Genomic DNA, 56,284 nt, shown 5'->3' on the forward strand with positions numbered 1-56,284 from the left:
CTCCGGAATCATCCGGAGCGTCGGCCCTGCTTCGCGCTATATAGGAGTTCGCCGGCTTTTCGCCGACAGGCATCTTTGTCGATCCTGACGACACGGCACCACCGGTCCGGCTTTTCGCGCCCGGCCGGATCAGCCGGATGATGCGGCGCACCAGCGAAGGCCGGCCCGGGTCGGGGACCGCGCGCGAGAAATCGACGTCCGGCAGCATGCCGCGATGCGGACGGCGGCGCACTTCGGCATGGACCGCCGACGAATAGGTCTCGCCGATCAACAGCGCCCAGGTCGGCAGCCGGTGGATATGCAGGCTCCTCGAGCCCGGTATTCTGTAGGGATCGAACATCGGTCCGTCCTCCGTGTTGAAATAGAGATAGAAAGGATGATCGACATCGTGCCGCGGGATCGGCGGCGGATCAGTCGGAACGCGTTGGGACGGGGCCATCGGCCCCTTCGGCAGCTTGAAAAACATCGCAGGATTCCTTCGAAGACCAGGGTATGGTTTCGGCGGAGATCGGTGCGGAAGTGCCTAAAAGATCAGGAGAAACGTCGTACCGAAACCGCCAGGGCGCAGTTGAGCCCACGGGTGGGGCGCTGGATGTGCATGGTCATCATGAATTACCCCTCCTTCGGTTCGGGTTGACAATGCTGGTCGTATACTCGACTTCGAAAAAAATGGCCACCCGCGGGTCCAGGAATTTCCAAAACCAGGGAGCCGCTGTGGCCGATCTGCCACTTATTAGAAGGACGCGGAAGTGAACAATGGTCTCCGCATCGCGCTCTACCAGCCGGACATTGCCGGCAATACCGGGACAATCCTGCGCTTCGCCGCGTGCCTCGGCCTTGGCGTCGACATCATCGAGCCTGCCGGCTTTCCGCTTTCCGACAAGGCGCTGAAACGTGCCGGCATGGACTACCTCGAAATGGCCGCCCTGACCCGGCATGTCGACTGGAACGCCTTCGAGGCGTGGCGCAAGGCCCGCGCGGACCGGCTGGTGCTGCTGTCGACCAAGGCCGCGATCCCCTACACCGACTTCAGCTTCACCGACCGCGACATCCTGCTGTTTGGCCGCGAATCCGCGGGCGTGCCGGATCCAGTCCATCAGGCGGCGGATGCGCGGCTGACCATCCCGATGCAGCCCAACGCGCGCAGCATCAACGTCGCTCTTTCCGTGGCCATGGTGGCGGGCGAAGCCATCCGGCAGCTCCGCTAGAAGTTTCAGCCTCTCCTCGTCCCCAACCGTGGCGGTTTCACCAGTTATTCCGGCCCAGGCGCACATCGCCTTTCCTTTCAATTGCCCACTCGATATTTCCTGGCTACAAGCTCAACTTAAGTTGAGGTCAAGCGGAAAGTGAGACATGGCTCCGATAATGGAATTGACGGTCGGCCAGGTGGCCAGGCGCAGCGGTGTCGCGGTGTCGGCGCTGCATTTCTACGAGACGCGCGGCCTGATCCGCAGCCATCGCACGTCGGGCAACCAGCGCCGCTACGGCCGCGACGTCCTGCGGCGCGTGGCCGTCATCAGGATTGCCCAGGAGGTCGGCATCTCACTGGCCGACATCGGGGCCGCGCTGGCGGCGCTTCCCGAAGGCCGCACGCCGACGCGTGACGACTGGAGCCTGCTTTCAAGTGCCTGGCGCGACGAACTCGACCACAAGATCGCCCAGATGAAGAAACTGCGCGACGGGCTGACCGACTGCATCGGCTGCGGCTGCATGTCGATCGACAAATGTCCGCTCAGGAACAAGGGTGACAGGCTGGCGCGGGAAGGAACCGGCGCGAGACGGCTGGTGGTAGGATCCTAATCCGCCGCCGGCAGCCGCCTGATCGTGAACTCGATCAGGTCGCCTGGTCGCTCGAACCAGCTTTCGATCTCGGTCCAGTAGGCCTGTTTGGGGAAGCGCTCGAACCACTCCTTGGCCTTGAGGCGGGCGTCGGAGCGCGGCAGGACGAAGGTTTCGCGCAGAAACCCGTCGCGCGGCTTGAGCTCGCGCTCGGCCCGGCTCTGGTCGAGCCTTTTCTTCAAGCCATCCAGCGGCGGTCTTGCCGGGGTGCGCACGAAGCAACTCCTTACACCCTAAATCAGACGGGACTTGACCCTGATCCCCAAGAGATTAGGGATCGCGCCGGCAAAAGACGAGTCATTTATCGGGAATCCCCGCCACGGGTGGCCCACAACCGGAGACGGCACTTGGAACGACCCGAAATACCGGCAGGCCTGCCCGCCGACATCGAAGAGAAGAAGATGAAGGCGCGGCTGTGGTTCGAGGCGCTCCGCGAGCGCATCTGCGGCGCCTTCGAGCAGATCGAGCAGGATCTCCAGGGGCCGCTGGCCTCGTGGTCGCCGGGCCGTTTCGAAAAGACGCCGTGGGAGCGCGACCAGGGCAAGGGCGGTGGCGGCACCATGTCGATGATGCATGGCCGCGTCTTCGAGAAGGTCGGCGTCCACACCTCGACCGTCCATGGCGAATTCTCGCCCGAATTCAGGAAGCAGATGCCCGGCGCCGAGGAAGACCCGCGCTTCTGGGCATCGGGCATTTCGCTGATCGCGCATCCCTGGAACCCAAACGTCCCGGCCGTGCACATGAACACGCGCATGGTGGTCACATCCAGGCAATGGTTCGGCGGCGGTGCCGACCTGACGCCGGTGCTCGACCGCCGCCGCACGCAGGACCACCCCGACACGACGGCCTTCCACCGCGCCATGCAATTCGCTTGCGAGAAGAATGCCGCCGTCGCCGACTATCCGGCATTCAAGGCCTGGTGCGACGAGTACTTCTATCTATCGCACCGCAACGAGCCGCGCGGCGTTGGCGGCATATTTTTCGACTATTTGCATTCGAGCGAGGACAGAGGCGGCTGGAATGCCGATTTCAACTTCGTCCAGGATGTCGGGCGTTCTTTTCTCGTCGTCTACGGCCACCTCGTGCGCGCCAATTTCAACGGCAACTGGACCGATGGCGACCGTGACGAACAGCTCATCCGCCGCGGCCGCTACGTCGAATTCAACCTGCTTCACGATCGCGGCACCATCTTCGGCCTGAAGACCGGCGGCAATGTCGCCTCGATCCTCTCCAGCCTGCCGCCGGAGGTGCGCTGGCCGTAACAAGACGGTGAGCGCGATGTGAGGCCGCATTGATGTCCCATTTGTCGAATCTGGGCGCCGAATGTGGCGCCAGGAATATCTTTTTCGTCTAATATCCATCTGAAAAAATTGGGTTATTTGTCACAGTTGGGTCGGGAAGCGCCGGTGGTTTGCCCCAGGGGCAATTCCGGGAAATGCAACCCGCTTTCCCCTTCGGAATTGCCTTGCAACAAGGCGAGCCGCGACTCGACGCGACCGGACGGCCCAAAGACGATGCGGATCATCCTCGTCAAGAAGGATCCCGCTCTCCCAGGAGTATATCAGCATGAGAAAGATCATCGTTTCCGCGGCCGCCGCCGCCCTTCTTGCTTCCGGTTCGGTGGCGTTCGCCGCCGTCAAGCACACCACCGGAACGGTCAAGAGCTTCGATGCGACGGCAAAGAGCCTGGTTCTCGACAATGGATCGTCTTTTACGCTTCCCGAGACTTTCAAGGATCCTGGCCTGAAGGTCGGCGAGAAGGTCAGAATTTCGTGGGACATGAGCGGCAAGGACAAGGTTGCCGAGGCAGTCAAGATCGTGAAGTGATGGCCTGCCCGATGGGCTAGCGTGAAGAGGGCGGAGCAGCGCTGCTCCGCCTTTTCAACATTGACCGCAACCAATGGCACCCCATCTGTGTTATGGCTTCCAACCCTGCCGTGATCGGAAAGCTGGTCACAGGCCAAGAAAATACCGGAGCCCGACAGGTTCCACGGAGGAAAAAGGAGAAATCCGATGAAGCAATTTCACTGCGGGTCGCTGGTTCCCGGCTGCGAGTGGCATACCCGTGCGGACGAGGAGGCCGAAGTCATGCGCCGCGCCGTCGAGCACATGCGCGAGACACATGGCGAGACGACCATCCGTGAAACGATGATCGAGGCCATCCGATCGCGCATCGAGAAAGTCCGCGACGCCGCCTGATCGACAGCCTTTCAGGCAGGGAAAGCGCCCGGCGCTTCCCCTGAAACTTGCCGCGCTCTGAACTTGCCGCGAAGAGTCCTTACCTCGCGGCCAGGGCCTGCGCGGCGCGTTCGAGCAACGCGTCGCGATCAGGTGCAAATCCGGCTTCGATCCATTCCGCCTCGATATTTTTGAGGACTTCGCCGAGTTTCGGCCCCGGCGTTGCGCCGAGCGCGGTGAGGTCGGCGCCACGTAGCGGAAATTCGGGCCTTTCCCATTTGAGCGCGAAGGCAAGCAGGCGCGAAAAGCCGCCAGCTTCGAGCAGGGCGTCATTGTCATCGACGGCGCGCACCCGCGCCGACGCCAGCGACAGCCTCAGCCGATCGACAAATCCCTGGCGGTCGCCGCGGTAGAGCCTTTTCGCCAATTCGCCCTCGGTCGTCTTCGGCTCGACTGCAGTGGAGAGCGCCCAGCGAAGCATGCGGTCGACTTCGGAGGTCGAGAACCTGAGCCTCTCGGCCAGCGTCTTCATGCGTGCCGCATCAGGCGGTACGATCGCCGCAAGCCGCAGCATCGGGTCCACCGTCCAGCCCAGGTCCTTCTCGGCCTTGGTCAGTCCGTGGATGGCATCGATGCCCCATTTCTCGCTTTCAGGCAGCGCCGCGGTCAGCACACTGGCCTGCCGCATCCAGAGCAGTGCGCGCGAGGGGTCGGGCGCCGACAGAAGTTTCTTCAGTTCCGACCAGACGCGCTCGGCCGATAGTTGGGCGAGGCCCTCCTTCAGCCGGGCGCAGGCCTTCAGGCCCTCGGCGTCCGGGCGGCCGTCGCCGTACCAGGCGAAGAAGCGGAAGAAGCGCAGGATGCGCAGATAATCCTCCCGGATGCGCGCCTCCGGGTCGCCGATGAAGCGCAGCCGGCGCGCCTCGATATCGGCGATGCCGCCGACAAGATCGACGACCCTGCCGTCGGCCTCGGCATAGAGCGCGTTGATGGTGAAATCGCGCCGCTCCGCGTCGAGCTTCCAGTCGCGCCCGAACGACACCTTCGCGCGGCGGCCATCGGTCTCGACATCGGCGCGCAAGGTGGTGATTTCATAAGGCTTGCCACCGGCGACAACCGTGATCGTACCATGCTCGATGCCGGTCGGCACCGTCTTGAAGCCTTCCGCCTCGGCGCGACGGATGGTTTCCTGCGGCAGGCAAGTGGTGGCGATGTCGATGTCGGCGACCGGCTGTCCCATGAGCGCGTTGCGCACGGCGCCGCCGGCGACACGCGCCTCTTCACCGCCTTCGCTGAGCGCGCCAAGCAGGCGCCGCAGATGCTTGTCGGTGAGCCAGTCGGCCCTGCCCGCGATCGAAACACTCACGCATAGAGCCTTTCATAGAGCGTACGGATGATCCCGGCGGTGACGCCCCAGATGCGCCGGTCGCCATAGGGCATGTCGTAGAAAAACCATTCGAGATCGTTCCACATGCGGCTGTCGCGCTTGTGGTTGGCGGGATCCATCAGGAAGCGCAGCGGCACCTCGAAGGCCGCATCGACCTCGTCGATGTTCAAGGTCAGTTGGAAAGGCGGCCGCACGATGCCGAGCACCGGCGCGATGCGGTAGCCGCTGCCAGCGACGTAATCGGGCATGCGGCCGATGATCTCGATGCGATCCTGGCCAAGGCCGATCTCCTCGAAGGTCTCGCGCAGCGCCGCCGCCTCCGGGCTTGCGTCGGTCGCATCGATCGTGCCGCCAGGGAAAGCCACTTGCCCGGAATGGTTGCGTAGTTTCTCGGCCCGTTTGGTCAGCAGGACGCTCCCCTCGCCGTCATGGTCGACCACCGGGATCAGCACCGCCGCATTGCGCAGCGGCTTGCCCGCATCGAGGCGCGGATGGCCGGGATTGAAACGATGGTCGCCATAATCGTCGCCGGCATGCGCTTGCGGCTGCGCGGCAAAGCGCGCGCGAAATTCCGCTGATGAGAACGGCGCCGGCGATGCCTGGTCCATCACGCGCTCAACCGCTTCAACTGATCCGCCGGCATGATTGGAAACACGGCACCCTTCGAGCGCACGGCGAACATCGTCTTGCCGTCGATCTCGATCTCCTCGCCATGCCCGACCAGCTCGTACATGACCGGCCGCGCCACCAGCGCCTCCAGCCGGCCGCGCACCAGCACATAGGGCTTCAGGCCGCCGGTCTCGTTCTCGTCGACGAAGCGCAGCGGCCGGTCCGTTCCTGCCTCGACAACGTCGCCGACATTGGTGCGGAAAGTGATGATCTGTTGGTCGCCACCGCCAGAAACATCCATTTCGACAGCGATGAACGGCGCGTCGGCGACGCGGATGCCGACCTTTTCCACAGGCGTCACGAGATAGGTCCTGCCGTCGTCGTCCTTGCGCAGCACCGAGGAGAAAAGCTGCACCAGCGGCATGCGGCCGATCGGCGTTCCCAGATAGAACCAGGTGCCGTCGGCCTTGATCTCCATGTCGAGATCGCCGCAAAAGTCGGGATTCCAGCGCTCGACGGGCGCCGCACCTTTGCCGGCGCGGGCCGCGCGCGAGATCAGGGCTTCCAGGCCCCGGGCCTCGGTCGCCTGCGTAAGGCTTTGTTGGCGATGTTCATCGTGTTCGCGCATCGTCACGAAATAGTCACTGTTGTTCCGCTTGTCAGCCTAAGTCTGTGATTTAAGTTCGACCATAGCCACTACGCGAGGCCGAATCGCGGCAACTTATGCTATGGTGCTGCCGTATTTCCAACCTTAGGTATCTCCAGGCAAAAGGGATCGAGCTGCATGAGCGTGATGGTCAAGGAAAGCCCGATCAGCGAAAAGGACATGGTCGCTCAGGCCGAGACGGCGCTGGCGGATATCGCCAGGATTCGCGACGGGGTCGGCCGGGTCATCTTCGGCCAGGAGAACGTCGTCGAGCGCACGCTGGTGGCGCTGCTGGCCGGCGGTCATGCGCTGCTGGTGGGTGTGCCGGGCCTGGCCAAGACCAAGCTGGTCGAGACGCTGGGCGTCGTTCTCGGCCTCGATTCGCGCCGCATCCAGTTCACGCCCGATCTGATGCCGTCCGACATTCTCGGCTCCGAGGTCATGGAGCAGGACGAGACCGGCAAGCGTTCCTTCCGCTTCATCTCCGGCCCGATCTTCGCCCAGTTGCTGATGGCCGACGAGATCAACCGTGCCTCGCCGCGCACGCAATCGGCGCTGCTGCAGGCGATGCAGGAATACCATGTCACCATCGCCGGTGCCCGCTATGACCTGCCCGCACCCTTCCATGTGCTGGCAACGCAGAACCCGCTGGAACAGGAAGGCACCTATCCGCTGCCCGAGGCCCAGCTCGACCGCTTCCTGATGCAGGTGGATATCCTCTATCCCGAAATCGAGGCCGAACGCCGCATCCTTCTGGAAACAACCGGCGTCGAGGACGCCAAGGCAACCAACGTGCTGCAGCCGGCGCGGCTGAAGGAAATCCAGACGCTGATCCGCCGGATGCCGGTGCCTGAAAGTGTTGTCGAGGCGATCCTCACCCTCGTGCGCTCGGCGCGTCCGGGGCAGGGCAATGCCGAGACCGACAAACATGTCGCCTGGGGCCCGGGTCCACGCGCCAGCCAGGCGCTGATGCTGTGCACCAGGGCCCGCGCGCTCTACGACGGACGGCTGGCGCCCTCGGTCGACGACGTCAGGGCGCTGGCCGAGCCGGTGTTGCAGCACCGCATGGCGCTGACCTTCGCCGCCCGCGCCGAGGGCACCAGCGTGCGCGACGTGGTGGCGAAACTCGTGAAAGGAATTTGATGGCGCGCATCGGCGAGGTCCAGGCTCCGGCGGCGACGCGTGACGCGCTCGCCCGCGGCCGGTTGCGGGCTTCGCTCGTGCCTGACCTGCTGGTCGAGGCGCGCCGCATCGTCAACACCGTGATCGCCGGCTGGCATGGCCGCCGCAAGCGTGGCATCGGCGAGAATTTCTGGCAGTTCCGGCCCTATGTCGAAGGAGACGCCTCGCGCATCGACTGGCGCCGCTCGGCCCGCGACGACCACACCTATGTGCGCGACCGCGAATGGGAAGCCGCCCACACGGTGTGGCTGTGGGCAGACCCCTCGCCATCCATGCTCTACAAGTCGACCGGCGCCAGTGTTTCCAAGCAGTCGCGCGCGCTGGTGCTGGCACTGGCCATGGCCGAACTTCTGTCGCGCAGCGGCGAGCGCATCGCCTGGCCTGATTTGACCGATCCGTTCACCGCCCGCAACGGCGCCGAGCGCATCGCGGCCCAGCTCATGCATGCCGGCGAATTGCCGGCCAAACCCGATCTCTCCGATATCAGGCGCTTCTGCGACATCGTCATCGTCAGCGATTTCCTCGATCCGGTCGAGGAGACAATGGCCTGGCTCGACGTGCTCGCCCGCCACGGCGTGCGCGCGCATCTGATCGAGGTCGCCGACCCGGCCGAGGAAACCTTCCCCTATGCCGGCCGCACCGAGTTCACCGATCCCGAGACCGGCGACAAGCTGACAGCCGGCCGCGCCGAGACGTTGAGCGAGGAATACCGCCTGCTCTATCGCGCCCGCCGCGAGGAACTGGCGGCCTGGTGCAAGCACCTCGGCTGGAGCTTTACCGTCAACCACACCGACCGGCTGGCGTCCGAGGCGCTGGTGCGCCTGCATATGGCGATGACCGCTGATGGTCCCTCCGCCGGGAGGGCCGTCGCATGAGCTGGCTGCCGCTGTCCTTCGGCGCCCCCATGGTGCTGTGGGGCCTGCTGGCGCTGCCGGTGATCTGGTGGTTGCTGAGGCTCACTCCGCCCAAGCCGCAGACCGAGGTCTTCCCGCCGCTGAAGATTCTCGCCCGCGTGCTGAAGCGCGAGGAGACACCGCAGCGCAGCCCCTGGTGGCTGACACTGCTCCGGCTGCTGATGGCGGCCCTCGTCGTCGCGGCATTGGCAGAACCGGTCTTCAACCCGCGCGAAAAACTGCCGGCGGAGGGTGCGGTGCTAGCGCTGGTCATCGACAATGACTGGGCCAGCGCCGCCGACTGGAACAAGCGCGTCGCCACCGCCGAGCGGCTGATCAACGACGCCGGCTCGAATGGCGTGCCGGTCGTCATCGCCTTCACCGCCGAAAAACCCAATGCGGAGATCGGCCCGTTCGATGCCGCGGCCGCGCTCGACCGGCTGCGCGCCGCCAAGCCGCGACCGATCCCGACCGACCGGCCCGCCGTCTATGCCCGCGTCGCCGGCGTGCTGGAGACCTTGCCCGGCGCCAGCGTCGCCGTGCTGGCCGATGGCCTGGCGGCAAAGGGCGACGAGGCCGCCTTCAACACGCTGTTGTCGAAAAATGCCGCCCGCGTCGTCTGGGCGGTGGCCGACCGGCTTTCCCTGACCGGCCTGACATCGGCCGAAAACCAGGTCGACGGCTTTGGCCTGACCGCCATCCGAGCACCCGGCGATCCCGCCCCGGCGCAGGTCATCGCCGGCGCCTTCGACGACAAGGGCCGCCGCATCGCTGACGCGACCTTGACCTTCGCGCCGGGCGAGGCCACCGCCACCGGCACCATGGCAGTGCCGTTCGAATTGCGCAACGACTTCGCCTCGATCGCGCTCGATGGCGAGCGGCATGCGGGCGCCGTGCGCGTGCTCGACGAAAGCTCCAAGCGCCGCCGCGTCGGCTTGCTGTCGCAGGCCGAGGCCGACCAGGCGCAGCCGCTTCTGTCGCCGCTCTACTACATCAGGCGCGCGCTGCAGCCCTTCGCCGATCTGGTCGAACCCTCCAGCGCCGATCTCGCCGACGCCATCCCGCAGATCCTCGACCAGAAGCCGGCGATGATCGTCATGGCCGATATTGGCACCATTCCCGCGCAGGTCCGGCAAAGGCTGGTCGACTGGGTCGACAATGGCGGCACGCTGGTGCGTTTCGCCGGCTCGCGGCTGGCGGCCGCCGGCAATGACGACGATTTGCTGCCGGTCCGCCTGCGCACCGGGGAACGTTCGCTGGGCGGCGCGCTGTCATGGACATCGCCGCAGCCGGTCACCGAATTTCCCAAGGCCGGTCCGTTCGCCGACCTGGCGCCGCCGACCGAGGTGACGGTGACCCGGCAGGTGCTGGCCGAGCCGACACCCGATATCGTCGAGCGCACCTGGGCGGCCCTTGCCGATGGTACGCCGCTGGTCACCGGGCTGAAGAAGGGCAAGGGCACGCTGGTGCTGTTCCATGTCACGCCCGAGGCGACCTGGTCGAACCTGCCGATCTCGGGCAGTTTTGTCGAGATGCTGCGCCGTATCGTGCAGCTGTCGCGCAACCAGGGCGCGGCGATCGCCAATGCCGAAGCAGCCGCCACCTCGCTCGCCCCCTACCGCATGATCGCGGCCGACGGCTCGCTGGTGCCGCCGACGCCGGATGCACGACCGCTGGTCCCGGGCGCGGGCGCACTGCCGGTGACCTTCGAGAATCCGCCCGGCCTCTATGGCTCGGAAACCGGCGTCTTCGCTCACAACCTGCTCGACGCCGCGAGCACGTTCGAGCCGCTGGCGCGCCCGCAAGTGACGGTGCCGGTCACAACCATCCAGTATGCCTTTGACGAATCGCGAAATTTGAAGGGCGGGCTGGTTGCGGCGGCCCTGCTTTTGATGCTGCTCGACACGCTGGCGGTGTTGTGGATGGGCGGCCTGTTTTCGCGCCGGCCGCGCCGCGCCGGCGCCGCTGCAACCGCCGCCGCCATGTTGATTGCGCTTGGCGCGCTGTTCGGCCAGGCCGACCTTGCCCGCGCCGACGATGCCAAACCGGGTGACCAGGCCGCAATCGAGGCGATTTCGAAAACCCGTATCGCCTATGTGCTGACCGGCGTGCCGGGTGTCGATTCGATCAGCCGCGCCGGGCTCGAGGGCCTGACCCGCTTCCTGATCGAGAAGACCGCATTGGAACCCGGGGCTCCGGCCGGCGTCGACATTTCCAAGGACGAGTTGTCCTTCTATCCGCTGATCTACTGGCCGATCGACCCTGCGGCACCGATGCCGAGCCAGGCCGCGATCGCCCGCATCGACGCGTATATGCAGCAGGGCGGCACCGTGCTGTTCGACACGCGCGACCAGTTCGCCAACGGCATCGGCGCCGATTCCACCAGCCCGGCGACCGAGCGGCTGCGCGACATCCTCGGCAACCTCAACGTGCCGCCGCTGGAGCCGGTGCCGTCGGACCATGTGCTGACCAAGTCCTTCTTCATCCTGCCCGAATTTCCCGGCCGCTTCGCCGGCAGCCCGCTCTGGGTCGAGGCATCGCTCGATGCCAGCAATGCCGACAACCGGCCGGTGCGCACTGGCGATGGCGTCTCGCCGATCATGATCACCGCCAATGATTTCGCCGGTGCCTGGGCGGTAGACGAGAATGGCGATCCGCTGCTGCCGACCGTGCCGAACGATCCGATGCAGCGGGTCTACGCGCTGCGCGCCGGCGTCAACATCATGATGTACATGCTGACCGGCAATTACAAATCCGACCAGGTGCATGTTCCCATCCTGCTCGAACGGCTGGGGCAGTAGGGCGATGTGCTATCTCGCGCCCCTCACGATGATCGCTCCTCCCCCGACGCGGGAGGATAGGGCATGAACTGGTCGATCTCCTTCGAACCGCTTCTATCCTGGCCGCTTCTGGCCCTGGTGCTGTTGCCGTTGGCGCTGCTGGCGCTCGTTGGCCTGTGGTTTCGCCAGCGCGGCGCGGTGTTGCGCTTCGTCGCTTTGCTGGCACTCGCCGCCGCTTTGTTCAATCCGGTGTTCCTCAATGAGGAGCGCGAACCGCTGAAGAGCGTCGTCGCACTGATCGTCGACCGCAGCCAAAGCCAGGACATCGGCGAACGGACGAAACAGACCGACGAGGCGCTGGCCGGCCTGCAGCAGCGCCTTGGCCGCTTCAAGCAGTTCGACGTCCGCGTCGTCGAGGCTGGCAAGTCCGAGGCCGCAGAGGAACGCACGGCGACCCGGCTGTTCGGCGCGCTTGAAGGCGCCTTCCGCGACGTGCCGCCCTCACGCGTCGGCGGCGCCATCATGATCACCGATGGCGAGGTGCATGACGCGCCCGCCGGTACCCCCGAATTCAACGCCCCGCTGCACGCCCTGATCACCGGCAACGAGCATGAGAAGGACCGCCGCATACGTTTCGAGAACGCGCCGCGTTTCGGCCTCGTCGGCAAGCCGCTCGACATGAGCTACCGCGTCATCTCGACCGAAAACGAGACCGCACCGGTCGATGTGCGCGTCTCGGTCAATGGCGAGCAGGTTTCGGTCGAGCATGCCATTGTCGGCCAGGCCATGCCGCTGCAGGTGACCATCCCGGGTGCCGGCCGCAACATCATCGAACTCGCCATCGACCGCGAGCCGGGCGAACTGACCGACACCAACAACCGCGCCATCGCGCTGGTCGACGGCATCCGCGAGAACCTGCGCGTGCTGCTCGTTTCGGGTGAGCCGCATGCCGGCGAGCGCACATGGCGCAACCTGTTGAAATCCGACGCCTCGGTCGATCTCGTCCATTTCACCATCCTGCGGCCGCCGGAAAAGCAGGACGGCACGCCGATCAATGAATTGTCGCTGATCGCCTTCCCGACCCGCGAGCTGTTCGTCGAGAAGATCAAGGATTTCGACCTCATCATCTTCGACCGCTACCAGCATCGCGACGTGCTGCCGATCCTCTATTACGACTACATCTCCGAATATGTCGAAAAGGGCGGCGCGCTGCTGATCGCCGCCGGCCCCGAATATGCCGGCGAGGCGTCGATCGCGCGCACGCCGCTGATGTCGGCCCTGCCGGCGATGCCGACCGGCGAAGTGGTCGACAAGGCGTTCTATCCGCGCCTGACCGACCTCGGCCAACGTCATCCGGTGACGCGCGGCCTCGACGGTTCGGCCACCGAGCCGCCGCATTGGAGCCGCTGGTTCCGCACCATCGGCGTCCAGAATCCGCAAGGCGAAGTGGTGATGAAGGGGGCTGACAACCGGCCCCTGCTGCTGCTCGACCGCAAGGGCGAAGGCCGCGTCGGCATGCTTCTGTCGGACCAGGGCTGGCTGTGGGCCCGCGGCTTCGAGGGCGGCGGCCCGCATGTCCAGCTCTACCGGCGCATCGCCCACTGGCTGATGAAGGAGCCCGAACTCGAGGAAGAGCGGCTGACCGCCGAGGGACGCGGCATGGTGCTGGAGATCCGCCGCCAGACGATGGCCGACGATCCCGGCCCGGCGCAGATCATCACCCCGTCCGGCAAGACGCTCACCGTCAAGCTCGACAAATCCGAACCCGGTGTCTTCCTCGGCAGCGTCCAGACCAGCGAGATCGGCCTCTTCCAGGTCGCCAATGGCGATCTCACCGCGCTCGCCCATGTCGGACCGGTCAACGCGCCGGAGTTCGCCGACGTCGTCTCCACGCCGGACCGGCTGAAGGCACCGGCGGAAGCGACCGGCGGCAGCGTGCGCCGGCTGGCCTCGTCCGCGGGCAGCGCTGTGACGCTGCCTTCCATCGTGCCGGTGCGTTCGGCCGGCGAAGCGTCGGGCAGCGACTGGATCGGCCTGCGCACCACCGATGACAGCGTGCTGAAGGCCGTGTCGCGCGTGCCGCTGTTCGGCGGCTTCCTCGGCCTCGGCCTGCTGCTCCTGGCGATGGGCTCGATGTGGTACCGCGAGGGAAGATAGCGAGGCGTTTTTTCCTACTCTCCGTTCACGGGGAGAAGGTGCCCGGAGGGCTGATGAGGGGCAACGCTGAATTCGCGTGATCAGCGATCCGCTGTGCGCACTCGTCTGAACGATTTTCACCCTACGGCGCCGCCGCTCATTGTCCTGCCGGACATTTCTCCCCGTATAGTGACTGGGAGAAAGATGCCGTCGCGAATGGTTTCGCCATTGCCAGCGTTCAGAAGGGACCAAGTCCCTCCCCTACTCCTCCGGCTCAGTCGTGAACAGCAGCGGATAGCCCTTGGCCTTGCCGGCGTCGGTGGCCCGCGTCGCCTTGGTCTCGGCGACATCCCTGGTGAAGACCGCGACCACGCAGACGCCGTGCCGGTGCGCGGTGATCATCACCCGGTGCGCCTGGTCCTCCGAGAGTTTGAACTCGCCCTTCAGCACCGTCACCACGAATTCTCGCGGCGTGAAATCGTCATTGACGAGGATGACCTTGTAGAGCTTCGGCCGTTCGGTCTGCGGCTTGACCTTTACGCGTGGTTTTGTGGTGATTTCAGGCATCCGAACCGACAGTCTGCGATCGAGCTCAAGGCCGCATTCTGCCACGGGCGGCAGCCATCGTCCATTTGCGGACCGTCGGCGGGCGGGCCCGGTCCTTCACTGTCATGTGGGAAATAGTCGGTCGCGGTTCAACGGCCCTGACGGCCGAGGATGCGCCGATTTGCGCCGGCGTCGGCCCGGCGTTCCATCCAGGCCGCGATCGGCCACCCGGCGACGCAGATCAGCGTCACGCCGGCAAGCACGATCAGCAGCCATGTCTGCGTCGGGGTGATGTAGTCCCAGTTGCTGGAAATCGCTGGCGCGAACAGCGAAGGCTCGGTGCGCCCGCTCGCCGGATCCGGCACCGGGCTGGCGGAGAACAGGATCAGCACCCTGGCGACACCGGTGGCTACAAGGCCGCCGATGACCATCGAGCGCAAAATGGACGAAAGCCGCTTCTTCATGCGGATTGCCCTACAAGGCCGGCGTTGAAAACGGGTTAAGCACGATCGAGATGCGTGGCTGGAAGCTGGCGGTGTTCAACTCATCGGCCATGCCCCTGGCAGAAGGCCGCCCCAGCCGGTGCGGCTGGAACGGCCTGATAGAACGAACCTCGAAGCCGATCAGGGCTTCTTCGGAGCGGCCTTGGCGGGGGCCATCTTCGCGGGAGCCGCCATCGCGGGCGCCTTCTTGACCGGGCACTTGTGCTTCTTGGTCACCTTGCAGACGGTCTTCTTGGCGACCTTCTTCGGAGCAGCCTTGGCCGGAGCCGCGGTCGTCGCGGCAGCAGCCGGTGCGGTGGTCGTGGTGGCAGCAGCCGGGGCAGCGGTCGTGGTGGCGGCTGCGTTGCCGAGAACCGGCATCGAGAATGCGAGAGCGACGGCGAGACCAAGGGCGGACAGGATGGACTTTTTCATGGCTTCGTTTTTCCTTTTAATGCGGGTCGGTTTTGAGTGTCACTGGACCGGGTCGTTCGGTGCCACTCCAAGCAGCTTCAAAGCGTTGGCGAGCATCCGGATGCCCTGCGCCTGTTTCTTGGCGGCGCAGTACCGGTTACCCTTTCTCTGAAGTGCCTTTGCCGCGGTGACCTGCGTTGCCGTGGCATGCGTTTCGAGGGCTTCATCAAACTGGTGGCTGAGATTGGCGCACCGTTCGCTCCGGGTGAGCGGCGCCTTTGCGTCCGATTGTCCGACAGCGGCGGCGACCAGGCCTAGGCCCAGCAACGCACCCAACAAACTGATCGACAAACTTGGCATCGGTTTATCCGTGAACCCGGAGACTAGCGTCGCAGCCGATAACCTGACCGCCACAGCACCGTTATGCCGCCCTACCTTTTCAGGAGTTTTTCCCGATTGTAGAATTTTGTTTCTGGATTGTGTCTGGCAGGCCGAGCTTGGCTGCTGCTTTCCAGTGGAGAAGGCGCAATTCATTCTCCCTTGAAAAGCAAGGCACTGGCCAACATATGGCCCGAATTCTATCGTGTGGCTCACCGGCCAGGAAATGCCTGGCCGACAACCTGACAGGGCAGCTGTGAAATCCGATGCGCATATACTGATCGTCGATGACGACAAGGGCATCCGCGACCTGCTTCAGGAGTTCTTCCAGAAGCGAGGCCTGCACACTTCGGTTGCCGCCGATGGCGACGAGATGGAGGCCATCCTGCGCCGCGCGCAGGTGGACCTCATCGTGCTCGACGTGATGCTGCCCGGCAGGAGCGGGCTGGAATTGTGCCGCGACCTGCGCGCCCAGTATACGACGCCGATCATCATGCTGACCGCCGTCACCGAGACGACGGACCGCGTCGTCGGGCTGGAGATGGGCGCTGACGACTATGTGCCCAAACCTTTCGATCCGCGCGAATTGTTGGCCCGGATCCGCGCCGTGCTGCGGCGCAATGGCGCCGCCGAGCCCAAGCGCGCCACCACCAAGCAGATTTACCATTTCGCCGGCTGGACCATGGACTGTTCGCGGCGCCGGCTGACCGCGCCAGACGACGTCAGGGTCGAGCTGACCATGGCCGAGTTCAACCTGTTGCAAACCTTCGTCAAGAGCGCGGGTCGCGTGCTGACCCGCGACCAGCTCATCGAACTGTCCGGCGGCGACAGCGATTATTCCTTCGATCGCAGCATCGACATCCTGGTCAGCCGGCTGCGGCGCAAGATGGAAGACGACCCCAAGACGCCCAAGCTGATCCTCACCGTGCGCAGCGGCGGCTACCAGTTCCTGCCCGAAACGACCTCCGAATGAGACGTTTCCTGCCGCAGACGCTGCCTGTCTGGGTGCTGCTGATCGTCATTGCAGGCCTGCTGATCAGCCAGGTCGCGACCCTCTATATCGTGTCGCGCGACCGCGCCGCCGCCAATGACGTGGTCGACCTCTACCGCCTCAACGACCGCGCTTTCTCGCTGGTGCAGCTCATGCATGACGCCACGCCGGAGGAGCGCAAGGCGACGGCGACCGGCCTGTTCAATTCCACCTACGCGCTCACCGTTTCGGACACGCCCGCCGTTACCTCGTCGATCGCCGGCGACGACGAACTGGCCGAGCTAGAGGACATCCTCGTCGGCCGGCTGTCCAAGTTCGGCATCACCGACGCGCGCGTGCGCCGCGACCCTGCGACGCGCGAAGCCGACGATGCCGGCGGCGCCGCGCCCGGGCCCGAGATCGGCCAGGTCGAGCGGGACCTTCTGGTGCTGGCCGCCGATTTCGCCCAGAGCGACAAGCTTACGGCCTCGCTGCGCTTCGCCGACGGCCAGTGGCTGAATTTCACCGAACCGATCACACCTGTCGGCCCGATCCTGAGCGTCGACAGCCTGCCGCTCTATGGGCTGATCGCCGGGCTGGTGGTGATCATGTCGATCTGGTCGCTGCGCCGGCTGACCGCGCCTTACCGGATGATGGAAACCGCCGTCAACCGGATCGGCAACGACCTCAAGAGCCCGCCGGTCACCGAGAGCGGCAGCCGGGAGGTGCGCGCCGCCGCCAGGGCGATCAACGCTATGCAGACGAGGCTGCGCGAATATGTCGAGGACCGCGAACACCTCGCGGCGGCCCTTGCGCACGACCTGCGCACGCCGATGACGAGGATGCGGCTGCGCCTGGAGCTGCTGCGCAGGTCACCGGCGCGCGAAGCGCTCGCCCACGATCTCGCCGACATCGAAAGCATCGCCAGTTCGGTGATAGACTTCGCCAAATTCGAGGTGACGGAAGAGAAGGCCGAGAGGATCGATTTCTGGTCGCTCGTGGAATCGATCGCCGACAGCTACGACGCCGTGTCCTTCGACAATGACGACACCCGCTCGCGCGGCCTGATCTGCATGGCGCGGCCGGTGGCGCTCAAGCGCTGCGTCACCAATCTGGTGCAGAACGCCGTGACTTACGGAAAAATGGCGCATCTCAGCCTCAGCCGCTCGGACGGCACCATTACGCTGGCCATCCGCGACGAGGGGCCGGGCATACCCCAGGCCCAGATCGACGCCGTCTTCGGCTCCTTCGTGCGCCTCGAACAGTCCCGAAACCGCCAGACCGGCGGGCTCGGGCTCGGGCTGACCATCGCCCGCAACATCGCACGCGCGGCGGGCGGCGAAGTCCGCCTGTCCAATCACCCGCAAGGCGGGTTGCTGACCGAGCTGAGGCTGCCGCTGGCGGCGTAGGCCTTATCGCTTGAGGCCTCTACCGCCGCAGCACCGCACTCAGCACATCCCTGATGCCGATCGCGCCGACGAAGCGCGACTGATCGTCGAACAGCGCCACGGGCGCGGTCTGCGAGCGGTGCATGGCCAGCATCACCGTCTTCAGCGAGGTGCCCGGATTGGCCCAGAATACCTGCGCCAACTCCTCCGGCTGACCCTCGACATCGGCGCAGGACACCCATACCGCCGGTTTGCCGTCGCGCTCGGCCGCCGCCACCAGCCCGTGCTCGTCGATCTTGAAGCGCGTCGTCTTGCGCCGGTCGAGCCACACCCAGCCATCCGTGCCCTGTTCGAGGTCGCGGCGGTCGCGCATCACATTCCAGGCGGTCAGCACCGACAGCGGATTCACATTGGCGATGAAGTCGCGGACATAGTCGTTGGCGGGGCGCAGCACGATGTCTTCCGGCGCGCCGGTCTGGACGATGCGGCCGCCCTCCATGATGGTGATGTGGCTGCCGATCTTCAGCGCTTCCTCGAGATCGTGGCTGACGAAGATGATGGTCTTCTTCAGTTCCGCCTGCAGCTGCAGAAGTTCGTCCTGCAGCTTGGTGCGGATCAGTGGATCGAGCGCCGAGAACGGCTCGTCCATCAAGAGGATCGGCGCCTCGGTGGCGAAGGCACGCGCCAGGCCGACGCGCTGCTGCATGCCGCCCGAGAGTTCATGGGCGTATTTGTTCGACCACTGGTCGAGGTTGACCAGCTTGAGCTGCCGATGCACGCGCTCCTTGCGCTCGGCGTCCGGCACGCCGGCGAGTTCGAGGCCGAGCCCGACGTTCTCCTCCACCGTGCGCCACGGCAACAGGCCGAACTGCTGGAACACCATCGCTACCTGCTTCTGGCGCAGGCGCCGCAGGGTCGGCTCGTCGCAGGTGACGACGTCGACCGTGCGGTCGCCGTCCTTGACCAGCACCTGGCCGCGCGACACCACGTTGAGCCGGTTGACCGCGCGAAGCAGCGTCGACTTGCCGGAGCCCGACAGGCCCATCAGCACCGAGATTTCGCCTTCATGCACTGTCAGGCTGGCGCCGGCGCAGCCCAGCACATTGCCGGTCTTCTCGAGGATTTCGGCGCGCGTCGCACCCTTGTCGATCATCGCCAGCGAGCCGGCCTGGTCGGCGCCGAAGACGATATCGACATTCCTGAAATCGACGGCGACGGTCATTTCTTGCCTCCAACGCCAATGCGCGTCATCCGGTCGAGCACGATGGCAAGCACGACGATTGCCAAGCCCGCCTCAAGTCCGAGATCGATGCGGCGCGAGCCGAGCGCCCGGTTGATCTCGGTACCGAGGCCGCCGGCGCCGATCAGGGCGGCGAACACCACCATCGACAGCGACAGCATGATCGACTGCGTCAAACCCGCCATGATGGTGGGCAGTGCCGAGGGCAGCTCGACCTTCCACAACAGCTGGCTCTTGGTGGCGCCGAAGGCCTCGCCGGCCTCGATGATCGACTTCGGTACCGAGACGACGCCAAGATGGGTAAGCCTGACCGCGGTCGGGATGACGAAGATGATGGTGACGATGAGGCCTGGCGCATTGCCGAGGCCGAACAGCGTCAGCACCGGGATCAGGTAGACGAAGGTCGGCAGCGTCTGCATCAGGTCGAGCACCGGCAGCATGATGCGGTAGACCTTCGGCTTGTGCGCCGCCCAGATGCCGAGCGGCACGCCGATCGCCATCGCCGCCGCCGCCGCCGCCACGACCAGCACCAGCGTCTGCACCGTCTGTTTCCACAGGTTCTGATTGATGATGAAGATCAGGCCGAGGAACACGCCGATGGCGAGCGGCCGCGAGCGCTGCAACAGCCAGGCGACGACGGCGATCACCAAGGCGAGCACCACCGGCGGCACCATCAGAAGGATGTTGACCAGCCCGTCGAGCAGGAAGTTGAGGCCATTCGAGAAAGCCCTGAAGACGGTGTCGAAATTGTCGGTGAGGAAGCCGAAGAACGCCTTTCCCCAGGCCCCGATCGGGATCTTGTGATCGACCATGAATTTGGAAATCGGATCCATCTCACCCCTCTTGTGCCAGAGCTCTGCCTTCGGCCCCGTACTGTCGCGACATCATCTTGTCACAGGATACGAAAAAGGGCAGCCTTTTCCACAATGGCTGCCCTCTGTTTCGGTCACGCCGAAATCACAGTCGGCTCAGCTTCCGAGCGCGGTCTTGATTGCCGCCGCGGCGTCGCCACCGTCGAAAGTGGTGACACCCTCAATCCAGGGCTTCACGGCGTCCGGGTTCTTCTTCAACCAGTCGGTCGCCACCTTGTTGGCATCGCTGCCCTTGAGGATGGCGTCCATCATCTCGCCTTCCATGTCGAGATTGAACTTCAGGTTGGTGATGAACTTGCCGACATTCGGGCACTCGGTCGTGTAGCCCTTGCGCACATTGGTCGAGACGGTGGCGGCACCGAAACCGCTGTCGCCCATGCCGTCGAGATAAGTGATCTTCATGGCGCCCATCACCGGATGCGGCGTCCAGCCGAGGAAGGCGATCCACTCATTGCTCTTCATCGACTGCTCGGCCTGCGTCAGCATGCCGGCCTCCGAGGACTCGACCAGTTCGAACCCGTCGAGATTGTCCTTCGGGTTCTTGATCATGTCGAGGATGATGCGATTGCCGTCATTGCCGGCCTCGATGCCGTAGATCTTGCCGTTGAACTTGTCCTTGAACTTGCCGAGGTCGGTCAGCGACTTGACGCCGGCATCCGCGACATAGGTCGGCACGACGATGCCGTAACCGGCGCCGGCCAGGTTCTGGCTGACGGTCTCGACCGAACCGTCGGCCGTATAATCCTTGATGTCATTGGTCATCGACGGCATCCAGTTGCCGAGGAAGACGTCGAGGTCCTTGTTCTTCAGCGACGCATAGGTCACCGGAACCGAGAGCTGGATCACCTGCGGCTCGTAGCCGAGCGCGGTGAGCAGCACCGAGGCCAGCCCGGTGGTGGCCTGGATGTCGGTCCAGCCGACATCGGAGAGACGCACCGCCTTGCAGCTTGCCGGATCGCCGGCGAAGGCGGCGCCCGTGGACAGGAAAGCCGCCAAGCCAAGGCCGGCGACGAAGGAATTCATACGCGACATCTGTATTCTCCCATTTCGATTCTTTGGCGAAGCGAAGTTACGGTTTTTGTGCCCGCCTTGTTTCGTCAGCCAAACACCATTCTGGAGTGGTTTCAAGCGCTAAGACAATCACGATCAACGGCGCTGGCTGGCCCATCAGCGACACCGCTGACGCTTTCCATGTCTAGCCCAAGTGCGATCCGCCCCGGCAACGGCGGCTTTTTCGGGGGAATGCGGCGCCGGCCTCTCCCCGCGGGACGAGAAGTCGGCTTAAAAGAGCGTCATGGCCAAGCTTTACTTCCACTACGCGACGATGAATGCCGGCAAGACGACAATGCTGCTGCAGGCGTCCTACAATTACCGCGAGCGCGGCATGGAGACGATGCTGTTCGTCGCCGGCCATTATCGCAAGGGCGACACCGGCCTGATCTCGTCGCGCATCGGGCTGGAAACGGAAGCCGAGATGTTCCGCGACGGCGACGACCTGTTCGCCCGCGTCGCCGAGCATCATCAGCGCAGCGCCGTGCACTGCGTCTTCGTCGACGAGGCGCAGTTCCTGGAGGAAGAGCAGGTCTGGCAACTCGCCCGCATCGCCGACCGGCTGAACATTCCCGTCATGTGCTACGGCTTGCGCACCGATTTCCAGGGCAAGCTGTTTTCCGGCTCGCGAGCGCTGCTGGCAATCGCCGACGATCTGCGCGAGGTGCGCACCATCTGCCGCTGCGGCCGCAAGGCGACCATGGTGGTGCGCCTCGGTCCCGACGGCAAGGTGGCCCGTCAGGGCGAACAGGTGGCGATCGGCAAGGACGTCTATGTCTCGCTCTGCCGCCGCCACTGGGAAGAGGAAATGGGCCGCGCGGCACCCGACGACTTCATCGGTTTTGTCGGTGGTTGACACCAAACCCCGCTGGATCCCGGCATCGGGTAGCCGGCTGCCACCTCTGGCGGTCGCGCCATTCTATGGTGCCTTTGTTAAGGTCGGCGCCCTATTTTCCGCCCTCCGCCAGAGCTCTCCGGGGTCAGCCATGCTTCGAGCCGTCTTGTCCGCCAGCCTTCTTCTCCTTGCCACGTCCGTTGCCGCCCAGGCCGGGGGTGATCCCGTGCTGGGTAAACGTGTCTTCAACCGGTGCATGGCCTGCCATGAGGCGGCGACTGACCGCGACAAGGTCGGCCCGCATCTGATGGGCGTCGTCGGCCGCACGGCGGGGACCGCCGAAAGCTTCCTCGGCCATTATTCGGAGGCGATGAAGAGCGCGGGTGCCGCCGGTCTCGTCTGGGACGAGGCAAATCTTGCCGAATACCTCAGAGCGCCCAAGCTGAAGGTGCCCGGCAACAGGATGGCCTTTGGCGGCCTGACCAATGATGACGACATCGCCAATGTCATCGCGTATCTGAAGGCCGATCCCAAGCCCTGAGCGGACGCCGTTCGTCGTCAGACGACCCGGCCTGGCCCGCGTGCCGTCGCTGCAAATGGTCAGTTGTTGTCGAATTTCAGAACCACCCGCTTCAGTGCGAACTGATTGCTTTGCCGGCATGAAAGTTCAAAATCAACTGAACCAGGCTTGGCCGGCCAGTTGATCACGCCATGACCACGGCTCCATTGCCTTTCAAGGGTTCGGGCGGATATTTTGTTTTCGCGCGGTCCTTGTCTTCACGTCTTTCAATCCCCTGATACCCCACATATATTCGCCGCTGTTCGCAACCAGCGAGCGGAAGCCGAAGCGGGAGGCCCCTATGGCGACATTGCAGAATTTCGATGCCGAAATTGCCAAGACCAAGCAGGTCGTCCAGGATATGCGCACCAAGATCGAGCAATCCGGCACCGTGCTCGACACGCTCGCCACCGCTGACAAGAAGATCGGCGACGCCAATTTCGACATCGAGAACGCCCGCATCGAGGATGTGCTGAAGCAGCAGAAGGTGATGGAAGGCAACATCGCCGACCTGATCATCGGGCTTGAGGACGCCACCAACGTCTTCGGCGCCGAGTTCGAGAGCATGAAGAACTATACCGGCTGGGAAAACTTCGTCGGCGTCTTTTCGGCGCAGCGCAAGCAGCGCATGCGCACCGACCGCGTGCGCAACATGTCGCTCGCCGGCAATCTGCAGGAACTGCTGGCCAAGTCCGACACCATCGTCGGCATATTGAAGGCGCAGAAAGAGGTCCTCGACCAGCGCTACAAGACCTCCGAGGCCAGCCTGTCGCAGGTCATCGAGCGCCGTAAGGTGACGATGACCAACCTCGAAACCGTGCAGAAGCGCATCGAGGAGCTCAATCCGATGCTGCTCGACATCGAGAACAAGATAGCCGCCTCGACCAGCCAGAAGGACCGCACGCAGCTCGAAGGCGAGCGCTCCAAGATGGCCACGGAATACAATGAAAAGCAGGCCAAGGAGCAGGAACTGCTGGCCGAAAGCCAGACGCTGGAGCGCTACACCTCGATGTTCCAGACCTTCGTCGATTCGCTCAACAACCAGATCGCCGCGCAGTCGACGCTGATCAACAAGCTGACCATCGATACCGAGCAGCGCATCGTGCTCTACAAGGCGCTCGAGGATTCGCTGAAGACCGCCGCCCAGCAGGATGTCGCCCACAAGATCAACACGCTGGGCAGCCAGGTTGACAACACCGCCGAGGAAACCATGGCCGGCATCGGCGCCGCCTCGCAGAAGCACATCGGGGACTTGCTGGAGATGCACGAGAAGAACATGGTGGCCAGCGCCGACATCCAGCGCCGCAAGAAGCTGGCCGACGATGCGTTCGCCCGCCGCTTCGACGAGGTGCTGAAGAAGCACAATTCGGCCAATTACGTGCAGTCATAATTGCCGCACGCACCGGTGCGACAATCCAGGGCCAATAGCATGACCTCCGAAAACGACGCGGCGGCGCGGTATTTCTCGGCGATCACGGCCGCCCTCAGCGGCCTTGAAGTGTTCATGCGCGACGACCGCTCGCCGCTTTACCGGCACGGCATCGTCGCCAAGATCGTCGCCGAATACATCGCCCGGCTCGACAGGTCCTTCTCCTGCTGGCGCAACCGGCTGGGCTTCATGGACACGTTCCGCATTTCGCGCGCCGAAAGCGGCTACCCGGTGTTCCAGAACCTGCTCGAACTGGAAAACGACCGCCGCCAGGCGGACAGCCGGCTTGCCAACATTCCCCAGGCCGGCGAGCTGCGCGAGGAGATGGCCGACTTCATCCTGCGCCACAAGGAATTCCCCGAGGCGCTGCAGAAATCGATGGCCGAGCGGCTCTATCTCGAGGACGTCAAGAGCGAGCAGACTTTCGGGCCGTTCACGCTGGCGCAGACCGCCAAGGTGTCGGTCAATCCGAAGACGGCGCGGCCTTATTATCTGGTCCACTGGGCGACCTTCGACGGCAGCGCCAACCTGCCCTTGATCTACATGGTGACGGTGGAGGATTCCTCCGAAAGCATGGTCAGCCAGCTTGTCGACCGGAGCGGCAAGCTCAACGACAAGGTCGACATTCCGCTGCCGGTCGACGGCCTTCTCAACCCCGAGCTTGCCCATCGCTTCGACGATTTCACCGAGAAGAATTCGGCCTATACGCTGTCGCCGGCGACGATCGCCGTCAATCTCGACAAGGATTTCGAGCCGCTGCACCCCAAGCAGTTGCGGCGCGTCGTGCTCGGTCCCTTCTATTCGGCAGGCATCACCGACAACAATTCGACGGTGACGGAAGTGCTGGCCAAGGTGCGCAAGCCCGAAAACGCCTGGCTTTTGACCTGGACCATCCAGGAGGTCTATTCCAAGGGCGAGAAGCCCGGCCGCAAGGGCCTGTTCTCCAGCGAGAAGACCACACAGGAATTCTTCATCAACACCGATGACCTGGAAGCCGCGCGGCAGGGCGTATCGAGCTACGAGAATCATGCGCTGATCCCGCACGAGGCCTACCAGGCGCTTTACGCCGCCGGCGAGGCGCAGAAGATTTTTGCCGGCTACAAGGTTCACATCCTGTCGAATGGGCAGGTGATATCGGATGTTTAGGAACCTTGTTTGTGTCATTGAAAGCCACGCAACACCGAGGCGCCAACAATGACCGCCGCGGCTAGCATCTCCAGCAAGAAGCGGCAGCTCGATGCGCTGAAGAAGAGAGTGCGGCCTGGCGCCCTGGATGGCCTGGAACACAGCCAGCGTATCGACATAACGTACACGTCGAACGCCATCGAGGGAAACACGCTGACGGCGGGCGAGACGGCCCTCGTTCTGGAAAAAGGCATCACGATCAGCGGCAAGCCGCTCAAGGATCACCTCGAGGCCATCGATCACGCACGCGCCTTGAGTTGGGTACTCGAGATCGCTTCAAAGAACCATCATCCGATCATGGAGGCGGACATCCGCAATCTTCATCATCTGGTCGTGGCGAATTCCAAGCCGGAGATAGCCGGCCAATACGCCGACAGCGCTCGTTACGTGAATACGAATGTCGGCGTATTCAATTTTCCCGCCCCTGTGGAGATCCCGGCACTGATGGAAGCTTTTTGCCGGTGGTTGAGCGCTGCGCCCAGCACGCCACGAACTGCCTTTGAAGCTCATCGGCGTTTTGTCGCCATTCACCCGTTCAATGACGGCAACGGACGTACAGCGCGCCTTTTGATGAATCTGGTGCTGGCGCGAGGCGGCTACCCGCCGGTAGCGATCCGACCGGAAGATCGCCCCGATTACATTGCCGCGCTTGAGATCGACCAGAGCGGCGGCGGGCACGTCGCTTTCGACAAGCTGCTTTTCGAAAGGCTGGATCAGACTTTGGACATATACCTGGACGCGGCGCGTCAGGCGCAGGGTCCTTCCGCGGAAGCCGGGAAAATAATCCCGATGAGGAGCTGACATGGACACCGGCCTGACCACAATCCCGGAAGCGGCTGTTGAAAAGCACCGCGCCACGGCGCAGAGCTTCATCACCCGCATTGTGGTGCTGGAGGATCCCGCGCGCGAGTCCGGTACAGCGCTTGCCGGCACCAACCGCCGCTTCGTGTCCACCGTCTCGGTCGGCTCGGTGCGCCGCACGCGTGAGGTCGAGCTGTCGAAGACCGTCGGCGCCGTCCATCCAGACGATCAGTTGCTGACCATCTCGCAGCACACGCTGCTTTTCCGTGCCCGGCGCGGCACGGCGATCGCGCTGGCGGTATCGGATGTCTTCGCCGAGGGCTCAGATCTCGAAAGCCTGCAGGCGAAAAACACCCGCGCTCCGCTTGAGGGCGACGAGGCGTCGACCTTCAAGAAGCTGCTGTCGGCTTCGGCCTATATCTCGGCCTTCAGCCTTGCGTCCTATCTGTTCCAGCTCATCGACAGCGACGGCGAGGCACCAAACGATATCCCCGAGCCGGATTTCCTGTTCGACACGCCGCAGGATGCGGTGAAATCGATCCTGGCCGGTCTCGACAAGGCGATAGCGGGCTCGACGAACGACACCGACCTGATGACCCGTGCGCGCGCCTTCGCCCGCGTCGCCATCGACGGGCTTCTGGCGCGCAAGGGCCGTTTCGACGGCATCGGCCCATTTGAGAGCGCCCACATCCGCATCGATGCCGACGACTTCACCCTCGACGGCTTCGACGTCGCGCCCGGCAAGCGCTCCAAGCCGCTGGTGATGACCTTCAAGAAGCCGGAAGAGGTCGTCGGCAACCACATCGCCAAATACCAGTCGGTCAAGCTCGCCAAGATGCTGATGGCCTATGATTTCGAGCGCGAGCTGAACCCGTTCGTCGAGCTTGGCGGCTTCCTGTTCACCTTCATCGGCGACGGCGCGCCCGGCACCGGCAAGACGACGCTGATCCAGATGATCGCCGGTCTCGTCAACGGCTACTGCCAAGTCGCCGGCTATCCCTTCGCCTATGAGAATTTCGGCGTCGACCAGATCTCGTCCTACCAGGGCAAATCGGGCCAGAACTGCCGCCAGTTCATCAACAACGTCCTGAACCCGCGCGTCATCGGCTTCGGCACCATCGACGACATCGACCAGGTCGCCGCCAGACGCTCCGACGACCGCGCCTCGGCCGGCCAGCAGGAGATCACCGGCGTGCTGATGGACGCCTTCGCCGGTGCGGGTACGGTGGTGCGCGGCAACTGCTCGTTCGGCATGTTTTCCAACTATCCCGAGAATGTCGACGACGCGCTGCGCCAGCGCGCCGGCGCCCGCTGGGTGGTCGACGGGCCGCAGACCCGCGACGACTATATCGACATCTTCGTGCTGCTCGCCGGCAAGAACCATGAGATCCCTCTGGGCAAGCACGAGCTCTACGCCGCGCAGGAAATCCAGCGCGCCGTGACCGAGGCCTATGAGGAGCATGAAAAGCCCCAGGAGGACGGGCTGATGCGGGTCTATGAGCGCTACATGAAGGAAAACGGCGCGCCCAAGACCATGGCCGACATCGGCACCTACCTGCATCTGATCAAGGACGCCGAACCGCGCTTCACCGGCCGCGCCATCAAGAACGTCACCGACGCCATCAAGATGCGCGCCATGGACATCGAGCTGCCCGACGACTGGTTCGAGAAGCCGGAAGCCTTCATGCACAAGAGCTACGACGACAAGAAAGCGATGATCGAGGAACTGCGCGGTCCGTTCTCGCTTGCCATGGTCATGCAGGAGATCAACCGCTACGCAGACAGCGAGTTCCGCTATTCCGACAAATCCGACGATGCCGCGGTGGAAAAACTGCTGCGCGACGCAAGACTGCGCGAGCGGGCGGCGCGCGAGATGGAAGAGATGAAGAAGAAGGGTCTGTGGAATGCGTGAATTTGATCCGTTGCCCGCGTGTGTTGAAAAGTGTGGCTCGAACGCTGATGCCCCCCTCTCCCCGTCCTTCACGGGGAGAGGGTAAGGGTGAGGGGCAGCGCATGCGTGGACCAGAAATCACGACGACGAAACGGGCAAGGCGTCTGCGGCAATCGGATAATGATGCCGAAGGCGCACTTTGGCTTGAGCTGCGCGATCGTAGACTTAACGGCTATAAATTCGTGCGACAGTTTCCGATAGGAAGCTACTTCGCTGACTTCGCATGCCGGGAGTGCCAGCTAGTTATCGAGGTTGATGGGAGCCAGCATGCCGGCAATAAATATGACCAGACTAGGGATCGCTTCATCGTTTCGCATCGCTGGTCCATGCTGCGGTTTTGGAACGTTGACGTCTTGAAGGATCGGGAGGCCGTGCTGGAAACTATATTGGCGGCCATTGAACAGCGCTTGGACCGCAATATTGACACGCACGAAATTCGATTTATTGCCGCCGAAGGTTACGGGGAGACATATCTTTGACCGTTGGCGCTGCCCCTCACCCTTACCCTCTCCCCGTGAAGAACGGGGAGAGGGGGGCGTCCCCGTCCGCACCTAGTCTCCCGCCGAAATGTACCCTGCGCGCGCACATATGACCCACGCCAAAAAACCCGACCTCCTGCGCGACAACGAGCTCATCTACGGCCGTCTGCTCACCGTCGACGAAGCCCATCTCATCGAGCGCTACAACAAGGCGCTGGCGGCTTTTGGCCTCAAGCCGACCAAGTTGAAGAGCTTCCAGATCGACCGCACCGGCTTTTCGCCCGAAGTGGCCGAGGAGTGCGGCGACTACGACTATCTCGATCCCAACGAGGTCAACCGCCGCTTCATCATCCTGACGCCGTCGCAGATCGACCTGCCGGTGGTGCACACCGCCTTCTCCAACACCTCGCAGCTGATGTTCGAGTTCATGTCCAGGAACCAGCGCGCCATCGATGCGCTGACCATCAAGGACGTCATCTACGGCGAGATCGAGGATTCCGTTCCCAAGGTCAACGACATCGAGGACCTGCTGTCGATCAACCAGGTCGAGTTCAAGGTGCTGTCGGCGGAGGACGTGCTTGGCAAGGCCGCCGAACTCGGCAAGCTGGTCGACCGGCTGAAGCAGGAGCCCGACGCCTGGCGCGACAACGCCATGCTGACCCGCATGGTCGAGCTCGCCAAGGTCTGCGGCGACATCCGAGAGAACGCGCTGGTGCCGGACCAGGTGATCTTCCGCCACAACGCCTACTGGACCAGCCATTTCGGCGGGCTCTACGTGTTCGTCGATCCCGACATGACGACGGTGATCAGCGATCCGGCGGCCCCCGGCTTCCGTCGCTCGCGGCCCTGGCAGGTGAGCTATCTCTCGATCAAGGACGCCGACAAGGTGTTCAAATTCCTGGCCGCCACCGGCCGCATCGAACTGCCGCGCGCCTCCTGGGTCGAGGCCTCGGGCTATCTCGAACACCGCGCCGAGATGGTGGTGCGCGCGCTGATCCGCGACGCCGAACCGAACCGCAATCTGACCGATGTCGACAAGGTGTGGTTGCAGACCTGGATCCAGAGCCATGCCGACCTGATCACCAGGGACGGCGATTTCCCATTCCTCAACGCCGCCAAGCGCGAGATCGCCCAGCTTGGCCACCTCAAGATCGAGGATGTCTTCCCGCAGCAGCGCTTCCTGGTGATCCGCGCCAAGCCGGACCATCCCGACGCCTGGCTGACCAACCGGCTGATCTCGGATTTCGTGCCGTCGGACTTCGTCTCGCGCTACATCTTCAACAAGGACGGCTTCTACAAGGACTATGACGGCTTCAGCGACGCCTGGCGATCTCATGTTGTGGACGTTCTGAAAACCACATATTTGAAGGACAAGGTGGCGTTTCGTACACGCCTCTACGGCCTGACCGACTAGAACGAAATGAACCGTCATTGCGTTCTAACTTGTTGTTTTGGTGCAGGATGTTATCCAAAAAGTCCGCAACTTTTTGGCATCGTGCTGAGGGGGTGACATTGCCATGCTCGATCCGATCGTGAATTTCTTCACCCGGATTTTCCAGTGGATCGGCCGCGGCATCGGCCTTCTGATCGGCGCGATCCTGTGGCCCTTCATGTGGGCCGGGCGCTGGTACGGGCAGCGCGGCTGGATCCTGAAGGCCGTGGTCGGCCTGGCCGTTTTGGTGCTGATCGGTCTCTACGCCAACTTCTTCTACGCCACCCAGTGGTGGAACAGTTTCAACCCGAACTATCCCGACAGCTATACGTTCGAGAAGCGCAATGTTTCGGCCGGTGAGCAGGTGGCCGCCGGCACCGGCACGGACACGGCCAAGACCTGCGGCAACTCCGGCATCGCCCAGGTGGCGGCGGATCTGACTGACTTCAACGTCAACCAGAATGCCTGGATTTCGTCGATGATCCTCTACAAGCTCGGCCTGTTCGGCATCGACTGGGACAACACTCCGTGGATGGACAACAAGGCCTCTTTCCAGCGCGGCATCAACCAGGCGGTGCGACGCACGGCGACCGAGCTTGCCGACAATCTCGGCCGCGTGCGCACGACCTCGCAGATCGACGCCGACCTGCAGGACGCGCGCGGCAATCTGCAGTTCGACGAATACACCTGGTATTTCGGCGTGAGCCCGTTCGGCCCGAAAACGCCGACGCCGAGCTATTATCGCGACGCGGTGCGCAAGCTGCGTTCGTTCAACGCCCGGCTCGCCACCTGCCAGGCCACGTTCGATGCCCGCGCGGACAATCTGAAACAGTATATCGACCGCATCGCCAGCGACATCGGCTCGACCTCCGCCATCCTCAAGGAGCGCGCCGAGAACCACAACAATGGCTGGTTCGACACCCGCGCCGACGACCGCTACTGGTTCGCCTATGGCCAGCTCTATGCCTATTACGGCCTGATGAAGGGCGCCCAGGCCGATTTCGAGGACGTTCTCAAGGAAAAGCACCTGCAGAGCCTCTGGGATACGATGGACGCGCAGTTCGTGTCGGCCCTGCGTATCCAGCCCTTCATCATCGCCAACGGTCGCGAGGACGGCTGGCTGCTGCCGACCCATCTGACGACGATGGGCTTCTACATCCTGCGCGTGCGCTCCAACATGGTCGAAATCAGCAACGTGCTGACGCAGTAACGGCATTCGCGGTCAGCGACGGCCAATGCATGTTGCCCAAAATCGTCCAGGTTTTGGGAGGACGACATGCATGGGAGATGGCGAATTTGCGCCGTCGCGTCTGTCGCATTCCGTGCATTGTGCGGCTGTTTTGAGACGGCGGAAGCGCCCTTGCTCTGGCTTCTATACGGCGCGGCAAGCGGAGCCAGAAAGAACCGGGACAGGTCGGCCCACCGCAGAGGAATTTTCTCTATAGGAAACATAGTTGCATGAAAGTTGACGCAACCGCAGCGACAGGGTTAGATGCCCGCGCGTCCGGTTCCAGCCTTCTTGCAAGTGACATCAACCCCGTCCCCTCCATCGTCCAATCCAGAGGAAAGCCGTCATGGCCGAAGTGAAGTCCGACATCGAGATCGCGCGTGGCGCCAAGAAAAAGCAGATCCAGGAGATCGGCCAGAAGATCGGCATCCCGACCGAGCATCTGCTGCCCTACGGCCACGACAAGGCCAAGATCTCAGCCGAGTTCATCAAGTCGGTGAAGGGCAATAAGGACGGCAAGCTGATCCTCGTCACCGCCATCAACCCGACGCCTGCCGGCGAAGGCAAGACCACCACCACGGTCGGCCTCGGCGACGGCCTGAACCGCATCGGCAAGAAGGCGATCGTCTGCATCCGCGAGGCCTCTCTCGGCCCGAATTTCGGCGTCAAGGGCGGTGCCGCCGGCGGCGGCTACGCGCAGGTGGTGCCGATGGAGGACATGAACCTCCACTTCACCGGCGACTTCCATGCCATCACCACGGCGCACAATCTTCTGTCGGCGCTGATCGACAACCACATCTACTGGGGCAATGAACTCGGCATCGACACCCGCCGCGTGGTGTGGCGCCGCGTCATGGACATGAACGACCGGGCGCTGCGCGAAATCATCTGCTCGCTCGGCGGCGTCGCCAACGGTTTTCCGCGCGAGGCGGGCTTCGACATCACCGTCGCCTCGGAAGTCATGGCCATCCTGTGCCTGTCCACCGACTTGAAGGACCTGGAAAAGCGCCTCGGCGACATCATCGTCGCCTACCGCCGGGACAAGTCGCCGGTCTATGCCCGCGACCTCAAGGCCGACGGCGCCATGGCTGTCCTGCTCAAGGACGCCATGCAGCCCAATTTGGTGCAGACGCTGGAGAACAACCCGGCTTTCGTGCATGGCGGCCCGTTCGCCAACATCGCGCATGGCTGCAACTCGGTCGTCGCCACCACCACCGCGCTGAAGCTTGCCGACTATGTCGTCACCGAAGCCGGCTTCGGCGCCGACCTCGGCGCTGAAAAGTTCTTCGACATCAAGTGCCGCAAGGCGGGCCTCAAGCCGGCAGCGGCCGTCATCGTCGCCACCGTGCGCGCCATGAAGATGAATGGCGGCGTCAAGAAGGAAGATCTCGGCAAGGAAAACATCGAGGCGGTGAAGAAGGGCTGTGCCAACCTCGGCCGCCACATCGAGAACATCCGCCAGTTCGGCGTGCCGGCGGTGGTCGCCATCAACCATTTCTATTCCGACACCGACGCCGAAATCCAGGCGATGAAGGACTATGTCGCCTCGATGGGCGAAGAGGCGATCCTGTGCAAGCACTGGGCCAAGGGCTCCGCCGGCGTCGAGGAGCTCGCCAACAAGGTGGTGGCGCTGGCCGAATCCGGCGCCTCGCAGTTCGCGCCGCTCTATCCCGACGCCATGCCGCTGTTCGAGAAGATCAACACCATCGTCCAGCGCATCTATCGCGGTTCGGAAGCGATCGCCGACAAATCGGTGCGCGACCAGCTCAAGGCCTGGGAAGACGCCGGCTACGGCAATCTGCCGGTCTGCATGGCCAAGACCCAGTACTCCTTCTCGACCGACCCGAACCTGCGCGGCGCGCCGACCGGCCACACCGTACCGGTGCGCGAGGTCAGGCTTTCGGCGGGCGCCGGCTTCGTCGTCATCATCTGCGGCGAGGTCATGACCATGCCCGGCCTGCCCAAGGCGCCGTCCTCGGAAAAGATCTTCCTCAACGAGGCCGGCCAGATCGAAGGCCTGTTCTGATCTTTTGTCCCGACAATTGAAAAAGGGCGCCGCATCGCCGCGGCGCCCTTTTTGTTTGCGGATCGCCCTACGCGGCGCTGCGCGCCAGCGCCCGCTGGTTGGAGGCATAGATGGTGTCGCGCTCCGGCAGCGCGCCGGTCTTCAGGCAGTCGATCCATTCGGCGGTCTTGAGCACGGCGGCGAAACGCGACTGCAGGATGATGCTCACCACGCGATGGATCTCCTCCGCCGAGGCGTAGCCGGCGCTGTTGGCATAAGGCACCGAACCGGTGGCGTCGGATAGGAACTCGACGGCAAAGCCCATATGCACGGCATGGATGATGGTCGACAGGTCGCAATTATGCGTCATGTAGCCGACGACCGCGATCGTATCGACAGCATTGGCGCGCAGCCAGGCCTCGAGGTCGGTGCCGGTGAAGGCACTCGGCAAATTCTTCTCGACATAATGGTCGCGGCCACGCCTGGCGATTTCCGGATGCAGTTCGCCGCCATGGCTGCCCCTGGCGAAGATCGGCGATGTCTCGGGCGCCATCTGCTTGACGACCACGACCTTGATGCCTGCCGCCGACGCCGCATCCATGGCGCGCGCCACATTGACGACGCTGTCGCGGAACGCGGGGTGCTGGATGGCCAGATTGCCGCCATCATAGTCGTTCTGGACGTCGATGACGACGAGCGCGCGGCGCGGCGTGGTGTTGGCTGGGTCAGACATGATGTTTTCCTTCCGGCTTGAATGCGATGGCCGAAAATAGGCCGGTCGATGAGCGATCAAAAGTGGCCCGATTGACATCATCCGAAAGAATTGGGACAATCCACCTTCCCTCACTGGAAATGCCAATGAACGCCCCGACCATTGCCGTACTTGCCTTCGACGGCATCAGCCCTTTCCATCTCTCCGTGCCTTGCCTGGTGTTCGGCGCCGATCGCACCAGCCTCGGCCTGCCGCGCTTCGACTTCCGCGTCTGCGGGGTCGAGAAAGGCCCGTTACGGACCGATGCCGGCCTGGGCATCCTGGTGCCGTATGGGCTGTCCGCGCTCGACGACGCCGACATTGTCATCATCCCGAGCTGGAAGGATCTCGAAGCCCCTCTGGCCGAACCGCTCGAGGACGCGCTCGGCCGCGCCCACCGGCGCGGCGCGCTGATCGTGGGCCTGTGCCTCGGCACCTTTGCCATCGCCGCGGCCGGCCTGCTTTCGGGCCGGAAAGCGACCACCCATTGGGCCTATACGGACCAGTTGCAGGCCCTGCATCCCGAGGTTTCGGTCAACGCCGATGTGCTCTATGTCGATGACGGCGACATCGTCACCTCTGCCGGCGTCGCCGCCGGGCTCGACTGCTGCCTTCACATCGTGCGCGCCCGCTATGGCGCGGAGGCGGCGCTGCGGCTCGCCCGGCACGTCGTGCTTTCGCCGCACCGGCAGGGCGGACAGGCGCAGTTCATCGAGCGTCCGGTGGCAAAAAGCGCCAAGGCCGACCGCTTCACCGGGGCGCTCGACGCGGTTCGCGCGACGCTGGGCGAAACGCACAGCCTCGACAGCGTCGCCGAAGCCGCCGGCCTGACACGGCGCACCTTCAGCCGGCGCTTCCAGAAATCGATCGGCACCAGTTTTGGCGACTGGCTGACCAGCCAGCGGGTCGAACTGGCGCAGCGCTTGCTGGAAGCGACGGAGAAATCGATGGACATCGTCGCCTTCGAAGCCGGCTTCGGCAGCGCCACCTCGCTGCGGCAGCATTTTTCGGCGCGGCTCAGGACCTCACCGGCGCAATATCGCCGCGAGTTTTCCGGGCGAGCCGGCCGGGACGAGGGCACGACGCTCGCTTTGTCGCATTGATTGCCGACCTAAGTCTCCTCAGCCGCGTTTGACCGGCCGCGCCGGATTGCCGACCACGGTGGTGTTCGCCGCCACGTCGCGCGTCACCACCGCTCCGGCGCCGACGATTGCGCCCTCGCCGATGCTGACGCCGCCCAGGATGATGGCACTGCCGCCGATCCAGGCATTGTCGCCGATCGCGACCGGCCTGGCGATCTCCAGTCCCGCCTGCCGCCCTGCCGGCTCCCTGTGGTGCTCGGCGCAGTAGATCTGCACATTGGGGCCAAGCAGCGTACCCTTGCCGATGAGCACCGAAGCGGTGTCGAGGATGGTGCAACCGGCATTGAGGAAGACACCGCTGCCGAGAAACAGGTTGAAGCCGTAGGCGCAGTGGAACGGCGCTTCTATGCGGGCGCCCTCCCCCACGCCGCCGAGCAGTGCCCTCAAGGCCGGTCCGAGGTTAGCGCGCTGGCGGGGCGGCAGGATGTTGTGCTCGAACACCGCGTCGCGCGCCGTGGCCCGCAACGCCTCGAGTTCGCTATCGAGGCAGGTGTACCATTGACCATCGGCCATTTTCGCGCGTTCGCTCTCAGCCATGGCAGTCCCTCCGTTTGACGTCATTGCCAAAGCACAGCTGACGCGAACAGAAAAGCGCGGAGGCAGGTGTTAGGCCGTCGCGATCCGCGCCCAGGGACAAAAATAGTTGAAGATCGCTGTCGATTTCCCGGTAACTCATTCGTCCTCGATAGGAGCCGAAGAACTTCGCCCGAGCAAGGAAACGGATACGATGACGATCACGATCACGGCGTTTGAGCGATCTCCCGATGGCGGTAAGGGACTGGCGCGCGATACCCGCGTTCGCTGGGCGCTCGAAGAAGTGGGGCAGCCTTACGAGGTTCGCTTTGTTTCCTTCGCGGGAATGAAGGCGCCGGAGCACTTGGCCATTCATCCTTTCGGCCAGATCCCCACCTATGAGGAAGGGACCCTCTCGCTGTTCGAGACCGGCTCGATCGTCTTTCATCTCGCCGAGCAGCATGCGGGGCTGCTGCCGAAGGAGCGCAATGCCCGCGCCCGCGCCATCACCTGGATGTTTGCCGCACTGAACACCGTCGAGCCGCCGGTCCTCGAATTGACCACGGCAAGGATATTCGAAGCCGACAAGCCTTGGAGCGAGCAGCGCTTGCCGCTGGTGAAGGACCGTGTTCGCGACCGGCTCGACAGGCTCTCGACCTATCTGGGCGCCGACGACTGGCTCGATGATGCGTTCAGCGCCGGCGATCTGTTGATGGTGTCGGTGCTGCTGCGACTGAGACCATCGGGTATTCTGGACGAATATCAGAACCTGGCCGCCTATGTCGCTCGTGGGGAAGCTCGACCAGCTTATGTCAGGGCTTTTGCCGCGCAATTCGCGGTCAACGCTCCATCAGCCAGCTGAAACATCGGTTGATGGATTAGCCGAGCAGCTTTGAGGTAGCAACAAGTGCTTGACCATTGCTTGGCGCTTCCAGCCTGGCCAAGCTTCGCGTCCTCATGAGTCTCCGGCCTAGCCAAATATCCGGCCTATGGTAGCCTGCCGTTTCAGGGCCGTTCCGGCCCGGGATCGAGGGGGATCGACCATGCTTTACATTCTCGCACTTCTGATCGGCGTCATTGCCGGCCTGCGCGCCATGACGGCGCCCGCCGCCGTCGCCTGGGGCGCCTATCTCGGCTGGCTGCCGGTCGCCGGCACCTGGGCGAGCTTCATGAGCCATTGGGCTGCTGTCGGCATCTTCACCATCCTGGCCATCGTCGAACTGGTCACCGACCAGTTGCCGTCGACGCCAAGCCGCAAGGTGCCGCAGCAGTTCGGCGCCCGCATCCTGCTCGGCGCCTTCTCGGGCGCGGTGATCGGCGCGGCCGGCGGCGCCACCATCGTGTGCCTGATCGCCGGCGCCATCGGCGCGGTCATCGGCACGCTGGGCGGCGCCGAAGCGCGCGGCCGTCTGGCGGCCGCCTTCGGCAAGGATCCGCCCGCCGCCTTCATCGAGGACGCGGTTGCCATCATCGGCGGCCTGCTGATCGTGGCGGCGGTGGCATGACGGCCCAGACCTTGAACACGAAAACCTTCGACGCCATCATCATCGGCGCTGGCCAGGCCGGTACGCCATTGGCGGGTCGGCTGACGGCCGCCGGCATGACCGTGGCGCTGATCGAGCGCAAGCTGGTCGGGGGCACCTGCGTCAACACCGGCTGCATCCCGACCAAGACAATGGTGGCAAGCGCCTATGCCGCGCATCTCGCTCGCCGCGCCGCCGATTATGGCGTGACGCTCGGCGGTCCGGTCGGCGTCGACTATAAAGCGATCAAGGCGCGCAAGGACAAGGTGTCGGGCGCCTCTCGCACCGGGCTCGAGACCTGGATCGCCGGCATGGACAAATGCACGCTCTATCGCGGCCATGCGCGCTTCGAATCCGCCAACACGGTGCGTGTCGGCGAAGACCTTTTGACCGCGCCAAAAATCTTCCTCAACACCGGCGGCCGCGCCTCGGTGCCCGACCTGCCCGGCATCCACGACATCGACTATCTGACCAACTCCTCGATGATGGATCTCGATGTTCTGCCCCGCCACCTGATCGTCGTCGGCGGCAGCTACATCTCGCTCGAATTCGCGCAGATGTTCCGCCGCTTCGGCTCGGACGTCACCGTCATCGAAAAGAGCCCGCGCCTGACCGGCCGCGAGGACGAGGACGTCTCGGCGGCAATCCTGTCGATCCTCGAAAATGAAGGCATAACGGTCCATGTCGGCGCCGACGACATCGGCTTCGCCAGGCAAGGCGCAGATATCGCCGTGACCTTCTCGGCCGGCAAGGCGCCAGCCGTCGGCTCGCATGTGCTTTTGGCACTCGGACGGAACCCAAATACCGACGACCTCGGCCTCGACAAGGCCGGCGTCGAGGTCGACAAGCGCGGCTTCGTCACGGTCGACGACCAGCTGCGCACCAGCGTGCCAGGCATCTGGGCAATGGGCGATTGCAACGGCAAGGGCGCGTTCACCCACACTTCCTACAACGACTACGAGATCGTCGCCGCCAATCTGCTGGACAGCGATCCGCGCAAAGTCAGCGACCGCATCGAGGCCTATGCGCTCTATATCGATCCGCCGCTCGGCCGCTGCGGCATGACCGAGACGGTGGCGAGGAAATCCGGACGCCGCGTCCTGGTCGGCCAGCGGCCGATGACCCGCGTCGGCCGCGCCGTCGAGAAGGGCGAGACGCAAGGCTTCATGAAGATCATCGTCGATGCCGACACCAGGGAAATCCTCGGCTGCTCGGTGCTCGGCCCCGGCGGAGACGAGGCGGTGCATTGCGTGCTCGACCTGATGTACGCCAAGGCGCCGGTCGACACGCTGGCACGCGCCGTGCACATCCACCCCACGGTTTCGGAGCTGTTGCCGACGATAGCCCAGGAGCTGAAGCCGCTGGCCTGAAACCTATTTCCCGGCTTCCGGTCCAGTCAGCTTCATCTCCAGGCGGCCGAGCAGCAGCACGGCCCCTTTCAATTCGTCGGCGCCGACATCGCTCAGCAGGTCGGCGCGCAGCACCGCCAGCAGGCGCTCGATCTCGGTGACGCGGCTGCGCCCGGCATCGGTCAGCGACAGGATCTTGGCGCGCCGGTCGGCGGCGTCCTCCATGCGCCTTACCAAGCCCTCCTCGACCAGCAGATCGACGATGCGCACCAGCGACGGCCCTTCGAAGCCGAGATGGTCGGCAAGCACCCCCTGGCGCAGATTGTCGCCAAGCCGCGACAGCATCACCAACGGCATGGCGGTGGCATGCGACAGGCCGCAATCGTCGAGCGCCTTGTCGGCCGCGCGGCGCCACAGCCTCGCCACTGATATAACGAGTGGGCCAAATCTGGCTCGATCCGGGTCTTGCTTGGGCATGACGGAAAAGATAACATGCTATCTATTAGGTTGCGATAAAATTCTTTTCACTGGCGAAGCCCCCGTCGCCACAACCGGACGCCGACGACCGAGCTCCAAGATCGCCCTGACGGTCCCTTTTGGCCGCCGCGACCGCGAGGCGCCGAACCCGGGAAAATGTGAGGTCCGACATGTCACAAGATACCAACGGCTCGCGCGGCGTCTGGCTGCTCGTCCTTTTCGGCCTGGTGCTGATGATCATCGGCCTGCCGCTGCTCTATGGCGGCGTCCAGCTCATCGGCCTCGGCGGGTCCTGGTATTATGCGCTGGCGGGCGTCGGCATCATCATCTCCGGTTTTCTCCACGCACTGCGCCGGAAGGCCGGTTTCTGGCTCTACATCCTTATCTTCCTCGCCACGGTACCCTGGGCGTTGTGGGAGGCCGGATTGAATTTCTGGCCGCTGGTGCCGCGACTGGTCGCTCCAGCCGTGCTGGCGGTGATCGCCCTCCTTTTGACACCGCTGTTCCCGTCATCGCCCAGCGGCAGGCGCGGCCCGTTCGCCGCTGCGGGCATCCTCGTCCTCGGCTTGATCGCCACCGCCGCCTACGCCTTCCAGCCGCATGGCGTGATCCGCGAAACGGCGTCGGCCAGCGAAACCCCGCCGCCCGCCGCCCTGGCCACCAGCAGCGACTGGCGCCATTACGGCCGCACCCCCGCCGGTACGCGCTACGCGCCAATCGGCCAGATCAACAAGGACAACGTGAAGGACCTGAAGGTCGCCTGGACCTTCCGCACCGGCGATATCCCGGTCAAGGGCGCCGAGGACCAGAACACGCCGCTGCAGATCGGCGACACCGTCTACACCTGTTCCTCGAAGAATGTCGTCAACGCACTCAACGCCGAGACCGGCGAGCCGCGCTGGAAGTTCGACCCGAAGGCCTCGGGGCCGCTGTGGCAACGTTGCCGAGGCGTAAGCTATTACGAACCCGCTGCCGGCGGCGCGGCGCCTGCCGCATGTGCCAGCCGCATCGTCATGACCACCATCGATGCGCGGCTGATCGAGATCGACGCCAAGACCGGCCAACCCTGCCCGGATTTCGGCCAGGGCGGCACGGTCGACCTCAAGCAAGGCATGGGCGAGGTCAAGGCCGGCTTCTACTTCCAGACTTCGGCACCGACGGTCATGCGTGACCTGATCATGGTTGGCGGCTGGGTCTGGGACAATGTCGAGACAGGCGAACCCTCCGGCGCCGTCAGGGCCTTCAGCGCCAGGACCGGCGAGCTGGTCTGGGCCTGGGACCTCGGCAATCCCGCAATCACCAAACTCCCGCCGGAAGGCCAGAGCTACACGCGCGGTACGCCCAATGTCTGGTCGACGCCAAGCTACGACGAGGCCCTCGGCCTCGTCTATTTGCCGACCGGCAACGCCACGCCCGACTTCTTCGGCGCCGAACGCTCCAAGGCGGCGGAGGACTACACCGCCTCTGTCGTCGCGCTCGACATCGCCACCGGCCGCGAGCGCTGGAAATTCCAGACCGTGCATCACGATCTGTGGGACTACGACCTGCCCTCGCAGCCGGCGCTGTATGACGTGCCGGATGGCAAGGGCGGCACGGTGCCGGCGCTGATCCAGGTGACCAAGCGCGGCCAGATCTTCATGCTCGACCGCCGCGACGGCAAGCCGATCGCCGAAGTGCGGGAAAAGCCCGTGCCGCAGGATGGCGGCGCCAAGGAGGATTTCCTGTCGCCGACCCAGCCCTATTCGGTCGGCATGCCCTCGATCGGGGATCAGCCTTTCACCGAGGCCAGCATGTGGGGCGCCACCCCGTTCGACCAGCTCTATTGCCGCATCGGCTTCAAGAAGCTGCGCTACGAAGGCGAGTTCACGCCACCGGGCCCGACGCGCTCGCTGCAGTTTCCCGGCTATTATGGCGGCATGAACTGGGGCAGCGCTTCGATCGACGAGGCCAACGGCTATTTGATCGTCAACGACATCCGCATGCCCCAATTCGTCGTGCTGCTGCCGCGCGCCGAGGCCGACGATTACGGCCCCTCGGCGGCGCATGACGGTCTGGGCACCCAGCTCGGCACGCCTTACGGCGCGCTCAAGAACGGCTTCATGTCGCCGCTCGGCGTGCCCTGCCATCAGCCGCCCTATGGCACGATCAGCGCCATCGACCTCAACACGCGAAAACTCGTCTGGCAGGTTCCGGCCGGCACGCTGCAGGACACCGGTCCGCTCGGCATGAAGACCGGACTGCGGATCCCGATCGGCATGCCGTCGCTCGGCGGACCGGTGACGACGGCGGGCGGCCTCGTCTTCTATGCCGGCACGCAGGATTATTATCTGCGTGCCATCGACATTGCCACCGGTGAGGAACTCTGGAAGGGCCGCTTGCCGGTCGGCGCGCAGGCAACACCGATGACCTACACTTCGCCCGAAAGCGGCCGCCAGTTCGTCGTCGTCTCGGCCGGCGGCGCACGCCAATCACCCGATCGCGGCGACTACATCATCGCCTATGCCTTACCGAAGGCGCCATGACCGTGCAAATTTCTTCGACATCACATCGATGATCCCCAACGGGGCGCCGAGGCACCCCGTTTTTCAATCTGCTCCACGCTTTCTGCATTGCTGCATTGCGGCAATGTCTGTTGCGCCCGGCGGGGATCCTCGCGCAGTCTAAAATTGAACCGATTCAGTCTGGACGCCCCATGCCTTTGCCGATCCTTGCGCTTGCCATTGCGTCCTTCTGCATCGGCACCACCGAATTCGTCATCATGGGCCTGCTGCCCGAGGTCGCCGCCGATCTCGGCGTGACGATCCCCGCCGCCGGTCTGCTGGTCACCGGCTATGCGCTGGGGGTCGTCTTCGGCGCGCCTGTCGTGGCCATGGCCACCGCGCATCTGCCGCGCAAGCCCGTGCTGGTGGGACTTGCGGCCCTGTTCGTCGTCGGCAACCTCTTCTGTGCCATCGCGCCCAATTACTGGCTGCTGATGGCCGCGCGCGTCTTCACCGCTTTCGGCCACGGTGCCTTCTTTGGCATCGGCTCGGTCGTTGCCGCCAGCCTGGTGCCGCGCAACAAGCGCGCCAGCGCCATCGCGCTGATGTTCGCCGGTTTGACGCTCGCCAACATCCTAGGCGTTCCGGCCGGCACGGCGCTCGGCGAAGCCTTCGGCTGGCGCGCCACTTTCCTGGCCGTGGTCGGCATCGGCCTGATCTCGGTCGCGGCCATCGCCTGGCTGGTGCCGTCCGACGTCACGGAACCGAGCGGCGGCGGCCTGCGCGCCGAAGTCCGCGTGCTGGGCAAGCTGCAGGTGTGGCTGGCGATGCTGATCGCGGCGCTGACCTCGGCCAGCCTGTTCGCCGTATTCACCTATATCAAACCCTACCTCACCGACGTGTCGGGCCTGTCGACCTCCGCTGTCACCTGGGTGCTTTTGCTGTTTGGCGCCGGCATGACCATCGGCAACATCATCGGCGGCCGACTGGCCGACTGGAAACTGATGCCGACGGTGATTGCTACCTTGCTGTTGATGGCGCTGCTGTTCGTCGGCTTCATGCAGTTCGGCGCCATCGCCAGCGTTGCCATCGGCATCGTCTTCCTGTGGGGCCTGCTGATCTTCGTCGTCGTGCCGCCGCTGCAGATCCGTGTCGTCGAGGCCGCGTCCGAAGGGCCGAACCTTGCCGCCACGCTCAACCAGGGCGCCTTCAATGTCGGCAATGCCGGCGGCGCCTGGATCGGCGGCGTGGCGCTGTCGGCAGGCGTTTCCTATGCCAATCTGCCGCTGGTCGGCGCGGTGCTCGCCTTGCTGGCGGTCGCGGTCGCGGTGCTGTCGCAGGCGCTGGACCGGCGTACGCCTGACACCATCCTTCAGCCCGCCGCCGAGTAATGGCGTGCGCCCATAGCGTAGCGGGCTGGACCAATCGACATCGGCACCTTCAAATGGGCATGTCTTCTCGCTCCAGAGCAATTCCAGGAAAAGTGTGAAGCGGTTTTCCGTCCGGAGTTGCGATAAAGCAGGGAGACGGAGCCGTTCGGCGTTTCCATGAAACGGTGAACTGCTCCAATGGAGAAAGTCATGCAGAAATCGATCGAACGCATCGCCGGCGACAGCGACGGCGTTTCCTACGAATTCCCGGTGTTCCGCTTCGCCGGTGCCGACAAGGCCGCCCCTTCGGCCTATTTGCAGGCGGCACTCCATGCCGGCGAATTGCCTGGTGTCGTCGCTATCGATGCCTTGATGCCGGCGCTGAACAAGGCCGAGGCCGAAGGCCGCATCAGGGGCAACATCACCATCGTGCCCTGGGCCAACCCGATCGGCCGCGCGCAATATCATTTCGGCGAGCACCAGGGCCGCTTTCATCTGGGCACGCGCACCAACTTCAACCGCGGCTTCCCGCTGCTGGCGGCGCCCGACGCCAGGCTCTTGCCCGACATCAGCCTCGGCGGCGCCGACCAGCGGTTGAAGTCACGCCTGGTGCAGCTTTCGCTCGGGCACGACATCGTGCTCGACCTACACTGCGACGACGAGGGGCTTGCCTATCTCTACGTCCACACCAGCCTGTGGCCAGCCATGGCCGATTGCGCCGCCGCCATGGGCGTCGATGCGGTCGTGCTGTGGAGCGAGGACACCGACGGCACTTTCGAGGGCGCCTCGATCATGCCCTACCAGAACGCATTGGCCGATGTGGCGAAATTCGACAGGCGCGTCGTCACCACCGCCGAATATCGTGGCATCCTCGATGTCGACGGCGTGCTCGCCTCGGCCGACGCGGCAGGCCTCTACCGGCTGCTCGCGGCGCGCGGCGTGATATCCGACACCGCCCTGCCCGCGCCCGCTCCCTTCACGGGTGTCGCGGCACCTCTGGAGAACATCGACATGATGCCGGCGCCCCGTGCCGGCGCTGTCCTCTACGACGTCAAGCCCGGCGATCGCGTCGCCAGGGGCGCGCGCCTCGCCACCATCGTCCATGCGCCAGGCGAAGCCGACGGCCGCACCGAAGTGTTCGCGCCGCAGGACGGCCTCATCCTGACGCGGCGCTCGCGCCGCATCATCCGCGCCGGCGAAGACCTGTTGAAACTGGTCGGCGACAGGAAGAGCAGCGACGCCAGGTCGGGCACGCTGGAGGACTGAGCCTCCGTCGAATCCAGTTGCGCCGCCGCCCAATCGCCGCTAAGGGAATCGCCATGAACATGCGTTCGACCAAGACCATTTGGTGGTGGGCCTGCTGACAGCGGCCTGTTCGAACGCGTGCGCGTGAAAATAGAAGGTGGCCGCAACGGAATGTCCGGGCGGCCATTTGTTTTTTCAAGCCATTCCCGGGTCCGTTGCCCAACTAGCTGATGGAGACGGCAATGACGACGATTAAGGTTCTGGACAACGGCGCCGAGCGTTTCGTGACCGAGGGTGGCGTCACCATCACGCGCGAGCGCCACGACCGGCCCTATGAAGGCGCGATCGACGCCTATGTCGACGGGCTGAATTCGCGCCGTGGCGCGGTGTTTTCCTCCAACTACGAATATCCCGGCCGCTACACGCGCTGGGACACCGCCATCATCGATCCGCCGCTGGTCATCTCCGCGCGCGGCCGCGCCATGCGCATCGAGGCGCTGAACGGCCGCGGCGAGGCGCTGTTGCCGGTCATCGGCCGGACGCTCGGCGCTCTCGCCGAGGTCACCATCGCCGAAACCACGAAAAAGCTGATCCGCCTCGACGTCGCCACGCCCGGTCGTGTCTTCACCGAGGAGGAACGCAGCCGCGTTCCCTCGGTTTTCACCGTGCTGCGCGCCATTACCGCTCTGTTCAAGACGGCCGAAGATGCCAATCTCGGCCTCTACGGCGCCTTCGGCTACGACCTTGCCTTCCAGTTCGACCCGGTCGACCACACGCTGGTTCGCAAGGAAAGCCAGCGCGACCTGGTGCTGTTCCTGCCCGACGAGATCCTGGTCGTCGACCATTATTCGGCCAAGGCCTGGACCGACCGCTACGACTATGCCGGCGAGGGCTTTTCGACCGAGGGCCTGCCGCGCGACCAGATTGCCGAGCCGTTCAGGACCGCCGACCGCATCCCGCCGCGCGGCGACCATGAGCCGGGCGAATACGCCAATCTGGTGCGCCGGGCGATGGACTCGTTCAAGCGCGGCGACCTGTTCGAGGTGGTCCCCGGCCAGATGTTCTACGAGCGCTGCGAAACGCAGCCATCCGAGATTTCGCGCAAGCTGAAATCCATCAACCCCTCGCCCTATTCCTTCTTCATCAATCTGGGCGAGAACGAATACCTGGTCGGTGCCTCGCCGGAGATGTTCGTGCGCGTCAACGGCCGCCGCGTCGAGACCTGCCCGATCTCCGGCACCATCAAGCGCGGCGAGGACGCCATTTCGGATTCCGAGCAGATCATCAAACTGCTCAACTCCAAGAAGGACGAATCCGAGCTGACAATGTGCTCGGACGTCGACCGCAACGACAAGTCGCGGGTCTGCGATCCAGGTTCGGTGCGCGTCATCGGCCGCCGCCAGATCGAGATGTATTCGCGCCTGATCCACACCGTCGATCACATCGAGGGCCGGCTGCGCGAAGGCATGGATGCCTTCGACGCGTTTCTCTCGCATGCCTGGGCGGTCACCGTCACCGGCGCGCCGAAACTGTGGGCCATGCGCTTCATCGAGCAGAACGAGAAGAGCCCACGCGCCTGGTATGGCGGCGCCATCGGCATGGTCAACTTCAACGGCGACATGAACACCGGCCTGACGCTGCGCACCATCCGCATCAAGGACGGCATCGCCGAGGTGCGTGCCGGCGCCACCTTGCTCTTCGACAGCATCCCCGAGGAAGAAGAAGCCGAAACCGAACTGAAGGCATCCGCCATGCTCTCCGCCATCCGCGACGCCAAGACAGGCAATTCGACCAGCACCGAGCGCACCACGGCGCGCGTCGGCGATGGCGTCAACATCCTGCTCGTCGACCACGAGGACTCCTTCGTCCACACGCTTGCCAACTACTTCCGCCAGACCGGCGCCAATGTCTCGACCGTGCGCTCGCCGGTACCGGAGGAAATCTTCGACCGGCTGAAGCCCGACCTCGTCGTGCTGTCGCCCGGACCCGGTACGCCAAAAGATTTCGACTGCGCCGCGACCATCAAGAAGGCCCGCGCACGCGACCTGCCGATCTTCGGCGTCTGCCTTGGCCTGCAGGCGCTGGCCGAGGCCTATGGCGGCGAACTCAGGCAGTTGCACATCCCCATGCATGGCAAGCCGTCGCGCATCCGCGTCTCCAAGCCCGGCATCATCTTCTCTGGCCTGCCCAAGGAGGTCACCGTCGGCCGCTACCACTCGATCTTCGCCGATCCGGTGCGCCTGCCAGACGATTTCATCGTCACGGCCGAGACGGAAGACGGTGTCATCATGGCCTTCGAGCACCGCAAGGAGCCGATCGCGGCGGTGCAGTTCCATCCGGAATCGATCATGACGCTCGGCCACAATGCCGGCATGCGCATCATCGAGAACATCGTCGCGCATTTGCCGCGCAAGGCCAAGGAAAAGGCAGCCTGACGCCAATGGCCGAAGTCGAGAACACGATGGCGGTCGCGGCGAAAGCCGCCGCGAAGCGCAGGGTCGCCAACCTTGCCTTCTGGTCGATCGTGATCGCCTTTGTCGTGCTCGCGCTGAAAGCCGCCGCCTGGTACATAACCGGATCCGTGGCGCTCTATTCGGACGCGCTGGAATCGATTGTCAACGTCATCGCCTCGGTCGCCGCCTTCTGGGCGATCCAGGTCAGCCATAAGCCGGCCGACCAGGATCACCCCTTCGGCCACCACAAGGCCGAGTATTTCTCGGCCGTGCTCGAAGGCGTGCTGATCGTGCTCGCCGCGCTTTTGATCCTCAACGAAGTCTGGCGCTCCTGGCAGGCGCCGGCTCCGCTCGAACAGCCTTGGAAAGGCCTTGCCGTCAACGGCGTCGCCACCGTCATCAATGCCTTCTGGGCCTGGACGCTGATCCGCGCGGGGCGGGCCGAAAAGTCACCGGCGCTGGTCGCCGACGGCAATCACATCATGACCGATGTGGTAACCTCGATCGGCGTCTTCGGCGGCCTGGTCGGAGCGATCCTGACCGGCTGGCAGATCCTCGACCCGGCATTGGCCGTCATCGTCGCGCTCAACATCCTGTGGCAGGGCTGGCATGTCATCGGCTCGTCGATGAACGGCCTGATGGACCGGGCCGTCGACACGGCCGAACACATGCGTATCCGAGACATCATCTCGGCCAATTGCAAGGGCGCCATGGAGGTGCACGACCTCAAGACCCGCATCGCCGGCCGCGCCACCTTCATCGAATTCCACCTGGTCGTCGACGCTGACATGTCGGTCGGCGCCAGTCACGTCATCTGCGACCGCATCGAGGACGCGCTTAAGGCCGAACTCCCCTCGGTGCGGGTGACCATCCATGTCGAGCCCGACGACGAGGCCAAGCTGCCCAAGGGCACGACGGCGGTGCCGTTCGCCTGAGGCGGGTCACCAAGTCTCGATTGAGAGAGCGTTGATGCGCTCGAATTCCCGGACGTTGCGGGTGATCAGAATGAGACTTCTAGCGCGCGCCTGCCCGCCAATGAGCGCATCGTAGGGACCAATTGGCGTTCCCAACGCCGCGAGCGTCGCCCGAACCTCTCCGGCATGCCTCGCATCCTCTCGATCGAATTCAAGCACCGGGAATTGCAAAGCTTCGATGCGCGCCAGATTTTCAGATCTTCTCTGGCTCCTTTCGGCACCATAGTACAGTTCATGTACCACGATCGCCGAAAGCGCAAAATCCTGCGGCGTGTGCTGTTTCAGAAGCGCGAGTAGACTCGCGTCACCTTTGATGACCGCGATAACGGCATTGGTATCAAGCAGATAGGTCACTTGAAGATGTCGTCCAATGCAGGTCTATCTTGCCCTTCCTGACGTTCCAACGCCGCTTCGACAAAATCCTCGTCGACTGGTCCGATCACCTGGTCAAGCCACGCCCAATCCTGCACGAGTGGCTCAAGTATGACAGTATGCCCATGGCGACGGATCGAAACCTCGTCCGTTTCGAAACGAAACTCTTTGGGCAGACGCACAGCCTGTGACCGGCCTGACCAGAACACCTTTGCCTTGTCCATCATGCCATCCTCAAATGAGATATAGCAAAGATATATCCCTTCGCGGCATTGTAGACAAGCCGGTGCTTACGGCGCACACGCCGCCTGCGGCATTGCCTCCAGCCGATAGACCTTGTCGTCCGACTTCGTCTTGCCGTCGGCGGCTTTCGAGCAGAGATCGACGACTGCAATGCTGCTGTTGGGATTGGCCAGCATAATGGTGCCATTGGCGCCGCGCTTGAGGAAGATTTCCTTTTGCGCGATGTCGCAGGAAAAATTGCTCATCTTCGAACTCGCCGCGCAACGCCACTGGTCGGCTTCGCCCTGGCAGGAATAGGTCTGCGTGACCTTGGCCCCCTTCTGCCGCGTCGTCACCGAGACGGCGATGTCGGCGCCGTCGGGCCAGTTCGTGACGTCGCCTCCCGAAGCGAAAGAAGCCAGTTCCACGGGCCCGCGGAACACCCGGATCGACTGCGTCAGTTGATCGGGATGCGAACTCATATGCGCGGCATCGTAGTCGCGGCCGTAGCAGAAGGCCTGGTCAGGCTTGAACCGCTCGCGCAGTGGCGGCCCGACCGCCGGATCGATCGGATCGATGCGTGCGAACTCGGCCTTGCACGTCGAGGCGGGCATCGGGTCGAGGCGGAAATTGTCGTCCTCCGAACCGAGCGCTTGCCTGACATATTCCGCCTTGCCGAGTTGCTCCTCGGAATCCGGATCGAGGTAGATATCCGATGACAGGTCGGACAGGACCAGCCTGCCCTTGTCGTCAACCTTCAGCGACGCCAGCGTACGGTCGCAATCCATGCCGCAGCGGATCGGACCCGACGTGCCGTCCTCGGACTCGTGATTGCACCAGCCGCCGGCCCATTCCGGCGCCTTGGCGCCGCGCACCGTGGTGGTGAGGAAGCCATTATAGGACGTATCGGAATTCGCACTCGGTTCCTCATTCGGACGGCTAACCGGGTCATGGCCGTAGTAGAAGAAAATCCGCGCCACCTTCTGCTTCGGATGCGCCTTGAGGTGCGCCGCGTCATAGATCCGGCCAAAACAGGCGTCCGCCCCGTTGGGACTGAGTTCGGTGAGCTTGAGCGTGTCATCGGCAAACGCCGAACCGGCAAGCACACCCAGCAGTGCGGCACCAAGTCCGGCGCTGGCGAACGTCTTCCATTCCCTGAACGCCATGTGACCCCCTCCTCCGCCTCGACAGGACGTAAGGTCAATTTATGCTAGTATTGCGGTCGCGGCCACGCAAATCGCGCTGCGCCGGCAAGCCAGGGAGGATGGCCATGCGCCGACGTGACATGTTCCAAGCCGTTCTCGCCGGAGCCGGAACGCTTCTCGGCTTGCGGGCGGTGCAGGCCGCGGCCACGGAGCCTGCCAGGCTAAAGGTCGCCTATCACCTCAGCGACCTCGACAAGGTCAATTTCGTGCTCGGCAACATCAAGAACCACTATGAGGGCACCGGCGGCAACGTCGAGATCGCGCTGGTCGTCCACGGCCCAGCCTTGGCCGCCTTCAAGTCGAAGGGCATATCGGCGGCGATTTCGGGGCGCTTTACCGGTCTTGTCCAGCAAGGGCTCGACCCGCATGCCTGCGGCAACACCATGCACGGCATGGATATTGCGCTCGCCGATCTGCTCGACGGCTTCCATGCCGCCGATCAGGGCGGCGTCGTCAAGCTCGCCGAGCTGCAGAGCCAGGGCTATGTCTATCTCAGGCCTTGAGCGGCGCTGACTTGAATGCAAGGGTGGCAAGACCCGCCAAGGAATGTCGGAAATCCCCGGAGGAACAGCAGTGCCGCAGACACCCCACGGTCTTGTCATCCCCGATCTCGCCGGCAAGGCGGTGCTGGTCACCGGCGCCTCGACCGGCATCGGAGCGGCCCTCGCGCTCGCCTATGCCGAGCAGAAATGCAAGGTGGCGCTGCACTATAATTCCAGCCGCGACGCCGCCGAGAAACTCGGCCAGACCATTCGCGACGGCGGCGGCGAGGTCTTCCTCGTCCAGGGCGATTTTTCCGTTCCCGCCGATGTCGAGCAGGTGGTGGAGGATAGCGCTCAGCATTTCGGCCACCTCGACGGGCTGGTCAACAATGCCGGCGGCATGCTCGGCCGCATCCCCTATGCCGAGCAGACCGAGGCGCACTACGACGCGGTGATGGACCTCAACGCACGCTCGGTGCTGACCGCGTCGCGCAAAGCGATGCCATGGCTGAAGAAACAGGGCGGCTTCATCGTCAACACCTCCTCGATCGCCGCGCGCAATGGCGCTGGCGGCGGCGCCGGCCTCTACGGCTCGGCCAAGGCCTTCGTCTCCAACGTCACGCGTGGCATGGCCAAGGAGCTGATCGGCTTCGGCATCCGCGTCAACGCGGTCGCGCCTGGCACCATCCTCACCCCCTTCCACGAACGCTATTCGACCGACGATCAGATGAGGGGCATGGTCGCCACCATCCCGCAGGGCCGCGCCGGCACCGCGCAGGATTGCGTCGGCGCCTACCTGTTCCTCTCATCGGACCTGTTGAGCGGCTACATCACCGGGCAGGTCATCGAGGTCAATGGCGGCCAGTTGATGCCTTGACCAGCGACCGGCATACTGGACACACTCCTTTCGCGCCAACCCTGGGGGAAACGAGGACATGTACGGACTGATCGGCAAGATGCGGGCGGCGCGCGGGCAGCGCGACGCTGTCATGACTGTACTGCGCGAGAGCACCGGGGCCCTGCCGGGCTGCCTGAGCTATATCATCGCCACCGACCCGGCCGACGCCGATGCGATCTGGGTGACCGAAGTGTGGACCGATCAGGCAAGCCACAAGGCCTCGCTGCAGCTTCCGGAAGTCCAGGCGGCCATCGCCAAGGCGCGGCCCTTCATCGGCGGCTTCGAATTTCAGGTGGAAACGCATCCCGTCGGCGGCTTTGGGTTGGCCGAGGCCAAAACCGGCTGAGGCGCCGGAACCTGCTTTTCCGGCACGCCGGGGTTCGCATTTTTCGCATCTCGGTCTAAGACCAGACCATGGATTCCGAGGCTGAGCAGCCACCTCCCAACCAGCCAGCTGTCGAGCGCATGACGCAGCTGGGCAAGCCCTGGCAATGGCTGATCCTGCTGGTCATCTCCGCGCTGTTTGCCGGCGCGCTGGAATTCGCCGCCTTGCCGGCGGCGCTGCTGATCGGACCGATGCTGGCGGCCATCGTCGCCGGCACCAACGGCGCCACGGTGCGGGTGCCGCGCCTTCTCTTTGGCTCCGCCCAGGCCGTTGTCGGCTGCCTCGTCGCGGCGTCGATCTCGGCCGATATCTTTCCGGTCTTCTACAAGGAATGGCCCCTATTCCTCGGCGTGGTGATCGCCACCGTCGCGGCTTCCAGTCTGCTTGGCTGGCTGATCAGCCGCTGGCGCATCCTGCCCGGCACCACAGCCGTGTGGGGCTCTTCGCCGGGAGCGGCCACCGCCATGGTGCTGATGGCCGGCGCCTTCGGCGCCGACCAGCGCCTTGTCGCCTTCATGCAGTATCTGCGCGTCATCTTCGTGTCGATGACGGCGGCCCTGGTCGCCAAGATGTGGGTCGACACCTCGGGCATCGAGATCCCGCCCATTGTCTGGTTCCCCGAGATCGACCCGCAAGCCTTCGCCGCCACGATCGGCATGGCGATCGTTGGCGGCCTGGCCGGCAGACTTTGCCGGCTGCCCTCGCCCTTCTTCCTCGGCAGCTTCATCTTCGGCACCGTCATCCATCTCGGCCTCGGCGTGCCGATGCAATTGCCGCAATGGCTGCTGGCGGTCAGTTACGCGATGGTCGGCTGGTCGATTGGCCTGAATTTCACCAGGCCGATCCTGCGCCATGCGGCACGCGCGCTGCCGCAGATCATCGCTTCGATCGTCGCGCTGATCGCCTTTTGCGGCGGCCTCGCCTTCCTCATCAGCCATCTCGCCGGCGTCGACCCGCTGACCGCCTATCTGGCGACCAGCCCCGGCGGCATGGACAGCGTCGCCATCATCGCCGCCGCCGCGCAGAACGTCGACATCTCCTTCGTCATGGCGCTGCAGTCGGCACGTTTCCTGATCGTGCTGCTGGTCGGCCCGAGCATCGCGCGGCTGGTGGCCAGGAGCATCAGGGGGTGAAAGCCCGGCACCGGGCAATGTTACCGCGCCACTGCCAGGCGCTCGGGAAGGAAATCGACGAAGACGCGCACCTTTGGCGACAGATGGCGATTGGAGGGCCACAGCATCCGGAACTGGCCACGGCCGTCGACATGGTCGTCCAGCACGGTGCGCAGCCTGTCCTCACGCAGTGCCTCGCGCACGAGGAAATCGGGCATGCAGGCGATGCCGAGACCGGCGATCGTGGCGCCTTTCAGGGCTTCCATGTTGTTGCAGGTCAACATCGAGCGAATCTCCGGCTGAGCGCTCCCGGTGACAAACGGCCAGTCCAGCAAGCGGCCGCTGTTGAGATAGCGGAAATTTATGCCGAAATGCCCGACGAGATCGGCCGGCACGCCGGGCATGCCATGGCGCTCGAGGTAGGAAGGCGCCGCGCACAAAAGCATGCGAAAGGGCGCAATGGGTTTCGACACCAATCGTGAATCGGGCAGCTCGCCGCTGCGGATGGCGACGTCGATGCCCTCCTCGATGACGTCGACGATGCGGTCGTTGAAATCGATGTCGAGCTCGATCTCGGGATAGCGCGCCATGAACTCCGACAGCACCGGCAGAAGCAGATGATAGGTGACGATCGGGGTCGAGACGCGCAGCCGCCCGCGCGGCGTCTCGCGGGTTCGCGACAGCATCGCCTCGGCATCGTCGATGTCGTCGAGGATACGCCGCACGCGCTCGTTGAACAGCTTGCCCTCTTCCGTCAGGCCGATCCGCCGCGTGGAGCGCTGCAGCAGCCCCACGCCGAGCTCCTGTTCGAGCCGCGCGACACTTTTGCCGACCGCGGAAGCGGAGATGCCGAGCGCCCGGCCGGCGGCGACGAAGCTGCCGAATTCGGCGGTGCGGGCGAAGGCCAGAAGGCCGCTGAGGCGATCCATCAAACGTCTCCATTCGAGCGTTTCAGTCCATTATATCAGGATATTTAATACCATTTTTCCGGAGCGGCCACCGACCTATCTTGGTTGTCGTGACCCGGCGTCGCGATTGCGCGGCACGCCGGCACAGACTGCTCAGATAGGAAAATCCATGACCTTGAACATCACAGCCGGCCGGGCCGGGAGATGGCTCGTGCTCTTGTCGGTATGCCTTGCCGCCATGACGATGCCCCTGACCTTCACCGGCCCGGCCGTCGCGCTTTCCCGCATCGCCGCCGATCTCGGCGGCAGCCCGATCGCGCTCAACTGGGTGACCAACGCCTTCATGCTGACCTTCGCCGCCAGCCTGATGGCGGCCGGAGCGCTGGCCGACAATCATGGCCGCAAGAGGATCTTCCTCGTCGGTCTCGCCCTCTACATCCTCGCTTCGCTCGGCGCGATGCTGGCGCCCGACATCGCCTGGTTCGACACGTTCAGGGCCGCGCAAGGGCTGGGCAGTGCCTTGGCCTTCGCCGGTGGCGCCTCCGCACTTGCCCAAGAATTCGAGGGATCTTCGCGGCTGCGCGCCTTCTCCTTTCTCGGCACCAGTTTCGGCATCGGCCTGGCCTTTGGCCCGATCGCTTCAGGCCTGCTCATCACCACGTTCGGCTGGCGGTCGATCTTTGTTCTGGTCGTGGCACTCGCGATTGCCTCGGCGATCCTCGGCCTGCGCACTATCACGGAATCGCGTGACCCGGATGCAACGGGCCTCGACTGGGCGGGCGCCGGCACCTTCACGATCGCGCTGGCCTCGCTGACCTATGGCGTGTTGCAGGCGCCGCAGAGCGGTTGGGCCGATCCTCTCGTGGTAACGCTTCTCGGCGTCGCCGTCCTTTGCTTTGTGCTGTTCGTCATCGTCGAGCGGCGCGCGCGCCGGCCGATGCTCGATCTCACCCTGTTTCGCTTTCCGCGCTTCGTCGGCGTCCAGTTTCTTGCCGCGGCGCCCGCCTATGGCTTCGTCGTGCTGCTCGTGCTCTTGCCGATCCGCTTCATCGGCATCGAAGGGATGAGCGAGATCAAGGCCGGGCAATTGATGATCTGCCTCTCCGGGCCGTTGCTGGTCCTGCCCTTGCTCGCCGGGCAGTTGGCGCGCTGGATCGCTCCGGCCACCATTTGCGGCGTCGGCCTGCTCGTCGCCGCGGCCGGCTTGGTCTGGCTGAGCCTGACGCCCTCGATTGGCGTCGCACTGGTCGCGCCGCTGCTCCTGATCGGCGTCGGCATCGCCTTGCCCTGGGGATTGATGGATGGGCTGGCCGTCAGCGTCGTGCCGACGGAGCGCGCCGGCATGGCGGTCGGCATCTTCAACACCACGCGCGTCGCTTGCGAGGGCGTTGCGCTGGCGATTGTCATGGCTGTTCTGTCGGGCTTCACCGCCACGCAGCTCGCCGCCCAAGGCGTTGCGTCTTCCGGCGACGCGGCTGCCGCGGCGCAGCTGCTGGTGACCGGCAATGTCGGTGAAACGGCACGGCATCTGCCGACGGCCAATGCCGTGGTTCTGGTCCAGGCCTACGAAACGGCGTTCGACAGGCTGCTGATCGTGCTGGCGGCAATCACCATCGTCACCGCCCTTGTCGTCTTCCTCGGCCTGCGTCGAGGATCCGCGCCCGAACACGAGACCGCGCCGCTGCCGGCCTGCCAGGAAGGGTAGGTGCGGCTGATGTCAGCTGATGACGACAAGGCAAGCGACGAATGGGCTCTGGTGTGGTCGTCAATCCAGCCTATGCATCAGATCATCATCCAGCCAGCGGCCGAAGAAATAGACCAGCTGCTTATGCCACCACGGCCAGTCATGGCTGACATCGCCGCCCCAATAGTCGACCCAGGCGGGAATGGACTTGTCGCGCAGGATCCGTTCCAGCTGGCGCGTCTCGACCAGCATGCGCTCTTCCCAGGCGCCTTGCCCGCAGCAGAAGATCAGCCTCAGCGCCTTCAGCCGCGCCAGCAATTTCGGATCGACGATCCCGGGCAGATAGTCGAGCGGCGAGTTGTAGAAGATGTCGCCGTCGAGCGCCTTGCCGAAGAAATCGCGGGCCGAATAGACACCCGACAGCGAGATGACGCCGCTGGCCAGTTCGGGAAAACGGAAGACGAAGTTCGAGGAATGGTAGCCACCCATCGAACAGCCCGAGAACAAGGGCTTCAGCCGCCGTCCGCCATTGGCTTGCGCCGCGGTTTCCAGAAATTCCGGTAGCGCCTCCTCGCGCACATAGCGGAAATAGGCCTCGTGGCGGGCGATCCGGTGCGCGGTGTCGACATGCTTGGCGAAGAAGGATTCCGAATCGATGCCGTCGACGGTGAACAGCTGGATGCGGCCGGTGTCGATGAATTCGGCGAGCGCGCCCACCCCGCCGGAATCCTCGAACTGGTAGAACCGCCCCTGCGATGTCGGGAACACCAGGACAGGCCGGCCGGCATGGCCGTAGCGCTTGTACTCCATGTCGCGGCCAAGAGTGCGGGCGAAAGCCTTGTGATAGGAAATGTCCATGCTCAAGCCTTTTCCGCGTGGATATAGGCAACCGCCTCGCGCAGATCAGCCTGATCCTTCGAGCGCATCTGATAGGCGTAATCACCCATGGCGCGGCTGAAAACCTTCTCGATGGCCTGATGGTGGACGATCTTGTCGCGGTGCGCCGCTAACACGTCCGCATGGCTGTGCAAATAGTCGAGGTGGCGCTTGCGGCTGGCATAGGCGGTGAAATACTTGCCCTCATAGGGGCCGCCCGCGGCGTCCTTCACCACCATGTCCGCCCACGCCGCGTAGACGTCGATGTCGAACGTGTAGTTGATCGCGTCGGTCATCCAGGCGCCCGGCGGGCGCATGTTGACCTCCAGCGCGATGACGCGATCGTCCCTGGTCTCGAACAGTTCGATATGGAAGAAGCGCTCGCGCACGTCGAACGCCTTCAGGATTTTGCGGCCGGCCTCCTCGATTGCCGGCCTGACCCGGGGAAAGCAGGTGTAACTCATGTGGCGGTCCTTGTTGACCACCTCCATGATACTCTGGTCGTAGCGGTGGCTGGCCGCCAGCACCACCTCGCCGTCACGGTTGACCAGCCCGTCATAGGTGACCACCAGACCCTCGATGAACTGCTCCATGACGAAGGTCACGTCCTCCGGCTTGTCCCGGAAGAACTGGTCGAGCTCCTTGGCATTGGAGATCTTGAACGTATTCGAAGCGCCTGAGCCTGAATCCGGTTTAACCACCACGGGATAGCCGACGCGGCGGATGAAGGTCATGGCCCCAGTGCGGTCGGAGCATTTGCGCTGCGCGATGGTCTCGACGCCGCTCTTGCGGAAGAAGGCGCGCATGCGGCTCTTGCGCTTCAAATTCTTCACGAAATCGAGCTTGGTGCCGTAGATGTTGAAATCGGTGCGAATGTTGGCTTCCAGCTCCAGCCAATGCTCGTTGAGCGATTCGAAGCGGTCGATGCGGCCCCATTTGTGGATGAAATGGCCCATCGCCCGGAACACA

General features: G+C 64.2%; 56 protein-coding genes (1 of these 56 cut by a window edge). 35 read left to right on the forward strand and 21 right to left on the reverse strand.

Features of this window, described 5'->3' with window-relative positions; translation table 11 throughout:
* Nucleotides 1–466 (reverse strand): hypothetical protein (locus tag LB569_RS17055; protein ID WP_224693298.1); only part of this gene is annotated, 466 nt, incomplete at its 3' end.
* A gap of 283 nt (nt 467–749) precedes the next feature.
* Between LB569_RS17055 and LB569_RS17060 the strand changes: the two genes are divergently transcribed.
* On the forward strand, nt 750–1,208 hold the full coding sequence (locus LB569_RS17060) for a tRNA (cytidine(34)-2'-O)-methyltransferase (RefSeq protein ID WP_140704786.1): 459 nt from the start codon (nt 750–752) through the stop codon (nt 1,206–1,208).
* A 145-nt stretch (nt 1,209–1,353) separates the two neighbouring features.
* Complete coding sequence (gene soxR, locus LB569_RS17065; RefSeq protein WP_140704784.1) at nt 1,354–1,800, forward strand: redox-sensitive transcriptional activator SoxR; 447 nt, start codon at nt 1,354–1,356, stop codon at nt 1,798–1,800.
* Here the strand turns inward: soxR and LB569_RS17070 are convergent.
* Nucleotides 1,797–2,054 (reverse strand): hypothetical protein, encoded by a 258-nt coding sequence (locus tag LB569_RS17070; RefSeq protein ID WP_140704782.1) that lies wholly within the window; start codon nt 2,052–2,054, stop codon nt 1,797–1,799. The two genes, soxR and LB569_RS17070, sit on opposite strands and share 4 nt — an antisense overlap.
* Before the next feature lie 132 nt (nt 2,055–2,186).
* Between LB569_RS17070 and hemF the strand changes: the two genes are divergently transcribed.
* The 3 genes from hemF (at nt 2,187) to LB569_RS17085 (ending at nt 4,038) form a co-directional block, all read left to right on the forward strand.
* On the forward strand, nt 2,187–3,101 hold the full coding sequence (hemF, locus tag LB569_RS17075; protein WP_224693299.1) for an oxygen-dependent coproporphyrinogen oxidase: 915 nt from the start codon (nt 2,187–2,189) through the stop codon (nt 3,099–3,101).
* 304 nt (nt 3,102–3,405) lie between these two features.
* Entirely contained in the window at nt 3,406–3,666 is a 261-nt protein-coding gene (locus LB569_RS17080) for a DUF1344 domain-containing protein (RefSeq protein WP_140704777.1), read from the forward strand.
* Between the two features lie 186 nt (nt 3,667–3,852).
* Nucleotides 3,853–4,038: a DUF1059 domain-containing protein gene (locus LB569_RS17085; protein WP_027047304.1), complete on the forward strand. Its 186-nt coding sequence runs from the start codon at nt 3,853–3,855 to the stop codon at nt 4,036–4,038.
* A 79-nt stretch (nt 4,039–4,117) separates the two neighbouring features.
* On the opposite strand, the gene LB569_RS17090 is transcribed toward LB569_RS17085, so the two are convergent.
* From LB569_RS17090 to LB569_RS17100, 3 genes are read right to left on the reverse strand one after another with little or no spacing between them, the layout of a single operon-like run.
* On the reverse strand, nt 4,118–5,383 hold the full coding sequence (locus LB569_RS17090; protein WP_224693300.1) for a CCA tRNA nucleotidyltransferase: 1,266 nt from the start codon (nt 5,381–5,383) through the stop codon (nt 4,118–4,120).
* Nucleotides 5,380–6,012, reverse strand: coding sequence for a CoA pyrophosphatase (locus tag LB569_RS17095; protein ID WP_224693301.1), 633 nt, complete (start codon nt 6,010–6,012; stop codon nt 5,380–5,382). Before LB569_RS17095 ends, LB569_RS17090 begins: the two co-directional genes overlap by 4 nt.
* Nucleotides 6,012–6,641, reverse strand: a complete 630-nt coding sequence (locus LB569_RS17100) for a DUF1285 domain-containing protein (protein ID WP_224693466.1) — start codon at nt 6,639–6,641, stop codon at nt 6,012–6,014. Before LB569_RS17100 ends, LB569_RS17095 begins: the two co-directional genes overlap by 1 nt.
* A gap of 156 nt (nt 6,642–6,797) precedes the next feature.
* Here LB569_RS17100 and LB569_RS17105 point away from each other — a divergent pair, with 156 nt between their 5' ends.
* The 4 genes from LB569_RS17105 to LB569_RS17120 all read left to right on the forward strand — a co-directional run bounded on the left by LB569_RS17105 (nt 6,798) and on the right by LB569_RS17120 (nt 13,671).
* Entirely contained in the window at nt 6,798–7,802 is a 1,005-nt protein-coding gene (locus tag LB569_RS17105; RefSeq protein ID WP_224693302.1) for an AAA family ATPase, read from the forward strand.
* The gene (locus tag LB569_RS17110) at nt 7,802–8,716 is read left to right on the forward strand and encodes a DUF58 domain-containing protein (RefSeq protein ID WP_224693303.1); all 915 of its coding nucleotides are present in this window, start codon (nt 7,802–7,804) and stop codon (nt 8,714–8,716) included. Before LB569_RS17105 ends, LB569_RS17110 begins: the two co-directional genes overlap by 1 nt.
* Entirely contained in the window at nt 8,713–11,535 is a 2,823-nt protein-coding gene (locus tag LB569_RS17115) for a DUF4159 domain-containing protein (RefSeq protein WP_224693304.1), read from the forward strand. The genes LB569_RS17110 and LB569_RS17115 overlap by 4 nt, the downstream gene beginning before the upstream one ends.
* 63 nt (nt 11,536–11,598) lie before the next feature.
* A complete protein-coding gene (locus LB569_RS17120) occupies nt 11,599–13,671 on the forward strand; it encodes a hypothetical protein (protein ID WP_224693305.1) in 2,073 nt (690 codons plus the stop codon).
* Nucleotides 13,672–13,911: 240 nt separating this feature from the next.
* Here LB569_RS17120 and clpS read toward each other — a convergent pair whose 3' ends face one another.
* The 4 genes from clpS to LB569_RS17140 all read right to left on the reverse strand — a co-directional run bounded on the left by clpS (nt 13,912) and on the right by LB569_RS17140 (nt 15,452).
* Nucleotides 13,912–14,217, reverse strand: a complete 306-nt coding sequence (gene clpS, locus LB569_RS17125; protein WP_140734332.1) for an ATP-dependent Clp protease adapter ClpS — start codon at nt 14,215–14,217, stop codon at nt 13,912–13,914.
* Nucleotides 14,218–14,345: 128 nt separating this feature from the next.
* Nucleotides 14,346–14,660, reverse strand: coding sequence for a hypothetical protein (locus tag LB569_RS17130; RefSeq protein WP_224693306.1), 315 nt, complete (start codon nt 14,658–14,660; stop codon nt 14,346–14,348).
* Nucleotides 14,661–14,819: 159 nt separating this feature from the next.
* The gene (locus tag LB569_RS17135) at nt 14,820–15,113 is read right to left on the reverse strand and encodes a hypothetical protein (protein WP_140704760.1); all 294 of its coding nucleotides are present in this window, start codon (nt 15,111–15,113) and stop codon (nt 14,820–14,822) included.
* Between the two features lie 39 nt (nt 15,114–15,152).
* Complete coding sequence (locus LB569_RS17140) at nt 15,153–15,452, reverse strand: hypothetical protein (RefSeq protein WP_224693307.1); 300 nt, start codon at nt 15,450–15,452, stop codon at nt 15,153–15,155.
* Between the two features lie 274 nt (nt 15,453–15,726).
* On the opposite strand from LB569_RS17140, the gene LB569_RS17145 reads away from it, so the two are divergent.
* Both LB569_RS17145 and LB569_RS17150 read left to right on the forward strand, forming a co-directional pair.
* Nucleotides 15,727–16,443: a response regulator gene (locus LB569_RS17145; RefSeq protein WP_140705060.1), complete on the forward strand. Its 717-nt coding sequence runs from the start codon at nt 15,727–15,729 to the stop codon at nt 16,441–16,443.
* Nucleotides 16,440–17,849, forward strand: a complete 1,410-nt coding sequence (locus LB569_RS17150) for an ATP-binding protein (RefSeq protein WP_224693308.1) — start codon at nt 16,440–16,442, stop codon at nt 17,847–17,849. The genes LB569_RS17145 and LB569_RS17150 overlap by 4 nt, the downstream gene beginning before the upstream one ends.
* 19 nt (nt 17,850–17,868) lie before the next feature.
* Here the strand turns inward: LB569_RS17150 and choV are convergent, their stop codons facing one another.
* The 3 genes from choV to LB569_RS17165 form a co-directional block, all read right to left on the reverse strand.
* Nucleotides 17,869–19,050 (reverse strand): choline ABC transporter ATP-binding protein, encoded by a 1,182-nt coding sequence (gene choV, locus LB569_RS17155; RefSeq protein ID WP_224693309.1) that lies wholly within the window; start codon nt 19,048–19,050, stop codon nt 17,869–17,871.
* Nucleotides 19,047–19,901, reverse strand: a complete 855-nt coding sequence (gene choW / locus LB569_RS17160) for a choline ABC transporter permease subunit (RefSeq protein WP_140704754.1) — start codon at nt 19,899–19,901, stop codon at nt 19,047–19,049. Before choW ends, choV begins: the two co-directional genes overlap by 4 nt.
* Before the next feature lie 135 nt (nt 19,902–20,036).
* On the reverse strand, nt 20,037–20,972 hold the full coding sequence (locus LB569_RS17165; RefSeq protein ID WP_140704752.1) for a choline ABC transporter substrate-binding protein: 936 nt from the start codon (nt 20,970–20,972) through the stop codon (nt 20,037–20,039).
* A 262-nt stretch (nt 20,973–21,234) separates the two neighbouring features.
* On the opposite strand from LB569_RS17165, the gene LB569_RS17170 reads away from it, so the two are divergent.
* From LB569_RS17170 to LB569_RS17215, 10 genes are all read left to right on the forward strand, one after another.
* Complete coding sequence (locus LB569_RS17170) at nt 21,235–21,846, forward strand: thymidine kinase (RefSeq protein WP_140704750.1); 612 nt, start codon at nt 21,235–21,237, stop codon at nt 21,844–21,846.
* A gap of 130 nt (nt 21,847–21,976) precedes the next feature.
* On the forward strand, nt 21,977–22,366 hold the full coding sequence (locus LB569_RS17175) for a c-type cytochrome (protein WP_224538830.1): 390 nt from the start codon (nt 21,977–21,979) through the stop codon (nt 22,364–22,366).
* A gap of 319 nt (nt 22,367–22,685) precedes the next feature.
* Nucleotides 22,686–23,774 (forward strand): hypothetical protein, encoded by a 1,089-nt coding sequence (locus LB569_RS17180; protein WP_224693310.1) that lies wholly within the window; start codon nt 22,686–22,688, stop codon nt 23,772–23,774.
* Nucleotides 23,775–23,813: 39 nt separating this feature from the next.
* Nucleotides 23,814–24,959, forward strand: a complete 1,146-nt coding sequence (locus LB569_RS17185; RefSeq protein ID WP_224693311.1) for a hypothetical protein — start codon at nt 23,814–23,816, stop codon at nt 24,957–24,959.
* 48 nt (nt 24,960–25,007) lie between these two features.
* On the forward strand, nt 25,008–25,799 hold the full coding sequence (locus LB569_RS17190) for a Fic family protein (RefSeq protein WP_224693312.1): 792 nt from the start codon (nt 25,008–25,010) through the stop codon (nt 25,797–25,799).
* A gap of 1 nt (nt 25,800) precedes the next feature.
* The gene (locus LB569_RS17195; RefSeq protein ID WP_224693313.1) at nt 25,801–27,711 is read left to right on the forward strand and encodes an AAA family ATPase; all 1,911 of its coding nucleotides are present in this window, start codon (nt 25,801–25,803) and stop codon (nt 27,709–27,711) included.
* A gap of 101 nt (nt 27,712–27,812) precedes the next feature.
* Nucleotides 27,813–28,229, forward strand: a complete 417-nt coding sequence (locus LB569_RS17200; protein ID WP_224693314.1) for an endonuclease domain-containing protein — start codon at nt 27,813–27,815, stop codon at nt 28,227–28,229.
* Nucleotides 28,230–28,338: 109 nt separating this feature from the next.
* Nucleotides 28,339–29,643, forward strand: coding sequence for a DUF6638 family protein (locus tag LB569_RS17205; protein WP_224693315.1), 1,305 nt, complete (start codon nt 28,339–28,341; stop codon nt 29,641–29,643).
* 103 nt (nt 29,644–29,746) lie between these two features.
* Nucleotides 29,747–30,871 carry a DUF2333 family protein gene (locus LB569_RS17210; RefSeq protein WP_224693316.1) on the forward strand — a complete coding sequence of 375 codons (1,125 nt, stop codon included), beginning with the start codon at nt 29,747–29,749 and terminating at the stop codon, nt 30,869–30,871.
* Between the two features lie 364 nt (nt 30,872–31,235).
* Nucleotides 31,236–32,915, forward strand: coding sequence for a formate--tetrahydrofolate ligase (locus LB569_RS17215; RefSeq protein ID WP_224693317.1), 1,680 nt, complete (start codon nt 31,236–31,238; stop codon nt 32,913–32,915).
* Nucleotides 32,916–32,982: 67 nt separating this feature from the next.
* Here LB569_RS17215 and LB569_RS17220 read toward each other — a convergent pair whose 3' ends face one another.
* Complete coding sequence (locus LB569_RS17220; RefSeq protein WP_224693318.1) at nt 32,983–33,627, reverse strand: cysteine hydrolase family protein; 645 nt, start codon at nt 33,625–33,627, stop codon at nt 32,983–32,985.
* A gap of 125 nt (nt 33,628–33,752) precedes the next feature.
* On the opposite strand from LB569_RS17220, the gene LB569_RS17225 reads away from it, so the two are divergent.
* Entirely contained in the window at nt 33,753–34,748 is a 996-nt protein-coding gene (locus LB569_RS17225; protein ID WP_224693319.1) for a GlxA family transcriptional regulator, read from the forward strand.
* Between the two features lie 18 nt (nt 34,749–34,766).
* Here the strand turns inward: LB569_RS17225 and LB569_RS17230 are convergent, their stop codons facing one another.
* Nucleotides 34,767–35,324, reverse strand: a complete 558-nt coding sequence (locus tag LB569_RS17230; RefSeq protein ID WP_224693320.1) for a sugar O-acetyltransferase — start codon at nt 35,322–35,324, stop codon at nt 34,767–34,769.
* Between the two features lie 190 nt (nt 35,325–35,514).
* Here LB569_RS17230 and LB569_RS17235 point away from each other — a divergent pair, with 190 nt between their 5' ends.
* From LB569_RS17235 to LB569_RS17245, 3 genes are all read left to right on the forward strand, one after another.
* On the forward strand, nt 35,515–36,162 hold the full coding sequence (locus tag LB569_RS17235) for a glutathione S-transferase family protein (RefSeq protein ID WP_224693321.1): 648 nt from the start codon (nt 35,515–35,517) through the stop codon (nt 36,160–36,162).
* Between the two features lie 181 nt (nt 36,163–36,343).
* Entirely contained in the window at nt 36,344–36,805 is a 462-nt protein-coding gene (locus LB569_RS17240; protein ID WP_135915173.1) for a DUF4126 domain-containing protein, read from the forward strand.
* 11 nt (nt 36,806–36,816) lie between these two features.
* The gene (locus LB569_RS17245) at nt 36,817–38,193 is read left to right on the forward strand and encodes an FAD-containing oxidoreductase (protein WP_224693468.1); all 1,377 of its coding nucleotides are present in this window, start codon (nt 36,817–36,819) and stop codon (nt 38,191–38,193) included.
* 3 nt (nt 38,194–38,196) lie between these two features.
* On the opposite strand, the gene LB569_RS17250 is transcribed toward LB569_RS17245, so the two are convergent.
* Complete coding sequence (locus LB569_RS17250) at nt 38,197–38,598, reverse strand: MarR family winged helix-turn-helix transcriptional regulator (RefSeq protein WP_411970235.1); 402 nt, start codon at nt 38,596–38,598, stop codon at nt 38,197–38,199.
* A gap of 221 nt (nt 38,599–38,819) precedes the next feature.
* Between LB569_RS17250 and LB569_RS17255 the strand changes: the two genes are divergently transcribed.
* From LB569_RS17255 to LB569_RS17275, 5 genes are all read left to right on the forward strand, one after another.
* Nucleotides 38,820–41,171, forward strand: a complete 2,352-nt coding sequence (locus LB569_RS17255) for a membrane-bound PQQ-dependent dehydrogenase, glucose/quinate/shikimate family (RefSeq protein WP_224693323.1) — start codon at nt 38,820–38,822, stop codon at nt 41,169–41,171.
* A 170-nt stretch (nt 41,172–41,341) separates the two neighbouring features.
* On the forward strand, nt 41,342–42,520 hold the full coding sequence (locus LB569_RS17260; protein ID WP_224693324.1) for an MFS transporter: 1,179 nt from the start codon (nt 41,342–41,344) through the stop codon (nt 42,518–42,520).
* Between the two features lie 189 nt (nt 42,521–42,709).
* On the forward strand, nt 42,710–43,765 hold the full coding sequence (locus LB569_RS17265; RefSeq protein WP_224693325.1) for a succinylglutamate desuccinylase/aspartoacylase family protein: 1,056 nt from the start codon (nt 42,710–42,712) through the stop codon (nt 43,763–43,765).
* 209 nt (nt 43,766–43,974) lie between these two features.
* A complete protein-coding gene (locus LB569_RS17270; RefSeq protein ID WP_411970236.1) occupies nt 43,975–46,179 on the forward strand; it encodes an anthranilate synthase in 2,205 nt (734 codons plus the stop codon).
* A gap of 5 nt (nt 46,180–46,184) precedes the next feature.
* Entirely contained in the window at nt 46,185–47,132 is a 948-nt protein-coding gene (locus LB569_RS17275; RefSeq protein WP_140704711.1) for a cation diffusion facilitator family transporter, read from the forward strand.
* Nucleotides 47,133–47,138: 6 nt separating this feature from the next.
* Here LB569_RS17275 and LB569_RS17280 read toward each other — a convergent pair whose 3' ends face one another.
* The 3 genes from LB569_RS17280 to LB569_RS17290 form a co-directional block, all read right to left on the reverse strand.
* On the reverse strand, nt 47,139–47,525 hold the full coding sequence (locus LB569_RS17280; RefSeq protein WP_140704709.1) for a type II toxin-antitoxin system VapC family toxin: 387 nt from the start codon (nt 47,523–47,525) through the stop codon (nt 47,139–47,141).
* A complete protein-coding gene (locus LB569_RS17285) occupies nt 47,522–47,767 on the reverse strand; it encodes an antitoxin (RefSeq protein ID WP_127278955.1) in 246 nt (81 codons plus the stop codon). Before LB569_RS17285 ends, LB569_RS17280 begins: the two co-directional genes overlap by 4 nt.
* A gap of 66 nt (nt 47,768–47,833) precedes the next feature.
* Nucleotides 47,834–48,931 carry a hypothetical protein gene (locus tag LB569_RS17290; RefSeq protein WP_224693327.1) on the reverse strand — a complete coding sequence of 366 codons (1,098 nt, stop codon included), beginning with the start codon at nt 48,929–48,931 and terminating at the stop codon, nt 47,834–47,836.
* A 104-nt stretch (nt 48,932–49,035) separates the two neighbouring features.
* On the opposite strand from LB569_RS17290, the gene LB569_RS17295 reads away from it, so the two are divergent.
* From LB569_RS17295 to LB569_RS17310, 4 genes are all read left to right on the forward strand, one after another.
* Nucleotides 49,036–49,473, forward strand: a complete 438-nt coding sequence (locus LB569_RS17295; RefSeq protein ID WP_224693328.1) for a DsrE family protein — start codon at nt 49,036–49,038, stop codon at nt 49,471–49,473.
* Between the two features lie 43 nt (nt 49,474–49,516).
* A complete protein-coding gene (locus LB569_RS17300) occupies nt 49,517–50,329 on the forward strand; it encodes an SDR family NAD(P)-dependent oxidoreductase (protein ID WP_224693329.1) in 813 nt (270 codons plus the stop codon).
* 58 nt (nt 50,330–50,387) lie between these two features.
* Nucleotides 50,388–50,696, forward strand: a complete 309-nt coding sequence (locus LB569_RS17305; RefSeq protein WP_023770344.1) for a putative quinol monooxygenase — start codon at nt 50,388–50,390, stop codon at nt 50,694–50,696.
* 68 nt (nt 50,697–50,764) lie between these two features.
* Nucleotides 50,765–51,868 carry an AbrB family transcriptional regulator gene (locus tag LB569_RS17310; protein WP_224693330.1) on the forward strand — a complete coding sequence of 368 codons (1,104 nt, stop codon included), beginning with the start codon at nt 50,765–50,767 and terminating at the stop codon, nt 51,866–51,868.
* Between the two features lie 20 nt (nt 51,869–51,888).
* Here LB569_RS17310 and LB569_RS17315 read toward each other — a convergent pair whose 3' ends face one another.
* Nucleotides 51,889–52,776, reverse strand: a complete 888-nt coding sequence (locus LB569_RS17315; protein ID WP_224693331.1) for a LysR substrate-binding domain-containing protein — start codon at nt 52,774–52,776, stop codon at nt 51,889–51,891.
* A gap of 148 nt (nt 52,777–52,924) precedes the next feature.
* On the opposite strand from LB569_RS17315, the gene LB569_RS17320 reads away from it, so the two are divergent.
* Nucleotides 52,925–54,460, forward strand: a complete 1,536-nt coding sequence (locus LB569_RS17320) for an MFS transporter (RefSeq protein ID WP_224693332.1) — start codon at nt 52,925–52,927, stop codon at nt 54,458–54,460.
* Between the two features lie 60 nt (nt 54,461–54,520).
* Here the strand turns inward: LB569_RS17320 and LB569_RS17325 are convergent, their stop codons facing one another.
* Both LB569_RS17325 and LB569_RS17330 read right to left on the reverse strand, forming a co-directional pair.
* Entirely contained in the window at nt 54,521–55,297 is a 777-nt protein-coding gene (locus LB569_RS17325) for an esterase family protein (protein ID WP_224693469.1), read from the reverse strand.
* A gap of 2 nt (nt 55,298–55,299) precedes the next feature.
* Nucleotides 55,300–56,284: the 3' portion of an acetyl-CoA carboxylase biotin carboxylase subunit family protein gene (locus LB569_RS17330; protein ID WP_224693333.1), read on the reverse strand. Its footprint extends 182 nt past the window's final position; only the last 985 of its 1,167 coding nucleotides appear in the window; its start codon lies off the right edge, out of view — the gene reads right to left on this strand; the stop codon is at nt 55,300–55,302.

This window comes from Mesorhizobium sp. BH1-1-4 (genome assembly GCF_020165665.1).
Lineage (GTDB): Bacteria > Pseudomonadota > Alphaproteobacteria > Rhizobiales > Rhizobiaceae > Mesorhizobium.

What these genes read in the sequence shown, in the direction of transcription:
- soxR (WP_140704784.1), top strand. Translation starts at nt 1,354, where the DNA reads ATGGCTCCGATAATGGAATTGACGGTCGGCCAGGTGGCCAGGCGCAGC.
- LB569_RS17080 (WP_140704777.1), top strand. Translation starts at nt 3,406, where the DNA reads ATGAGAAAGATCATCGTTTCCGCGGCCGCCGCCGCCCTTCTTGCTTCC.
- LB569_RS17085 (WP_027047304.1), top strand. Translation starts at nt 3,853, where the DNA reads ATGAAGCAATTTCACTGCGGGTCGCTGGTTCCCGGCTGCGAGTGGCAT.
- LB569_RS17095 (WP_224693301.1), bottom strand. Translation starts at nt 6,012, where the DNA reads ATGGACCAGGCATCGCCGGCGCCGTTCTCATCAGCGGAATTTCGCGCG.
- LB569_RS17100 (WP_224693466.1), bottom strand. Translation starts at nt 6,641, where the DNA reads ATGCGCGAACACGATGAACATCGCCAACAAAGCCTTACGCAGGCGACC.
- LB569_RS17105 (WP_224693302.1), top strand. Translation starts at nt 6,798, where the DNA reads ATGAGCGTGATGGTCAAGGAAAGCCCGATCAGCGAAAAGGACATGGTC.
- LB569_RS17110 (WP_224693303.1), top strand. Translation starts at nt 7,802, where the DNA reads ATGGCGCGCATCGGCGAGGTCCAGGCTCCGGCGGCGACGCGTGACGCG.
- LB569_RS17115 (WP_224693304.1), top strand. Translation starts at nt 8,713, where the DNA reads ATGAGCTGGCTGCCGCTGTCCTTCGGCGCCCCCATGGTGCTGTGGGGC.
- LB569_RS17120 (WP_224693305.1), top strand. Translation starts at nt 11,599, where the DNA reads ATGAACTGGTCGATCTCCTTCGAACCGCTTCTATCCTGGCCGCTTCTG.
- clpS (WP_140734332.1), bottom strand. Translation starts at nt 14,217, where the DNA reads ATGCCTGAAATCACCACAAAACCACGCGTAAAGGTCAAGCCGCAGACC.
- LB569_RS17130 (WP_224693306.1), bottom strand. Translation starts at nt 14,660, where the DNA reads ATGAAGAAGCGGCTTTCGTCCATTTTGCGCTCGATGGTCATCGGCGGC.
- LB569_RS17135 (WP_140704760.1), bottom strand. Translation starts at nt 15,113, where the DNA reads ATGAAAAAGTCCATCCTGTCCGCCCTTGGTCTCGCCGTCGCTCTCGCA.
- LB569_RS17140 (WP_224693307.1), bottom strand. Translation starts at nt 15,452, where the DNA reads ATGCCAAGTTTGTCGATCAGTTTGTTGGGTGCGTTGCTGGGCCTAGGC.
- LB569_RS17150 (WP_224693308.1), top strand. Translation starts at nt 16,440, where the DNA reads ATGAGACGTTTCCTGCCGCAGACGCTGCCTGTCTGGGTGCTGCTGATC.
- choV (WP_224693309.1), bottom strand. Translation starts at nt 19,050, where the DNA reads ATGACCGTCGCCGTCGATTTCAGGAATGTCGATATCGTCTTCGGCGCC.
- choW (WP_140704754.1), bottom strand. Translation starts at nt 19,901, where the DNA reads ATGGATCCGATTTCCAAATTCATGGTCGATCACAAGATCCCGATCGGG.
- LB569_RS17165 (WP_140704752.1), bottom strand. Translation starts at nt 20,972, where the DNA reads ATGTCGCGTATGAATTCCTTCGTCGCCGGCCTTGGCTTGGCGGCTTTC.
- LB569_RS17170 (WP_140704750.1), top strand. Translation starts at nt 21,235, where the DNA reads ATGGCCAAGCTTTACTTCCACTACGCGACGATGAATGCCGGCAAGACG.
- LB569_RS17175 (WP_224538830.1), top strand. Translation starts at nt 21,977, where the DNA reads ATGCTTCGAGCCGTCTTGTCCGCCAGCCTTCTTCTCCTTGCCACGTCC.
- LB569_RS17180 (WP_224693310.1), top strand. Translation starts at nt 22,686, where the DNA reads ATGGCGACATTGCAGAATTTCGATGCCGAAATTGCCAAGACCAAGCAG.
- LB569_RS17185 (WP_224693311.1), top strand. Translation starts at nt 23,814, where the DNA reads ATGACCTCCGAAAACGACGCGGCGGCGCGGTATTTCTCGGCGATCACG.
- LB569_RS17190 (WP_224693312.1), top strand. Translation starts at nt 25,008, where the DNA reads ATGACCGCCGCGGCTAGCATCTCCAGCAAGAAGCGGCAGCTCGATGCG.
- LB569_RS17195 (WP_224693313.1), top strand. Translation starts at nt 25,801, where the DNA reads ATGGACACCGGCCTGACCACAATCCCGGAAGCGGCTGTTGAAAAGCAC.
- LB569_RS17200 (WP_224693314.1), top strand. Translation starts at nt 27,813, where the DNA reads ATGCGTGGACCAGAAATCACGACGACGAAACGGGCAAGGCGTCTGCGG.
- LB569_RS17205 (WP_224693315.1), top strand. Translation starts at nt 28,339, where the DNA reads ATGACCCACGCCAAAAAACCCGACCTCCTGCGCGACAACGAGCTCATC.
- LB569_RS17210 (WP_224693316.1), top strand. Translation starts at nt 29,747, where the DNA reads ATGCTCGATCCGATCGTGAATTTCTTCACCCGGATTTTCCAGTGGATC.
- LB569_RS17215 (WP_224693317.1), top strand. Translation starts at nt 31,236, where the DNA reads ATGGCCGAAGTGAAGTCCGACATCGAGATCGCGCGTGGCGCCAAGAAA.
- LB569_RS17220 (WP_224693318.1), bottom strand. Translation starts at nt 33,627, where the DNA reads ATGTCTGACCCAGCCAACACCACGCCGCGCCGCGCGCTCGTCGTCATC.
- LB569_RS17225 (WP_224693319.1), top strand. Translation starts at nt 33,753, where the DNA reads ATGAACGCCCCGACCATTGCCGTACTTGCCTTCGACGGCATCAGCCCT.
- LB569_RS17230 (WP_224693320.1), bottom strand. Translation starts at nt 35,324, where the DNA reads ATGGCTGAGAGCGAACGCGCGAAAATGGCCGATGGTCAATGGTACACC.
- LB569_RS17235 (WP_224693321.1), top strand. Translation starts at nt 35,515, where the DNA reads ATGACGATCACGATCACGGCGTTTGAGCGATCTCCCGATGGCGGTAAG.
- LB569_RS17240 (WP_135915173.1), top strand. Translation starts at nt 36,344, where the DNA reads ATGCTTTACATTCTCGCACTTCTGATCGGCGTCATTGCCGGCCTGCGC.
- LB569_RS17255 (WP_224693323.1), top strand. Translation starts at nt 38,820, where the DNA reads ATGTCACAAGATACCAACGGCTCGCGCGGCGTCTGGCTGCTCGTCCTT.
- LB569_RS17260 (WP_224693324.1), top strand. Translation starts at nt 41,342, where the DNA reads ATGCCTTTGCCGATCCTTGCGCTTGCCATTGCGTCCTTCTGCATCGGC.
- LB569_RS17265 (WP_224693325.1), top strand. Translation starts at nt 42,710, where the DNA reads ATGCAGAAATCGATCGAACGCATCGCCGGCGACAGCGACGGCGTTTCC.
- LB569_RS17270 (WP_411970236.1), top strand. Translation starts at nt 43,975, where the DNA reads ATGGAGACGGCAATGACGACGATTAAGGTTCTGGACAACGGCGCCGAG.
- LB569_RS17275 (WP_140704711.1), top strand. Translation starts at nt 46,185, where the DNA reads ATGGCCGAAGTCGAGAACACGATGGCGGTCGCGGCGAAAGCCGCCGCG.
- LB569_RS17285 (WP_127278955.1), bottom strand. Translation starts at nt 47,767, where the DNA reads ATGGACAAGGCAAAGGTGTTCTGGTCAGGCCGGTCACAGGCTGTGCGT.
- LB569_RS17290 (WP_224693327.1), bottom strand. Translation starts at nt 48,931, where the DNA reads ATGGCGTTCAGGGAATGGAAGACGTTCGCCAGCGCCGGACTTGGTGCC.
- LB569_RS17295 (WP_224693328.1), top strand. Translation starts at nt 49,036, where the DNA reads ATGCGCCGACGTGACATGTTCCAAGCCGTTCTCGCCGGAGCCGGAACG.
- LB569_RS17300 (WP_224693329.1), top strand. Translation starts at nt 49,517, where the DNA reads ATGTCGGAAATCCCCGGAGGAACAGCAGTGCCGCAGACACCCCACGGT.
- LB569_RS17305 (WP_023770344.1), top strand. Translation starts at nt 50,388, where the DNA reads ATGTACGGACTGATCGGCAAGATGCGGGCGGCGCGCGGGCAGCGCGAC.
- LB569_RS17310 (WP_224693330.1), top strand. Translation starts at nt 50,765, where the DNA reads ATGGATTCCGAGGCTGAGCAGCCACCTCCCAACCAGCCAGCTGTCGAG.
- LB569_RS17315 (WP_224693331.1), bottom strand. Translation starts at nt 52,776, where the DNA reads ATGGATCGCCTCAGCGGCCTTCTGGCCTTCGCCCGCACCGCCGAATTC.
- LB569_RS17320 (WP_224693332.1), top strand. Translation starts at nt 52,925, where the DNA reads ATGACCTTGAACATCACAGCCGGCCGGGCCGGGAGATGGCTCGTGCTC.
- LB569_RS17325 (WP_224693469.1), bottom strand. Translation starts at nt 55,297, where the DNA reads ATGGACATTTCCTATCACAAGGCTTTCGCCCGCACTCTTGGCCGCGAC.